Origin of the sequence: Olsenella kribbiana, from assembly GCF_036408795.1 — a bacterium.
Taxonomy (GTDB): domain Bacteria; phylum Actinomycetota; class Coriobacteriia; order Coriobacteriales; family Atopobiaceae; genus Olsenella_L; species Olsenella_L kribbiana.
Genome location: NZ_JAZGJP010000001.1, coordinates 1 through 57,259 on the forward strand (window position 1 = coordinate 1; position 57,259 = coordinate 57,259).

Here is a 57,259-nt window from a genome sequence, read left to right on the forward strand (position 1 = left end):
TGCATGACCCTTCGCCATCTCGTCCCCCGATCCTCCGGATGCATCAGCCGTTCATCCATATGATGCAGCGGAGCGGCGACAGGAATTCCTGCGGTTATGCCGGAGGTCCTCAGCCATTATCGAATATATCGGCATTCACGGCAACATGGGCAGGATTCGTCGAGCCGGGGATGACGGAAGTGCCCATCTGTACTGCCAGCGAAGAACTATCTGGGCAGGCGTCTTGCCATAGCTCTTTGCCAAGCGCACGAATGCAGGCTCCTCCAGAAGCCTCCTGCCTCCATGACCCAGCGGATACCAGGCTTCGAGGAGGATGCTGTGGGCTTTGAGGTAGCTTCTGAGCTCGCGCTGCTGATGGCAGGGATGGCACTCGACCGTCACGAGCTGAGGCATGACATGCGCTGAAGCCATGACCTTCTGTATCTGTTTCTCGAAGAAATTCGAGAGGCCGAGTGTGCGTATCTTGCCCTGCGCATAGGCATCCTCCATCGCCTTCCAGGCCCTGACATAGTCGCCTGCTGGCTGGTGGAGGATCAGCATATCGAGATAGTCGGTGTCCAGGCGTGAGAGCGTTGCGCCTATCGCTTCTGCTCCTGCGCGGCAGACACTTGGCCAGAGCTTGGAGGGCACGAAGATGCCGCTACGCTTGATTGCACGGCCCACTGCCCGCTCGTTCATGCATATGTTGGCGGTATCGATGTGCCTGTATCCCGCTGCAAGCGCAGAAGCTGCTGCAGCTTCTGCCTCTTCTGGCTTCATCTGGAAGGTCCCCAAGCCAATCTTTGGCATCTCATATCCATCTGAAAGCGTATAGCGTTCCATTGCGTCTCCCTGCTCAGATGTGTTCTGCAAGAAAGATGCTACGCAGAGGAGGCTGCTTTCGGCCTTGCGTTCCTGGAAAGCGGGCATGCATGGGAAGCATGCCAAGGCAGGCACATGCGTGTGCTATCTGATGAAACAAAGGCAATGCCCTGCCGAACAGGAGTACTCGACAGGGATGATAGTCTCACTATCACTCTGCTCGACATGTCGAGCAGAGGTCGACTTCTGCCGTCTGCGGCAACGAGTCGATGTCGAGTACATAGGGCATCCATGTTTCGAGATTCTGATAGTTGATGAACATCCTGTGAATAACCTGCGCAAATTGGCTGTTGCCGGCTGCTCGACATGTCGAGTTGCGTAATATAACGGCTGTCGAGTACATTTGGCGGAAAATATATTGACATTTTGAAGGAGCATCTGATATGCGCAAGACCATGACCTTCCAGGGCAAGCGTCACAGCTACGACACCGAGAAGTCGACCGAGGTCGGTCACAAGACCTTCGGCGAGTTCGGCGACGCAGCCGGCTACGAGGAGTCCCTCTTCAAGAACCGCTCTGGCTTCTACTTCCTCCACGGCATCGGTGGCACCGAGTCCCCGTACGCTGCCGGCGAGGACATTCGTCCGATCTCCGAGGCCGAGGCAAAGGCCTGGCAGGAGTAAGTTCGGAAACCCCTCTTTCGAACCCCTTCCTCTCTCACTTCCCAATAAAGATTGCAGCCCGCAGATGCGCATAGGCACTGCGGGCTGCTTTCGTATCTATGGGGTCTTCAATCAGGACGCGAACATCGTGCGCTCTGAGAACTCTGCCTGGACTGTCTTGAACATGAGGTCCACGTCCTCAAGCCCCAAGTGGCGCTCCTTCTGGCTCTTCTTCAGGACCTTGCGACGCCTTGCCCAGGACTCAAGGGCAGCAGGTCTTGCCTCGCGGGGAAGGTTCTTGACCTCGGGGTCGCATCTCCTGCAGATGTCGCGCGTGTCGATCGGCACGATCCTGCCGGCCTTCCTGCCTTCGGCATAGCCATCGAGGTGGAGTGTCAGCCAGGAATCCTCGAAGGCAGCATTGTGTGCCATGAAGGGATAGCGCTCGAGGATCTTGATGAGCGCTTCCTGGACGGCCTTTGCCTCGCGGAAGGGAGTCTTGCCGTCGAGGTCCTTCCAGGTGATGTGGTGCACCTCGGTCAAGGGCACGCCCTTCTCCTTGTACATCTCGGGGATGCCGAAATAGGCAGCATGGCCGTTCGTGGGCTTTGCCTTGGGAGACATATACATGAACTCGAAGCCCACATTGATGATGTAGCCGCGTGCTGGGTCGCGCTCGGTCGTCTCGAGATCGATGCCCAGTATCATGCCTGAGACCGGAGCCTCCTGCCAGGCAACGCCCAGATCCCTGAGATCTCTTCCTGCCGTGCGTGCCACATCTGCATCGGAGCGGTGCTGCATCACGGCGACGGCGTGCACAAGGTCTGAGTCGGGAAGCTTCCTTGCAAGCGTCGCTACCGGCTCGTCTCTCAGCCTCTCTGTCCCATAGAGGTCGCAGAGCTCGCGGTTCCTGTCGGCGAGCTTCCTCACGGTATCGAAGCCGAAGGGCTCCTGGCCCAGAGGCGCCGTCTTCCAGGCGTCCATGAGGAGGACGAGCGCTTCCTCGTTCTTGTGGCGCTCTTCCGTCATTGCCTCGTCGCCGACGAGGAAGCCGGGAAACACGATGGAGTTTGCATGCTCGATGGCCTGTGCGAGATTCATGTGGTGCCTGCATCCGGATAGCTTGCTTTCTGATTCACTCTAGCCTAGCACGTTGTGCCATCTGACAGTGCGGCAGAGGCTTGGGGCATGCAGGATATGCTGGGCTTCAGGGATGCGTCATCTCGGATGCGATGCACCGTTTCTGTGTGCACCGGATGCCGCATGCGCGAAGATGGATGGAAGCGCTTCGGCCCGATTTCATACACATATTCCGCGAAAGCTGTCGGATATCTCGCAGAAGGCGTACATTTCTCCACAAACGGCCAATCTGGTGGGGCCTAACGTGCGCTTTACCTATACTTAACATTGTCTTTACTCTCTGTGTAGGTTGGAGCCCCATGTCCCGAGTCAGCAAGAAGGAAGACCAGTTCTATGAGATGTTCCAGGAGCTTTCAGCCAAGATCCTGTCAGCATCTGACTGCTACTTCGATATCATCTCGACCTATCCAGAGCACATGGACCGTCTCGAAGAGATGAAGCAGTATGAGACCGACTGCGACAAGATGCTTTCGCGCATCTTCGAGCATCTGAGCGAGTCCTTCATCACGCCCTTCGACCGCGAGGACATCTCGTCTCTGATCCTCAAGATGGATGATGTGGTGGATGGGATGGAGAATGTCTCGAGGCGCTACGAGCTCTTCCACGTGAACACGAATCCTCCTGAGGCGACGGAGATGGCACGTCTTGCCAATGAAGCCTGTCACTACATGGATACGCTCTTCCAGCACTTCCATGACTTCCGCCGCGACCCTGTGGTGATGGAGGAGGCAGGGAAGATCCACAAGATCGAGGATGAGGGCGATGCTGTCTTCCACGATGCGCTCGCACGCCTTTTCGATGAGAAGGATCCTGTGCCAACCCATCTTCTCAAGTGGAACACGATCTACAACAAGCAGGAAGAGATCCTCGACTCCTGCAAGACCGTGGCAGCCCTCGTCGGCAATGTGGTGCTGAAGAATGCTTAGCGGGCTGCTTGTGGGCGTGCTTGTGGCAGCCTTTGTATTCGAGCTCATCAACGGCTTCCACGATTCAGCCAATGCCATTGCGACGACGGTCTATACAAGAGCCCTTCCGCCTCGCGTCGCGATTCTCATGTCGGCTGGCATGAACTTCATCGGTGCCCTCACGCACGAGGGCGTCGCCCTGACCATCGCAGAAGGCCTCGTGAGCATCACGCCGGAGCTCTATGTGATTCTGGCCGCGCTTGTCGGTGCCATCATCTGGGACCTCTTCACCTGGTGGAAGTCCGTTCCCTCGAGCTCTTCCCATGCCCTGATCGGCTCTCTGATTGGTGCCACGATCGTCGCGACCGGAGGTCTTCAGGACATCATCTGGACGGGCGTCCTCGACAAGGTCGTCATTCCCCTCATCACCTCTCCTCTGATAGGCCTCTGCCTGGGCTTCTTCCTTATGAAGCTTGTGTACGAGCTCTTCGCGAACTGGGTGCCGCACCGTGCGAACCTGCTCTTCCACCGCCTGCAGATCTGCTCTTCCATGTTCATGGCATTCAGCCATGGCTCGAATGATGCCCAGAAGACGATGGGCATCATCACGATTGCGCTGATTTCCGAGGGCCTCATCGCTCCTGGCTCTGGTGTTCCCCTCTGGGTCAAGATCTTCTGCGCTGCGACGATGGCTCTGGGCACCTCGGTCGGCGGCCAGCGCATCATGAAGACGGTCGGCGGCGGCGTCACGAAGCTCGAGCCCGTCATGGGCTTTGTCTCCGAGACCTCCTCTGCCATCGCAATCCAGATCATGACAGCGATCGGCGCACCCGTCTCCACGACTCAGGTCATAACGACGTCGATCATGGGTGCCGGTTCCGCCAAGGGCCTCAGGAAGGTAAACTGGGGTGTTGCGGCCGATATCGTCCAGGCCTGGTTTGTCACCCTTCCCGTCACGATGCTTCTGGGAGGTGCAGCCTGCTGGCTTATCGGCCTTCTGGTCTAGCGGAAGGAGAGCACGATCTTGGATTCACGTACGGCATCCCAGGGGCTCCTGCAGTTCATCTGCGAGAGCCCCTGTGCATTCTTCACGGTCAAGGCGCTGCGCGCCCGTCTCGATAAAGCAGGCTTTGCCTATCTTCCTGAGGGCACGTCCTGGACACAGGCAAAGGGCGGAAAGTACTACACCGTCAGGAACGACTCGAGCCTCATTGCCTGGAAGGCAGGGGAGACGCTCGATGCGCCCCATTTCCAGCTCGTCGCGGCGCACAATGATTCCCCGACCTTCAAGCTCAAGAATGTTCCTGAGCTCTCAGGCCCCGAGTCCTACCTTCGTCTTGATGTGGAAGCCTACGGCGGCATGATCGACTACACATGGTTCGATCGTCCGCTCACGCTGGCAGGCAGGGTCTATGTGCGCGAGGGCAGGGGAGCGAAGGAGCATCTTGTCCACTTCGATCGCGACCTTCTCCTGATCCCGTCCCTGGCGGTACATATGGACCGCGACGTGAACAAGTCTTTCGGCCCGAACAGGCAGATAGATCTCCTGCCGCTCTGGTCGGCTGGAAAGCTGAAGCAGGGCTCTCTGGACGACCTTCTGGCAGAAGAGCTGGGCTGCAAGGCAGAGGATATCCTCGGGCGCGACCTCTATCTCGTGAACCGGGAGAAGCCTACCATCTGGGGAGCGGCAGATGAGTTCGTGAGTGCAGGACACCTGGACGATCTCCAGAGCGTCTACGCCGGGCTCGAAGCCTTCCTCTCCTCCGAGAACCCGCACGATGTGAGCGTTCTTGCCTGCTTCGACAACGAGGAAGTGGGCTCGAACACGAAGCAGGGCGCGATGTCGACACTTCTGAGGGATACGCTCTCCCGTGTCGCTTCCGGCCTGGGCTGGAGCGCAGAGGAGCTCCATGAGGCATATGCAAAGTCCTTCCTTGTGAGTGCCGACAATGCGCACGCCGTGCATCCGAACCACCCTGAAAAGTCGGATGAGGTCAACCGCTGCCAGCTCAATCACGGCATTGTTATCAAGGAGGCGGCAAACCAGCTCTATACCTCTGATGCCTTCAGCCGCTCTGCACTCTCTGCGATACTCGACGAGGCGAAGATCCCCTACCAGACTTTCGCGAATCGCTCCGATATGCGTGGAGGCTCGACTCTGGGCAATCTCTCCAACACCCAGGTCTCGCTCCATGCGGTGGATGTGGGCATGCCGCAGCTTGCGATGCACTCTGCCTATGAGACGACAGGCATCGAGGATACCGCTCTGGGCATTGCGGCCATGAAGGCCTTCTTCGAGGCAAATCTCGAGATTGAGGGAGCGGAGAGCTTCCGCTTCTAGTATGTATTGGCAGCCAGAGATGAGGGGCGCACCTGATGCATGAGTTCGAAGACCTCTCGGATGCGCTCTTCGGCTGTCCCTTGAGCAGAGTCGCCATCTTCGATACGGAGACGACAGGCTTTTCTGACGGCGATGAGATCCTCGAGATCGCTGTCGTGGATGGGTACGGCGAGACCCTGCTCTCAAGCTATGTGAGGCCTCAGCACCATACGAAGTGGCCTGGCGCTGCAGAGGTGAACCACATCACGTTTGCAGATGTGAGAGACGCTCCCACGATAGAGGAGCTGGCACCCTCCTTGGCAGAGACGCTTGGGCCAGCTGGCCTCGTCTCTGGCTACAATGTCAGCTATGACCTCTCGATGCTTCGCCGTGTGGGAGCCCTCTCTTCCTGGCCCCGCAATACTTTCGATGTGATGGAGGAGTTTGCCCGCGTGCATGGAAAGCCCTCGAGGGAATGGGGCAGCAAGCGGTGGGTGAGGCTCTCCGAGTGTGCAGCAACCTATGGATATACGTTCCATCCGCATGATGCAGAAGATGATGCGAGGGCTACGGCCTTCTGCTTCAGGCATCTTCTGGCAGACGGCAGCTACCTGAGGATTGCTGCCCAGGAGCGCTCCGGACGTCTTCAGATGGCGCTGGGGCAGAGGAAGGCGACTGTCGAGGCGGCAGCATCCCTGCTGGAGAAGCAGGAGCCAGGCACCTATGCTGCCGAGCTCTGCTGGATCGAAGGTGCATGCGCAGGAAAACAGAATCTTGCCTGCTGTGTGGACGGGGTGCCTGTCGGCCTTGTTCCCGCCGCTTCCTTCTGGAAGGTGCGTACCTTCTTCGGAGAGGAGGAGGCGGAGGATGGGATGCCTTCCTGCCAGGTACGCCTCGGCGAATCACGGGGCAGGCCCCACGCGCAGCTTGTCCTCATGGATGAAGAGGAATGGCTGGATGAGCTGGTACGTCTCGCGCGCATTGCCCATTCCTCATGAAAAAAGAGCCTGAAGCTTGCGCTCCAGGCTCTTTCCGGAAGGGCTGCAATTGGCGCTTTCGGCCTTACTCGTCGCCGAAGCTGATGCCCAGAAGCTTTGCCTCCTGGACCAGGTCCGACTTCGGGTCGACGTACTTGAGCTTGCCTGCAACATCAGCAAGCGGGACACGCACCATCTTGTTGTTGACCTTGGCAATCATGCAGCCATAGTCATGATCGAAGAGGGCACGGGCTGCCTCGACGCCGCACTGGGTCGCAAAGATGCGGTCCTGGGCATCAGGGGTGCCGCCACGCTGCGTGTGGCCAGGAATGCCGACACGGACCTCGCGGGACGTGAGCTGTGCAATCTCGTCTGCAATCTCATAGGCAACGGAGTAGCGGCGCTGGGCCACGAGCTTCTTGTACTCCTTCTTGGGCATTGCTGCCTGCTTCTTGGAGATGGCGCCTTCTGCGCAGGCGACGAGGGCATAGCGGCCGCCGGACTGCTCGCGGGACTCGATGGCGCGGACGACGTTCTTGATATCGTAGGGGATCTCAGGAAGAAGAATCACGTCAGCGCCGCCGGCAATGCCTGCATAGAGAGGGATCCAGCCGACCTTGTGGCCCATGATCTCAACGACGAAGACGCGATTGTGGGAAGATGCCGTGGTCTTGATCTCGTCGAGGTAGCGGGTGGCCACATCGATGGCAGAGGTGAAGCCGAACGTGATGTCGGTTCCCCAGGTATCGTTGTCGATGGTCTTGGGAAGGGCGATAACGTTCAGGCCTTCCTGGGAGAGGCGGTTTGCGGTCTTCGTGGAGCCGTTGCCGCCAAGCATGAAGAGACAGTCAAGCTTGAGGCTCTTGTACGTCTTCTTCATGGCAGGGACCTTCTGGACTCCGTCTGCTTCCGGAACGTCGAGCATCTTGAAGGGGGTGCGGCTCGTGCCCAGGATCGTGCCGCCCTGGGTCAGCACGCCGGAGAAGTCCTTCCACTTCATCTGGCGATAGCGCCCATAGATGAGGCCCTGATAGCCGTCCTCAAAGCCGTAGATCTCGACGTTCTCCTTCGAGTTGTGGAGAACCGTCTTCACGATGCCGCGCATCGTGGCGTTGAGGGCCTGGCAATCGCCGCCGCTCGTAAGAAGGCCGATTCGAAGCATGTTCCTCTCCTTTGTGCCGGAAGCTTCAGCTTCCGCAATTGTACGTCTTTGAGGCGCAATGAAAGACTTGCATAGACAACCGGATATCTGGATATGCCAGATGGCATGTCATGCCATGTGCCGAAACGTGCAGCTCTGCTCGGCAGAGATGGGGCAGCAAGGCTGGGCCCTGCCCTTGCTGGTGCCAGAAACGACATATGTTCTGCATAAACTCTGAAAGATATGCGTCAGCAGGGATAGCGAGACGTGAAAGACGTGTCTTGTGGAATGCAGCCTGCACCAGCGATATCCGGATGCGGGTGGCGCTTCGAGAGATCGAGGGAGCCTCAGGACAATATCTTTGAAATCCTGCAAGCCCTCGCGTTCTTTGCGGGGATTCTGAAAACCATTCTCGAGATCGCGGAAGAGGTGGTCAGGATCAGAAGGGAACATAAAGCATCATAAGGAAGACGCACTTTAACGAATGAAGCCCGGTGGCCACCGGGCTTCTGAGCAATCAACACCTGCGCCGCCCGCGCCGCGTTAAGGATTTCGGGCATCGCTGGTGCATCTCTATTGCACCCGCATCTGCCATCTGACAACGATAGCTGATGTTTGCAAGAAGGCTTCAACTCACCTTCTCATCGCTTCCACAGTTCTGTGGCTCCGGCAACGCTGAATAGGCAACCGCTCACGGGATGCAGCGTTCAGCCGAAATGGACCGGACATAGAAGGCGGCTAGGATGTAGTGCGCCCGGGCTCAGGTTCGGCGCAGAGAGAGTTAGGAACAGAAAGGTGAGAGGCATGGAGTCTAAGGAAGACATCCTGACGCTGCCGCACGACCAGATTGAGGCGCTGCAGCTCGAGGGAATCAAGAAGACCGCCGTCCAGTGTTACGAGAAGATCCCCTTCTACAAGAAGAGCTTCGACGAGGCGGGCTTTGATCCCTATTCCATCTCCAGCCTCGATGATGTGAAGAAGGCTCCCTTCGTTACGAAGCAGGACCTGAGGGATGCCTATCCGTATGGCATGCTTGCCGTGCCGCTTTCCGAAGTGCGCGAGATCCATATGTCCTCCGGCACGACCGGTGTAGCGACCGTCGGCGCCTATACAGAGCATGACCTGGACTTCTGGGGAGAGTGCTTCGCCCGTGGCATCAGGTATGCCGACGGCGGACCGAACGATGTGGCGCAGATTGCCTATGGCTATGGCCTCTTCACGGGCGGCCTCGGTGCCCACTATGGTGCCAAGGCAGCAGGATGCACGACGATACCCATTTCGGCCGGCAACACCGAGCGCCAGATCAGGGTCATGCGCGAGATGGGCTCGACCATCCTCTGCTGCACGCCGAGCTATGCCATGCATATCGCAGATACGGCCATCTCCATGGGCATCGATCCTGCCCGCGAGTTCCATCTGCGTGTCGGCATCCACGGCGCAGAGGCATTCTCCGACAACTTCAGGAAAGAGCTTGAGAAGAAGCTCAACTACAAGGTCCTCGATGTCTATGGCCTGACAGAGACCATGGGACCGGGTGTCGCCGTGGAGTGCCTGGCACAGCAGGGGCTCCATATCGCAGAAGACCACTTCCTCTGCGAGATCATCGACCCGGCAACAGGCCAGGTGCTGCCCGACGGCGAGTGGGGAGAGCTTGTCGTCACCACCCTTGACCGCGAGGCATCGCCCGTCTTCCGCTATCGCACGCGCGACATTACAAGGATCCTTCCGGGCTCCTGTCCCTGCGGACGCACCCACAGAAGGATCGACCGCATCCATGGGCGTACGGACGATATGCTCATCATCCGCGGCGTCAACGTCTTCCCGAGCCAGATCGAGAACGTCATGGAGACCTTCGACGAGGTGTCCTCGTGGTATCAGATCGAGCTCACGACGAAGAACTATCTCGACGTCGTCACGCTCAAGGCAGAAGTCAATCCGGACTTCGATTTCGACTCGACTGGTGCCATCGAGAACCTGCAGAATCGTATCCAGGCAGCGCTCAAGACAGCACTCTCCGTCGGCGTGAAGGTGCGCCTCGTCGAGCCGCAGTCGCTGCCCAGAAGCGAAGGCAAGGCAAAGCGTGTCATCGACAAGAGGGGACAGGAGTAGCGATGGTAGACCAGCTGACAGTATTCCTGGAGAACGAAGAAGGACGCCTCGCAAAACTCTGCCGTGCTCTGGCAGACGCTGGCATCAACATGGATGCCTTGACCCTCATGGATACACCTGAATACGGTGTCGTGCGCATCCTCTGCGCGAACCCTTCTGCCGCACGCGATGAGCTCAACAAGCGCGGCTACCGGGCGTCCATAACGAAGGTATCGCTCATCAAGCTGCCTGACCGCCCAGGCTCTCTGGCAGACCTTCTGGGCATCCTCGATGACCTCGATATCCCGGTCGAGTATGGCTACTGCTTCCAGGTGGCAGGAGACTACGCCGTCGATGCGCTCAAGATCTCCGACCCTGCAGCAGCCTCGAAGGCGACCTTCGCAATTGAGGAGGCAGGCTTCAAGGTGCTGAGCCTCGAGGACCTGAAGAGCCTCTAGATTGGTATAAAACACGTGAAAGAAGGAGGTGCAGCTGCATGGCTGCACCTCCTTTCGCAATGTCTGGTATGTGTCCGGTCGCTGTGGTTTTAAGGGAAGATGCGAGGACATGCCGCTCTCGTGGCATCCTAGAATGCATTGGCTACGCGAGAGAAAGGAGCTCCATGAGCGATACAACCATCCTGGCGATTGTTGTTGCCGTTCTTTTGGGGTGCCTTCTGGGAATGCTCTCGTCTGCCGCAGCTGACCGCAAGCGCAGGAGGCGCGAAGGTACGGTCGGGATGCGCAGAGGAGGAAGGCACGAGGCTTCCCGCCACAGCAGGAGATAGCCTCCCATAGCAGCTGGCTGGGCCCGCTTCGGTGGGCCCGTTTCTTTGTGCAGAGGCATGCCTGCGCGCCGGCCTCAAAACCAAAGGCTCCCTGTTCTTCGGCGTGCTGCCGCACATGCCGCATCTTCGGTCCGGAAGATCATGTGTCTGCGCTCTCCAGGAAGAAGCGGGCCCTGGCTGCCTGCCGTGCGCCCATGCGCATCTGTGCGGCGTTGCCGGCATGAGCGTCTCCTGCGGGACCTGGCTGACATGCAGGAATGCCAGGGGCAGCACCTGCAGCGTCCTGATGCATCAGCGCTTCTTGTCCTGAAGGATGAAGAGGGCCTTTTGCTTCGGCACTGCCATTTCCTGCGGGCAGGATGGCATGCTAGAGCCAGATGGCATTGGCCAGACCTGCAATGGCAGGCACCGTCAGGATGGAGAGGAGCACCGATATCACGACAGTCTCGACGGCGTAGGAATAGTCGGCATCGTGCAGCTGGGCATAGACGGCCACATTGGATCCTACCGGGCAGGCAGAGGCGATGAGCAGCGCCATGCGCATCTCGTAGCTCGAGATGGGCACGAGGGTCAGAAGCGCCAGAGAGGCAAGAGGGGCCAGCACGATGCGGCAGAGCGCGACACGGTAGTTCTGGCTGCGTGTGAACATCTGCTTCAGGTCGGTCTTGGCCAGATAGACGCCGATCGTGAACATCGCAAGCGGGGTATTCAGGGCTGCCACATCGTCGAGGCATGTCGCAATGACAGAAGGCAGCGGTGCCTGCGTCGCATAGAGCACGATGCCTATGAGGGCTGCAATCATGAAGGGAGCCGAAGCAAGGCTGTGCAGCACCTCTTTGGCAGTAGGTGCGGGCTCTCCCTTCTCGTGCGTGATAAGGCTCACGCCGTAGGTCCACTGCCCTATGTTCATGAGGGCAATGAAGCCGACATTGTAGAAGACGCTCTGGGCACCGACGGTCGCGATTACCAGAGGGATGCCGAAGAAGCTCGGGTTCGAGAAGGTGGCAGCGAAGTTGCCGATAGCGTCCTTGCCGCAGACGATGCGGGCCACCATAGCCGCGAGGACAAGGAGCAGAAGCGAGACAGCCGTTCCTTCGACGAGCGCTGCCGTATGCTCTGCCGTGTGCTCGATGAGGAGGGACTTGATGATGACAGCAGGAAGGGAAAGATAGATCAGGATGTTGCCGATGACCCTGTTTCCCTCCATCGTGATCTTGCCGGCACGGAACAGCGCATAGCCGATGCCGACCAGAAGAAACATCACGAGCACCTTGAGAGCCAGCACGGCAGACATGTTCACGGGAAAGCCTCCAAATCTGTGCTGCCGAGCCCTGAGGAGAGGCACCTGCAGCCTCTAGCCATGATAGGGCAGAAAGACTGCCTGCCAACATGAGGATCTCTTCCGGCAAGATTTCCTCTCTGTGGAACCCAGTCCTGTGCTCCAGGAGCGAAAAGGAAAGAGGGACTGACACTGACGGTCCAGAGCCTTCTGGCCAGGATGCTCTCCGATGAGGCCCTGCGCCATTTCGGCCCCTCGGTACGTCGTCCCTGCGCTTTCCGGACTCTTCCCGATCGGGTCCTTGCCATCTGCCCTGATGTTTCAGCCGGATCCGCAGGAAGGGGAGAGACCTGGGCTGCAGCAGGCAGGCATCTGCCCTTCATGCCCATGGCCTGAAAGGTCGTTCAGGAAACTTCTGCCCAATACGTCAGTTTGGGCTAACTTCTCGGCTGAATGGGGTAGTATCGGGAGCGGAACGGAACATATCGGGCTCTTCGGAGCCTTGGGAGAAAGCAGGCAGCACATGGACAGGAGCCAGAAGCAGGCAGAAGCCTCCACTCTCGGCTCGCTCGAGATAGGCGATGTGGCGCGCATCGACAAGGTCGGGGGATCGGGCGCACTCCGCCAGCACTTCCTCGATATGGGCGTCATCCCAGGAGCGGAAATCAGGCTCGTGAAGTACGCACCGATGGGCGATCCTATGGAGTTCGAGATCCACGGCTACGAGCTGACGCTGCGTGTGGCAGATGCGAAGAAGATCGACTGCACCCTGCTTTCGCCCAAAGAGGTGGCATCGCAGCGCAAGGCAGAGGAAGAGCACGTCGAAGTGCTCGAGCATGAGCCGGCGCAGACCCACCCAGGTCTGGGCGAGCCTTCGCAGGGCGCCCATACGGACGTCCGCACGAGCGACCACTCCCATCCGCTTCCGGCAGATGCGACGCTCACGTTTGCCCTTGCTGGCAACCAGAACTGCGGAAAGACGACCCTCTTCAACCAGCTCACGGGATCGAACCAGCATGTGGGCAACTTCCCGGGTGTCACGGTCGACCGCAAGGATGGCGCCATCATCGGACATCCCAATACGCGTGTGACCGACCTTCCGGGCATCTATTCGATGAGCCCATACTCTTCGGAAGAGATCGTGAGCCGCCAGTTCATTCTCGACGAGAAGCCTTCCGGCATCATCGATATCGTGGATGCCATGAACATCGAGCGCAATCTCTACCTCACGATGCAGCTCATGGAGCTCAATGTCCCCATGGTCGTGGCTTTGAACATGATGGACGAGGTCCAGGAGAATGGCGGCTCCATCGATGTGAACCGCATGGAGGATATCCTGGGGCTTCCTGTCGTGCCGATTTCAGCCGTCAAGGGCGAAGGCGTGGACGAGCTTGTCCAGCACGCCCTGCATGTCGCACGCTACCAGGAAACGCCGGGTCGCCAGGACTTCTGCGATGTCCATGACCATGGGGGAGCGGTGCACCGCTGCCTTCATGCTGTCATGCACCTCATCGAAGACCATGCAGAGCGTGCACAGATTCCTATCCGCTTTGCCGCGACGAAGCTCGTTGAGGGCGATGCCGCCATCGAGAAGGCACTGAAGCTCGAACCGAACGAGCATGATGCGGTAGAGCACATCGTGCACCAGATGGAAGAGGAGCGCGGCCTCGACCGTGCTGCCGCTATTGCAGACATGCGCTTCTCCTTCATCTCCAAGATCGTGCGCGCCTGCGTGATCAAACCCGAGGAGTCGAAGGAGACAGAGCGCTCCCGCAGGATCGATGCAGTGCTTACCGGTCGCTATACTGCCATCCCGATGTTCATCCTCATCATGGCAACGATCTTCCTGCTCACGTTCAATGTGATAGGACCGTTCCTCGGTGACCTCATCTCTCAGTTCGTGGACTGGATAAGCGGCATGGCAGATGCGGGCCTTACTGCCGGCAATGCGAACCCGGTCCTCCATTCGCTCCTGATCGACGGCGTCTTCAATGCAATCGGCACGGTGCTGCCGATCTTGCCGAACATCGTCTGCATGTTCTTCTTCCTGTCGCTTCTTGAGGACACGGGATATATGGCCCGCGTTGCCTTCGTAATGGACAAGCTGCTCCGCCGCATCGGCCTTTCCGGCCGCTCGATCGTCCCCATGCTCATGGGATTCGGCTGCACGGTGCCTGCTGTCATGGCTACACGCACGCTGCCGTCCGAGCGTGACCGCAAGCTCACGATTGCCTTGACGCCCTTCATGAGCTGCTCCACGAAGCTCACGATCTATGGCTATTTCACGGCAGCCTTCTTCCCGGGCAATGGCGGCTTCGTTATCCTTGCTCTCTACCTTGCAGGCATCCTGATCGGCATCCTCTGCGCGAAGATTGCGCACATGACCGTCGCGAAGGGCGAGGCTGTCCCCTTCGTTATGGAGCTTCCGAACTACCGCATGCCCTCTGCCAAGTCGGTGCGCCAGCTCCTCTGGGAGAAGTCGAAGGACTTCCTGACCCGCGCCTTCACGGTCGTCTTTGCTGCAGCCGTGATCATCTGGGCGCTCGAGACCTTCAGCCCGACCTTCGATATGGTGAGCGATCCTGCCGACTCGCTTCTGGCTGTCGTTGCAAGCTGGCTCACCCCGATCTTCGCGCCGCTCGGCTTTGCAGACTGGCGCATCACGACCGCGCTTATCGCTGGCTTCATGGCAAAGGAAGTCGTCGTCTCGACGCTCTCCGTCCTCTTTGGCAGCCTGGCCGAGCTCACGGCTGCGCTCACGCCGCTTGCGGTCATCTCCCTCCTCGTCTTCTGCCTTCTCTATACACCCTGCGTCGCTGCCATCTCTGCCATCAAGCGCGAGCTTGGCGGCAAGTGGGCGACCGGCATCGTCTTCTTCCAGTGTGCGGTTGCTTGGGCGGCTGCCTTCCTCGTCCATACGATCGGCATGCTCCTCGGCTTCGCGTAGCGCATCTGAACTGATAGCCTGGAGATAGCAAAAAGCCCATAAAGCCGGAATGCATACGGCTTTATGGGCTTATCATGTCTTGAGGAGCTTTCAGCCAGGGAAGGGAGCGCATATGGCACAGAAGATGGACTCCGCGAGTCTCGAAGATTACCTGAGGGCGCTCTTCGAGCTGGCAGACGAGACAGGAACGGTTCACAGCGTGGAGGTGGCACGTTCGCTCGGCGTCTCGAAGCCAAGCGTGCATCGTGCTGTCGGAATCCTCGCAGAGCATGGGTATCTGACAGCTGAGCCGTATTCGCCGATCGTGCTTACCGAGGCAGGCAAGGAGCGCGGACGTGCGCTCGAGCGCCGCTACCAGACAATCTATGACTTCCTTGTGCAGGAGCTCGGTGTCGATGAAGAAACGGCCGCCGAAGAGGCGCATGGCATTGAGCATGCACTCTCCGACGGCACGACGAAAAAGTGGATGGAGCGCTTCGGCAGCTAGAGGATGAAGGATGCGGGACCCTGCTTGGGCAGGTCGCGCTCGGGATTGACCTTCCTCGAGTCTGCATAGCTGATGATGAGGCCGCCACGGGCAGCATAGTAGGAGCAGAGGGCGCCACAGCGCCCGAGCGTGATGTCTGCCTCGGGCCAGACCTTCCTGAGCTCGTCTCTCATGAACTCGGCTCCGCCTACATTGTCCACATGGGAGATGTAGCAGGGGCCGCCCGAATAGCGGTGCATCTGCATTTCGTGGATCATCGCACGTGCAGCCTTCTTGGCGCCACGGACCTTGCGCAGCACCTCGATCTCGCCTTCGGGGCTGCCGGTGCCGATCACATGCACATCGAGCGCATTCGCGAAGCGGGCAACTGCCGGATTCACGCGGCCACCCTTCGCGAGGTTCGAGAGGTCGGCGATATCGAAGAGGACATGCACGTGGTGCTGGTAGGCAAGAAGCATGCGCATGAGCTCCTCGAAGGGGATGGGCTCCTCTCCGAGCTCGGCAGCACGTGCTGCAAGAAGCGCCAGATCCTCTCCGGCGGAGCGGGAATCGACGACGGCGATCTTTGCCTCTGAGTGCTCTTCCAGATACTGGGCAGCTGCAAGACGGGCGGCATTGCAGGAGCCTGAGAGCTTGCCGGTGATCGTGATTGCAATGATCTCATCTGCGCCCTGGAAGGCAGCAAGCCACGCATCAGGGCTCGGGCAGGAGGTCGAAGCCGATCCCTGGTTGAGCGACATGCGGTCGCAGAACTCGGCGAGATCGAGGCCTTCCTCGTCGACGTAATCGGTCCCATCGAGCGTCACGGTCAGAGGGACGCTCCGGAAGTCCACGCCGTCGAGCGCATACACATTGCTGGAAGAGTCGCAGACGACCCTAATTCCCATACCACCATCCCCAATCGGTGCGCACACTGTTTCAGGACCATTATCGGTCAAGGCAAGACGAGGTCAATGAATATGGACAAAGACCAGCTGTATTGAAGAGACCTTGAAGCCTTACGAGAAGCTCTCGACGAGGGCTTCATATTCCTTCGCCTCTGCTGCCTCGACGTCTTCGTCTGTCCCCTCATCGAGATGGGCGAGGCGCGCATGGTCGAAGTCGTTGAGGGCGGTGGCAATAGAGGCAAGCACCGGAGCTGCAGGAGCCAAGACCTCGATGTCCTGGGTCTTGCGCTCTGAGTCTGCACTCTGATCTGCATCCTTGTCCTTGCCGGTGCCCGTGCCGACGAAGCCACGGCTCTTCAAGTGCCCCAGGGCGCGTGCTGCCTGGCTCTGCGTCACGCCGGCATAGGCTGCGATCTCCTTCATGGGACCGCAGGTGCCGCAGTCCCTGAGATAGAGCAGGACCTTCATATCGGCCAGCTCCAGATCATGGGCAGACCCTGCGACATCGAGGTAGCGGTCGAGGAGCTTGGCAGAAAGATAGAGGAGCCCGAGCGGGTTTGCCTGCATATCGGGATCGAGCTGTGCGGTCACGCGCTCGCGTCCGAGCTTCGTGCTCAGAGGTCCGGGCAGGACGCCGCCGTCTGAGGCAGAGTCGATATAGAAGCGGTAGATGTCCGGACGGCGTGCGGCATAGTCGTCCTCGTCCATGATCTCCTTGTAGAAGTTCTTGTAGTACTCGATCACGTTGATCTTCATGCGGATGGTATTGGCAAGCGAGACACCCTGCGTCGCAAGAGAGCCCCTCGTCTTCTCGTAGTAGTAGATCGGCACATGCAGGGGATAGATCCTGGCAGTGTGGAGCACATACTCCATATTGAAGATGAAGTCCTCGCACCAGCTGATCGAGGGATCCATGCGGATGTGGTGGCTCTCGATGATCGAGCGCTTGTAGAGCTTGTTCCAGACGACGCCCCAGTAGAAGTCGGAGGGAGACTCCATCATGAGGTCGGCGTACTGCTCGCGCGTGATCACGTCCTCGGAGTCGATGTCGCTCTTCCTTGCCACGCGGCTGCCGATGACACGATAGAAGTCTGCGATGACCATGTCGCAGCTGTTCTCCTCGATGCCACGGACCAGAAGCTTCGTCGCATCGGGCGTGATCCAGTCGTCAGAGTCGAGGAACTGGATATAGGTGCCCTGGGCTGCATCCATGGCACAGTTGCGGGTGCTCGAGACGCCGGAGTTCGGCTTGTGGATGACATGCACCCGGGAGTCGCGCTTCGCATAGGCATCGCAGATGGAGCCCGAGGAGTCGGTCGATCCATCGTCTGCGAGGATGAGCTCGATATCGGTGAATTCCTGGCCGAGGATCGAGTCGACGCAGCGCTCGAGCTTCTTCTCGGCGTTGTAGACGGGCACTATAATGCTTACCTTGGGTTCCATGGGACTCCTTCACATAGGTTCCCTTCAATTCTATACATCGAGGCAGAAAGGTTTTGCGGGGTGCAGGAAAGACCGCAGATGGAAGAAGCGCAGCAGGCGCTTGCAGAGCATTTCGGCTATCAGAGCTTCCGTCCTGGCCAGGAAGAGCTCATCGAAGCGATTCTGGCAGGGAGAGATGCCGTAGGGATCATGCCGACAGGGGCAGGAAAGTCGCTCTGCTACCAGATTCCTGCAGCGGTGCTTTCAGGCCTCACGATTGTCGTCTCGCCTCTGATCTCGCTCATGGGCGACCAGGTGCGCTCGCTCAAGGAGGCAGGCATCCGTGGCTCCTATCTCAACAGCTCGCTCACTCCGGGACAGCAGCGCGTCGTGCTCGCGCGTGCTCTGGCCGGCTGGTATGACCTCATGTACGTGGCGCCTGAGCGCCTCCAGGACCCTGCGTTTGTCGCCTTTGCACATGAGGCACAGATTCCGCTCCTTGCGGTCGATGAGGCGCACTGCATAAGCGAGTGGGGGCAGGACTTCCGTCCGGCCTATCTGGGCATCCGGGAGTTTGCCGAAGCGCTGCCGAAGCGCCCGGTCGTGGCCGCCTTCACGGCGACTGCGACCCGCACGGTCGAGCGTGACATCAAGAGCCGCTTGGGCCTTAAGGACCCCGTCTCGGTGCATACGGACTTCGACCGGCCGAACCTTTCCTTCATTGTCAAGAAGCTCGCGCCGAAGGAGCGCCTGCGCTATATCGAGCGCTATCTGGCTGCGCACCGCGATACCTCAGGCATCGTCTACTGCAGGACGAGGAAGCGCACCGAAGAGGTCGCAGCAGCGTTTCTCGAAGACGGCTTCCGTGCTGCCACCTACCACGCCGGTATGGAGGCGGACGAGCGCACCCGCGCACAGGAGGCCTTTGTCCAGGACAATGTCTCTGTCATCGTCGCGACGAATGCCTTCGGCATGGGCATCGACAAGTCCGACGTCCGCTTTGTCATCAATGACGGCCTGCCGCTCACGCTCGAGGAATACTACCAGGAGGCAGGACGTGCCGGCAGGGATGGAGAGCCCGCCGAGTGCATCCTGCTCTGGAGCGACGGCGATATCCGCCTTGCATACTTCCTGATCGACCGCACTGAGGTGCCGGAAGGGTCGGGACCTGATGTCCTGAAGGAGCGCATCCGCTGCCGCGAGCAGCTTTTGGGCTCCATGATCGGCTACGCCGAGAGCACGGTCTGCCTCCGTGCCCGGATGCTTCGCTATTTCGGCGAGAAGGCAGACATGGCTGGAAACTGCGGCGGCTGCTCTGTCTGCGTGCCCGCGCTCGGCGAGCTTCCGGCGGCACGTCCGCGTGTCTTCGGCGGTGCGACTGAAGCTGCTTCAGTCTCTTCCTTCGACGAGGCGGGAGACGATGCAGAAGAGATGTTCCAGAGGCTGCATGCCTTGAGGAAGCGCCTTGCAGACGAGCGCCATATCGCGCCCTACATGGTCTTCTCCGATGCGACGCTTCGCGCCATGGTCCGCCGCCGTCCCCAGACGGAAGACGAGATGCTCGAGATATCGGGTGTCGGCCAGGCCAAGCTTTCCCGCTATGGCGCGTATTTCCTCAAGGAACTCCAAAGCTAGCGGCAACAATCTGCAGCAAATCGGGTAGGAAATGTGTTATTAGAGGTGACAGACAGGAGCAGGCGTGGCGACAAAGCCGAAGATGAAGGTGAAGGCACAGGTCTCGAGCACGAAGGGAAGTGCTGAAGAGCAGGAGCGCATGGGCTCCGTGCGCAAGAGCGTCGTCTTTCTGGCTATCGTCGCTGTCATCTATATGGCCTACCTTGTCCTCTCCGGGCAGTTCGGGGAGTTCATGGCGGCCTTGGGCTCCATAGATAAGGGCTGGGTCGCGGCAGCCTGTTTCGCCTATGTCATCTACTACTTCTTCGGTGTCCTTGCCTATGTCCTTGCTGTCATCAAGGACCCGAAGTGCCCCTTGGGCATCCGCGACCTCATGAGCGTCGAGGCGTCGGGCATCTTCTTCTCGAACTTGACGCCGAACGGCGCAGGCGGCGCGCCTGCCCAGGTCTACCGTCTCATGCGGGCAGGGCTTTCTGTCGGAGCGGCAGGTGCTGTCCAGTACACCCGCTTCATCATCTACGAGGCAGGAGAGGGCATCTTCGCTGCCCTCATGCTCATCTTCCGGGCCCAGTGGTTCATGGACACCTATGCCGATGCAGCATGGCTCGTGGCGCTTCTCCTCTTCGGCTTCAAGGTCATCGAGGTCGGCGTCCTTCTGGCCATCTGCTTCTTCCCGAAGGTCGTGACGAAGGTCGGCCTCTGGATCATCAAGATCGCCACGAACCATGGATGGATGAAGAATCCGGACAAGTGGCGGGAGATGGCAACGGTCCAGGTGGACGAGTTCTCGCGCGGCTTCCGCTCCGCTGCCAAGAATCTGCCTGAGCTCGGGCTCACGCTTCTCGTGACGCTCCTGCAGCTCAGCTGTCTCTATGCGCTGCCGTGGTTCGTGCTCCATGCCTTTGGCCAGGATCCGGATCTTCTGACCTGCCTTACGGCAGGCTCCATGCTCGAGCTTCTGACCTCTGCGATTCCTCTTCCGGGCGGTACCGGCGGCGCCGAAGGCGGCTTTGCCGTGCTCTTTGGCGGCATGTTCGGCGACGCGAATGTCGCAGCAGGCTATGTGGTGTGGCGCTCGGTCGAGTATTTCCTGCCCGTGCTCGCGGCGATCCCTCTTCTCTCGCTTCGTTCCGACAGGGGGCAGAGCATCGCAGCGCGCTGGGCACGCTTCAAGCGCCGTACCGGCTCAGCGACCTTGAAGCTCGCTTCGGGCGGCCGCTCGAAGGGCGGCATCAGCGTGAATCCGAAGAAGATGCAGAACAAGGACAGGAAGTAGCCTCCTGCATGCCGTCTGCCGACGCTTCGGTGCAGGGCGTCCGTTTGGAGCAGCGCAACCCCTATTTCCTACGCATACTGGGTATGTTGCAAGTCTATTGCTGCACGAGCAGCCAGCCAGGGAATGCGAGGATCATCCATGAACATCATCGAGCGCTTTGCGTCGAACCCCGAATACTCTTCGAAGGCACCGGAGAGGCTGACCTTTGTGGCCCAGCCCCGTACCATCTATGCGCCGCTTTCAGGCGAGATCGTCGAGGACGAGGTCGAGACCATGGGCCTCTTCGGCAAGGGCGTAGCCCTTCATCCGGCAGCAGAGATCGTCTATGCGCCGATTTCCGGACGCATCCGTGCGACGACGGTCACGAACCATGCTATCGGCATCACCACCGCTGACGGCATCGATGTCCTCATGCACATCGGCATTGGCACCGTATCCATGAACGGACGCGGCTTTGTCCGCTTCGTGCAGGCGGGAGACGAGGTCAAGGCAGGAGATCCGCTCATCGCCTTCGACGACCAGCGCATCCTCGATGCCGGCCACAAGGACACCGTCGTCGTTATGGTCACGAACGCAGACGAGCTCGGGCCTGTCACCTACGAGGTCGACGAGTCCGTGAAGCTCGGCTCGCACCCCGTCGTGAAGCCGGGCGAGCTCCTGATGAGGGTCGCCGAGAAGTAGGCCAGCGGCGCTTCTTTGGAATGCGCAGGAAGACGGCCAGGAAGGCGCAGACCGCGGCGCCTTCCGGCTTGCCGGCTACGGTGAAGCCTATGGCTCCGAGTGCAAGGATCACGAACTTGCCAGGTGTCGGCTTGAGCCAGGAGCGCTCTGCCTCCCTGAGCTCGCGGTCGGTCTCCGACTCCTCTCTGTCTTCCACTGCCCTCTTTTCCTTGGACGTGTGGGACGCGGCATCTTTGCCTGCCAGTCGCCCCTCTTCATCGCCGCAGTCCCCAGAATGTCTTGCCTGTTGCCACCTCTATGCTCTTGAGCGGCTTTGTGCGCGGCTTTCCGTACCAGGGATCGCGCAGCAGTTTGTGGAAGGTGAAAGCCGCAGCCTCTGCCTCTGAAGCAGCTGTCGTCTCTGGTGCCTTGCCGCTGAAATAGGTGACGCACTCTTCAAGCGTGCAGGCCTTCCAGGAGTCGGTTGCCGGGTCCATAGGCGCCATGCGCCTCTGAGAACTCATGGGCAAGGTCGAGCGTCTTTGCCTGAGGCAGCGTGATGCCTGATTTCTTCAGGAAGGCAGGAACATCCTTTCCGTAGAAGACGATGAGCTGGGCAGAGGAGAGAATCTCCTCTATCTCGGGAGCCTGCTCGCGCGGGGTCTTCCTGCCCTCGACCATGGCGGGGAGATGCGGGTCCTCGTCTCTGCCTGCTTCCAGCTCTTGCGCCTCTCGGGGCGCACAAGCTCGTCGAAGAGGATCTCTCCGGTGCCGTCTGCAACGGCGAGGGCAAGCGCTTCATCTCCGGCCTTTGCGTTGGGTCCGGTCGTCAGGCACCCTATGGCTGCGATGGCTGCCGGTGCATACGATTTGAGCCCTTCTTTTCTCCCCATAGCTCTCTGCCTTCCTGAGATGGTTGCAGATTGATTCTGGCACAAGCCGCCCTTCGTGCGTATTCGTCCTGCCAGATGCCGCCAGCCTGTTAACAATAGGGGAAAGACCTGAAACTATCTCATAGCCTTGGATACAATTCTTCATACTGTCCATCGAAGGAGGGCTCATGGGATACAGCGACGAAGATGCTCAGAACCGCGCCATCATCACGGTGCTCGGCAGCGACCGATCCGGCATTGTTGCAGCCGTGACGGGAGTGCTCTCGGAACACGATGCCAATATCCTCGATATCTCGCAGACCATCCTGCAGGGGATCTTCACGATGACCATGCTGGTGGACCTGAAGGACACCGACGTGTCGTTCAAGGCGCTCCAGGCAGAGCTGCAGGACCTTTCGCAGAAGCTCGATGTCCAGATCACACTGCAGCGTGAAGAGGTATTCCGCTTCATGTATCGTCTCTAATCTAAGGAGGCAGCGTGTCACAGGAAGACAAGCAGCCCGACACTCAGACGGGTGCCGGAAGCACGGCATCTGCTCCCGAGGTACCCGTTTCCAAGCCACAGATTGTTCCCGGCAAGGAGCATAGGCATGGCGCGATTCTTGATTCGACCGAGACCTCGGCTCTGAGCCTCATGGGCGAGAAATATCCGATGCCAAGCGTGAGCCTGGGGCGCCCCCCGGTCTCCGACCAGCTCTATGTGGGCTTCCGTGCTATCGACGAGGTGCCGAACGAGCTATTCGAGAAATACGACGTGAAGAGGGGCCTGCGCAATGCCGATGGCTCCGGCGTGCTCGTAGGACTCACGACGATCTCGAATGTCCATGGCTACAACATGGTGGACGGCAAGCTCGTGCCGGATGAGGGCGACCTCATCTACCGTGGCTACCATATCCGCGATCTCGTCGACAACCCGCAGAAGGAGGACCGCTTCGGCTACGAGGAGATTGCCTATCTCCTGATTTCCGGCGCTCTTCCGACCCGCGACCAGCTGGCCGACTTCAAGGCCCGCATCGATTCGAGGCGCGAGTTCCCGACAGACTTCCTCGGCGTCTTCCCGCGCCGTACGAGCTCCCATTCCATCATGAATGTGATGGCCCGCTCGATCCTTCTGCTCTATGCCTTCGACCCGACGCCGGACAATACGTCGCCGACGCATGAGGTGGATGTGGCACTCTCGATGCTCGGCCGTCTTCCGCGCATCGCAGCCATCGCCCAGGCAGCAGACCGTGCCGCCAAGAACAACGAGTGTCTCGTCGTGCCAGCAGCTGAGCCTGGATTCTCGATGGCAGAGACGGTCCTCGATATCCTGCGCGGCGATGAGGGCTTCACGCACGAGGAAGCCATGATGCTCGATGTCATGCTCATGCTCCATGCTGAGCACGGCGGCGGCAATAACTCGACGTTCTCTTGCCGTGTCCTCTCCAGTTCCGGCACCGATGCCTACTCTGCCTATGCGGCAGCCATGGGCTCGCTCAAGGGGCCGAAGCACGGCGGCGCGAACTTCAAGGTCGGCCAGATGATCGACGATATCGCCGCCCACGTGGAGAAGTGGGACGACGATGATGAGCTTGCGGCCTACCTTGCCCGCATCGTCGAGGGCCAGGCCTTCGACAAGTCCGGTCTTATCTACGGCCTGGGACATGCCGTCTATACGCTTTCCGACCCGCGTGCACAGCTCGTGAAGCGCTACGCAAGGAAGCTTGCGAAGAACAAGGGCCAGGAAGAGCGGCTCGACCTGATCGAGCGTATCGAGAAGCTCGGACCTCAGGTCATGCGCGACGTGAAAGGCACGAAGAAGCCGATCTGCGCAAACATCGACCTCTATACGGGCTTCGTCTACTCGATGCTTGGCATCCCCCAGGAGATGTATACGCCGATCTTCGCTATTGCCCGCATGGCAGGCTGGGCCTCGCATCGCATGGAGGAGCTCTATGGCTCGAGCAGGATCATCCGTCCTGCCTACAACTCCTACATGCCGGAAAACGAGTATGTGCCGATCGACGAGCGTGCGAAGGTGTCACGCATTTGGGCATAAGGATTGTCTTCTCGGACCTCGACGGAACGCTTCTGACCTACGACAAGAAGCTCTCCTGTGCTACAAGACAGATGCTCGAGAATTTGACCTCGCGAGGAATAGAATTCGTGCCCTGCTCCGGCAGGGTACTTTCAGGTCTTCCCAAAGAGCTCTTGGAGCTCCCGTGCTGCCACTATGCGGTGTGCTCGAATGGTGCTGCCATCTCCGAGTCCAAGACAGATCGCAAGCTCTTCCAGAGCTATATGGGACGAGACCGTGCACTGGCGCTCTGGAAGCGTGTCAAGGGGCTCGATGTCTCTTTCGATATCTTTGCGGGCGGCAAGATATGGTCCGAGCGCAGAGCGTACGAGAGGCTCGACAGCTACGGCATCGATGAACAGACCCTGAAGTCTGTGAAAGGCTGCCGTACGCCGACGGAGAGGACCCCTGGAGAGACGCTCGCCTGGCTTTCTGGGCGAGGCGAGGACGTGGAGCGTGTGACCCTCTTCTGGAAGACGGAAGAGGGAAGAGACGCGGTCATTGCCGCTGTCGCAGCAGACCCGACGCTTGCTTGGACGAACTCCGTACCTCATGACATAGAGGTCATGGATGCTTCGGTGAACAAGGGAGCTGCCCTCATATGGCTCTGCAGCCATCTCGGCATCCCTGTCTCGTCCTCCGTCGCCTTCGGAGACGGACTCAACGATGCACCGCTTCTGGCCGCTGCAGGAGTGGGTGTGGCTATGGCAAATGCCGTGCCGGAGACGAAGGCATCAGCGGACGCCGTGGCGCCCTCGAACGACGAGGACGGCGTTGCACGTGCGATGGAGAAGCTTCTCGGATAGAGCAGCGGCAACAGGCAGGCATCCTATAGCGGAGCCAGGAAAAAGCAGGGGCTGGCACATGCCAGCCCCTGCTTCGTCGTTCTCTGAGAGCAGCTATTTCTTGTCTGCAGTCTCTGCGTTCCCTGCGTTCTCGGTCTCTTCTTCCTCTTCGATATCCTCGTCGGAGAGCGGACGGAAGACGGCCGTGTCGCCGCCGATGACAGCCTCTTCGGTGATTGCTGCCATGTTCGACGTCTCGTCTGCGACGGAGTCGGAGAAGATGTCCTCGTCGTCCTCGTCGATCTTTGCCATCTTCGGGGCAGTGCCCGTCGTATCAGGAGGTGCGATGCGCTTCAGGGTCGGAGCAGCCTTCGCACGCGTGAACAGCGGCACGTACTCGTAGATGATGGACGAGGTCTCGAGGCCATACCAGCGGGCAGGCGAGCCGCAGACGTGCCTGATTGCGTACTTCATCATCATGACGTGATAGTCGCTGCCGGAAAGTGCGGTCTCAGGGGCAAGTGCCTTGTGCAGGATGCAGAAGCGGAAGTCTCCCACAGCACCCGGATTCTTGTAGATCGAGTAGTGGTGGTCCTGCTTTGCGAGCTCATGGTTCTGGACAAGGTCGCCGACGATCTGGCGCAGGAACGCATTGACACGCTGGTTCACGCGGAAGCCGAGGCGCAGCTGGACCTTGAAGATGAAGTCGGTGCCGAAGCTGTTGACAGAGTACTCGAGCGTGTTCGGCTCGTCTGTGACCGTGACGTTCAGGAACCAGTAGGCACGGGCACGCTTCGGGCGCTTGTCGAGGATCGAGTAGAGGATGTCGCGGTCGAGCTTGTCAGGCGAGGAGTCGTTCGTCAGGAACACGAGGTTGTCTGCCGTGTAGTTGTAGGCGGGGTCGTCCCTGAGCTCTGCAAGCTGGCCGATGTAGTCCTTGACGGGAAGGTAGACGGACTGCGTGCGCTCGATGGCGGTGCCACGGCGCCAGATGAACATGACAAGGAAGATGAGCGTTGCCATGAGCACGGTGAAGTAGCCGCCATGCATGAACTTCGTCAGGCTCGAGAAGAAGAATGTGGACTCGAGGACACCGAAGAACACGAGGAAGACGACCGCGCCGACACGCTTGTGGCACATCTGCGACAGGTACGTGTACAGCAGGATCGTTGTCATGAGCATCGTCAAGGTAATTGCCAGGCCGTAGGCTGCTTCCATGTGCGAAGAGGTCTGGAAGAGCAGTACGACGAAGATGCAGGCGACCCACATGATGTTGTTGACCAGAGGAATGTAGAGCTGGCCCTTCGTCTCGGAAGGATAGGTGATCTTCATGTGCGGCAGGAGGTTCAGCCTGATTGCCTCGGAGACGATGGAGTAGGAGCCGGTGATGAGCGCCTGGGAGGCGATGATGGCGGCAAAGGTCGAAAGGATGACGGCGAAGGGGCGCCAGACCTCAGGAAGCATCTCGAAGAACGGGTTCATGTCCGTCATAGCAAGAAGCGTCGGGTCGGTCCTGTTTGCAAGGACCCAGGCACCCTGGCCAAGGTAGTTCAAGATCAGGCAGCACTTCACGAATGGCCAGGAAGCATAGATGTTCGCCTTGCCGACGTGTCCCATATCGGAGTAGAGGGCCTCGGCGCCGGTCGTGCAGAGGAAGACGTTGCCCAGGACCATCATGCCTGCAGCGTTCTTGTTCGAGAACAGGAATGTGACCGCGCGGAGCGGGTTCAGGGCGCGCAGGACGTTCAGGTCTGCACCCATGTTGAGAAGGCCCGTGAAGCCGAGGAACAAGAACCATATCGTCATGACCGGGCCGAACAGCTTGCCGATGCTCGAGGTGCCGGCACGCTGGATCACGAACAGGATGCAGAGGATGATGATCGTGATGCCGACCACGATATGCTGGTTGTCGCCTATGAGCTGGCGTCCAAGCTCGATGGTCCTGAGTCCCTCGATAGCGGTCGTGACCGTGACGGCAGGTGTCAGGATGCCATCTGCCAGAAGGGCAGCGCCGCCGATCATGGCGGGGATGATGAGCCACTTCGCGCAGCGGCGCACGAGGCTGTAGAGCGCGAAGATGCCGCCCTCGCCCTTGTTGTCCGCCTTCATTGCGATGAGGACATACTTGACAGTCGTGATCAGGGTGATCGTCCAGATGATGAGGGACAGAGCGCCGATGATCACATCGTCGTCGATCGTGGCCAGACCGCCGTTGCCGGAGATGATGGCCTTGATCGTGTACATCGGCGATGTGCCGATGTCGCCGTAGACGACGCCGAGCGTGACCAGGATCATGCCCATGGACAGAGGAATCGTGCTCGACGATCTCTTCTGCGGCGTGCGCGCGGCTGCACCAGATTTCGTACTCATGCAGATACTCCAAACTGTCGGATGCTTGAGACTCAGACAGAAATGACGAATCCTACAAATGTGATATTGTACACGTGATATACGATAGCGGCCCTGACATGCCTAGATGCGGCTGATAACAGTCTGCTAGCGGCAAAAGCGTATAAATACTTGCATTTACGGTATAGATTGGGCTGCTCTATCCAAAGAAAGGAACGCTATGGCAGAAGAGGAAAAGGCGTCGGAGACGGCGCACAAGGGTTCGAATCTGTATATCGGCTTTGCCGCACCTGAGAGGCTCGGCGTGCCCGAGCCTGCATCGAAGGTTCTGCACTATGAGGCAGGAGGGGAGTCCTTTGACTACGAAGCCACGGCAGCGCACCTTCCGGTCTATACAAATGACGGCCGCGTGCTTGCAAAGATGTTCTCGCTCACGTTCGTGAAGCTCGAGGATGGCAAGCAGGATGAGAAGCGCCCGGTCACGTTCTGCTACAACGGCGGCCCAGGATGTGCTTCCGTGCCGGTCGACTTCGGCGGCATGGGACCTTTCCGTGTCGCGACAGACGGCGTCGAGCATCTGTCCTATCCGATTGAGGCAGAGCAGAACCCGTGGAGCCTGCTCAGGCTTTCCGACCTCGTCTTCCTCGACGCACCGGGCACCGGCTTCTCTGCGGTCGCCGAGGATGCCGACCCGAAGAAGCTCTTCGGTATCGACGGCGATGCCGATGCGTTCTGCCGTGCCATCATGGAGTGGCTCGACTCCCATGCCCGCTGGGGAAGCCCGGTCTATCTCTTCGGCGAGTCCTATGGCACTGTGCGCAACTCGGTCCTCATGCGCGTGCTCGGCGAGCACGATGTGAAGGTCGCCGGCGTCACGATGCTCTCCTCGATCTTCGACTGGGTGCAGACGCAGCCGGGCGAGGATCTCTACTATCTTGGCATGATGCCGACCTATGCGGCGACGGCCCAGTACTTCGGCAAGGCCGGACAGGATACGGATGTCGACACCTGGTTCGATCAGGCCATGGCATGGAACGAGGATGTGCTCGCACCGGCACTCCTCAAGGGCGACAGGCTCGGATCTGAGAAGGAGGCAGAGGTCGCTTCCCAGATGAGCGGCTTCATCGGCCTTCCGGCCGAGCAGATCCAGCGTGCGCACCTGAGGATCGGCCTCGACGAGTTCAGGCGCTCCATCATCGCCGACGAGGGCAAGGTCTGCGGCAGGCTCGATATGCGCTTCAGCTCGCCTGCCCCTCTTGCCTCGCAGGACAGCGCCGAGTGGTTTGCCGGCGAGGATGCAGCAGATGATGCGGTGGAGTCGAGCTGGGTCACGGCATTCAGGCGCTTCCTCTCCCAGACGCTTGGCTACCGCAATCCTGCCGTCTATCTCAACAGCAACTATGAGGGCGTCGGCACGAGCTGGAACTGGGATCACGCCGAGCCGGGCACGATGGAGACCGTCCATGCACCGAATGTCTCCTACGACATTGCCGTTGCCCTGAAGCGCAACCCGCACATGAAGGTCGCCTTCCTCGGTGGCCGCTACGATGCGGCAACGACGTACTGGAACACGGTCCACGACGTCTCCTGCCTCTATCTGCCGGAAGACCTGAAGGAGCGTGTCGAGTTCCACCGCTATGGCTGCGGACACATGGCCTATGTCGATGTGCCGACGCTCGAGGCGCTCTTCGAGGACATGCGTGCCTTCTACGCAAAGAAGTAGGCTCTGGACCAGAGCAGCAAGAGAGAGGCAGTGCCGCTGCAGTCGCAGCCGGCACTGCCTCTTTGCTGTCTATGCTGTCTCGCTAATAGCGGGCAGAGTAGGGGCTCCTGTGGGCAGGACCGGTACCTGCAGGACCATGTCCCCTGTTCGGACGTCCATTGCCGGGGTGCCCCTGTCCGGAACCGGGCTTCCTCGGTCCATGCCCTCCGGTGCGGGCGTTTCCTGGGCGGCTGCCCGTGGAGCGGGTGCCAGAAGGACGCGGGCCCTTGCGGGCGGGGGCATGTGCAGAGGAGGCGCCACGGGGACGAGGAGCACTTCTGTGCTCGGGCGTGCTGGCTTCGCCTTCAGGACGCGGCGTCCTCTTCACGAGGTAGCAGTGGTGGATCTTCGGATTCCGTGCAAAGTCCTCGGGGATGGTCTGGGCCGTGATGTCTTCGATCTCGACGCCTGCTTTGCTGAGCTTTTCCGTATCGGGCTTGAAGCTCCTGAGGTTGCAGGAGAAGACGCAGACGCCGTCACGGGTGAGGAGCCTCGAGACGCCGATCAGGAGCTCTGCATGGTCCCTCTGTACGTCCCAGGAGGCATGCATGCGCGACGAGTTCGAGAAGGTCGGCACATCGCAGAAGATGAGGTCCCAGCGGTCTCTTGTGTGGCGCTCCTGCTGCACCCAGGAGAGGACATCTGTCTGGACATACTCATGGTCGGGGCCGGAGAAGCCATTGCGCTCCATGTTGCGCCTGGCCCATTCGAGCGATGGCTTCGACATGTCCACGGTCGTCGTATGGTACATGCCGCCATCTGCGGCATAGCAGGTCGCCGTTCCCGTATAGGCAAAGAGATTGAGGAAGCGCTTCGAGCCCTTCGTCTTCTTTGCAAGCTCGCGGATGAGGGCACGGGTGTCGCGGTGGTCGAGGAAGATGCCGCAGTCGAGGCGTCCCTCGAAGCTGACCTCGAAGACAAGGCCGCCCTCTTCGATAAGGTGGGCACCCTGAGGCAGGAGAGGACGTCCGTCCTTGCGCCTTCCTGCTTTCGGCTCGGGGGCTGTGCCTTCGTCTGCGTACTGAGATCCGCCCTTCGCACGGGTGCGGACCTTGAGATAGACATGGTCGGGTGCGACCTTCATGACCCGGGGTGCAATCGTGAGCACATCGAGCAGCCGCTCATGGGCAAGCTCGGGATCGATATCCTTGGGTGCCGAATATTCGGCGATCTGGAGCCAGCGCTCAGGCGTGCCTGCACCCTCGAAGAGCTCGATTGCGACAGCGTAGTCCGGCAGGTCCTGGTCATAGACCCTGTAGCTCGAGATGCCCTCGCGCTTGGCCCACTTGGCACGGAGCTTTGCGACCTTCTGGAGCCTCTTTGCGAACTGGTCGGAGGCAGAAAGGAGCACAGAGATCTTCTGGCCGGCTGCCTCTGCCAGAGGGCGCTCTGGCGCTTCTTCGATGTTCCAGCTCGAGAGCTGCTCTGTCTGGCTGCCCTGAAGGACTGTGGCGCTCTCCTCAGGGGCTGTGCCGAGCACGCTTGCAAGCGAGGGGCCGGGTGCCAAGGATGCTGCCTTCGTGCCAGAGGGGAGTGCCGCTGCCGTCTCTGCAATGAGCGAGAGCGCCTCTGCCTCTTCAGGAAGCGCCCCTTCGCGGAGCCATGAAAGGTCGACGAGGGCTGTGGGATGGGAAAGCGTCCCCACGGCTGCGGAGAGGTCTTCTGCCGAGCGGCGCATATCGAAGAAGCGGGGTTCCACCTCGCCCATGCCAGCCTGGCGAAGCATCTGGCGAAGCGACGATTCGGCACCTGTCCTCGTATCGGCGCAGATGAGGGAGAGCCTGCTATCGGCGCCTGCTGCAGCACGCTCCTGTGCCTCATCCGAGAGCTTTGTCCATGTGCCTTCAGCGTGCCCAAGCCAGCCGGTGAAGCCCCAGGAGGGACGCAGAAGGCCAGGAGCCCGGTCAAGCGCCTGGGACGCTGCCTCTGTGGCTATGGTTCCTGCTCCGCTATAGACCACGAGCGCTTCCGGCTCGCCGTGGCGGACATCTGCATACCAGCGGGCCTGCTCGAGGAGTGCTGCTGCATAGTCGGGCCTGAGCGGCGGCAGGGGAGAGCGGGATGATTTCCTTGCGGCATAGCCGCGGCGGAAGAGCGGCTCTCCTGAAAGATCGATGCCGATCGAGGCGCGGGACTTGCCGAGGCGGGTGGCAATGCGGATATCGGGATTCGTGGTATCGGTGGCAGGACGGATGCCGCGCTTCTGGAGCAGGCGGTCGGAGATTGCATCCTTCGTGCGCAGAGCCACGAACTGGGTGTTCCTGAGGGCATCGTTCGTGCCGTGTGCCTCGATCTCAATCGTCGAGGTGGCAGCGATATGGTCTTCCCAGGGAAGTGCCGCTGCCCCTTCATAGAGCTCGTCGGAGGTCTTGGCATCGAAGCGGCCAAGCACAAGGACGATGCGGGAGGCAAGCGAGGACCAGAGGCAGGCCCTATAGCCATCCTCCAAGGTCCCCTCGAATGCGGTCTGGCCCTTCAGGGGGCGTACGGATGAGATGCCGAGAGAGGAGAGCTCATGGGCCAGAAGCTTCTCGAAGCCGGCGGGACAGGTTGCATAGAATTCCATCGGGTCACCTTTCGCCCGTAAAGTAAGGGGCGCTTATGCGCCTTCTGCCATTGTAGCTGGCAGGACGCAGATTCCCTGCTTCTGCATGCCTTTCCCACGAGGCGGGCTGCTGACTCCATCTGGATGGCATATCTGCTCAGATGGGGAATTGATTATCAACTTTACGGCAACTAGCGGTATAAAAGTAGCGTGGTTCAGAATGCAGTAAGTTCCGACCGTCTCTGCTCTTTTTGGTATCGAGGAGGATGTACATGGAAGCTGAAGTACAGGCTAAAGTCGATCTGTGGCGCAAGAATGTGACCGAGCCGGATCTCAAGGAGGAGCTTGAGTCCCTCATCGCTTCTGGCAACGAAGACCAGCTGAACGATGCCTTCTACCGCAATCTCGAGTTTGGCACTGCAGGCCTTCGTGGCACGCTCGGTGTCGGCACGAACCGCATGAACGTCTACGTCGTCGCACAGGCAACGCAGGGTGTCGCGGACTACCTCAACGCTCACTACGATCACCCGACGCTCGCGCTCGCCCGTGACTCCCGTCTCAAGGGCGAGGATTTCCAGAAGGTCGCTGCTGGTGTCCTTGCTGCCAACGGTATCCATGTCTATGTGTATCCGCGCATCGAGCCGGTGCCGACGCTGTCGTTCGCTGTCCGCTATCTCCACACCTCTGCCGGCATCGTCCTGACTGCTTCGCACAACCCTGCCCAGTACAATGGCTACAAGGTCTACAACGACAATGGCGGCCAGATTGCAAACGAGGCAGCAGACGAGATCTCTGCTTCCATTGCGAAGACCCCGATGTTTGGTGCTGTCAAGATGATGGACTTCGAGGAAGGCCTCAAACAGGGCCTCATCGAGTGGACGCCTGAGGAGGTCCTCGACAACTACATCGCAGCTGTCAAGAAGGTCTCCATTCCGGGCTTCAAGGCAGATCCTTCCTATTCTGTCGTCTACACGCCGCTCAATGGCACCGGCATGGAGTGCGTGACCCGCATCCTCAAGGAGATCGGCGTCGAGAACGTGACGGTCGTGCCTGAGCAGGCACAGCCTGATGGCAACTTCCCGACCTGCAAGTATCCGAACCCGGAGTTCCGCGAGGCACTGCAGCTGGCTCTCAACCTCGCGGAGAAGGTCAAGCCGAACCTTGTTGTCGCAACCGATCCGGATGCAGACCGCATGGGCACTGCCATTCCGCACAACGGCGAGTACAAGCTCCTGACCGGCAATGAGATGGGCGTCCTTCTGATGGACTGGCTCATCAAGATGGCCGAGGAGCGTGGCGAGGATCCGAAGCGAAAGGTCGCTGTCTCCACGATCGTCTCCTCTGTCATGCCTGATGCCCTTGCCCGCGATCACGGCTTCGAGATGCGCCGTGTCCTCACTGGCTTCAAGTACATCGGCGACCAGATTGACCAGCTCAAGGACGAGGGCGAAGAGGACCGCTTCCTCATGGGCTTCGAGGAGTCCTATGGCTACCTCGTCGGCACCCATGCCCGCGACAAGGATGCTATCGTCGCCGTCGAGATGTGCGTCGAGATGGCAGCCTACTATGCAGCGCGCAACATGGACCTCTATGAGGCAATGGAAGAGCTCTACAAGAAGTATGGCTACTACCTGAACGGCACTGTCAATGCCTCCTTCCCGGGCGAGGCAGGCGCTGCACGCATGGCAGAGATCATGAGCGGCCTGCGCGAGAAGCCGCTCACCGAGGTCGCTGGCTACAAGGTCACCGGCATGACGGACTACGAGAAGTGCGCAGAGATGCCGCGTGTCTCCGGTCTCCAGAAGGAGCCGGCGCAGAAGCTTCCTGCTGCCAACGTTATCGAGTTCCGCCTCGAGGACGACAACAAGATCATCTTCCGTCCGTCCGGCACAGAGCCGAAGGTCAAGGCCTACCTGTTCGCAAAGGGCGCTACGCGCGAAGAGGCAGAGGCCGTTCGTGCAAAGCTCCAGGAGGCTGCAGAGAGCATTCTGAAGTAAGTCTTGCACGACAAGCTTCATGACTGGAGCCGGTCCTGTACATCAGGGCCGGCTCCTTTCTTATGCTTCAGATGCAATCCGTGACATAACAAAGGGGGGAGCCGGATGGCTCCCTCCGTGTACGCGGATATCTCTGTTGCCCCCTACTGATTCGATGTAGTCGTGGTCGTTGCAGCCGTCGAAGACGTGGAGCTGTCTGCTGAGTCGGCTGCTTCGAGTACATAGAGTGTCGTCGAGGAGTCCGCAATTGTGCCGGCATCCCAGCTGTGGGCGGAGGCAGAGGTCGAGGTCGGGTCATAGAGCGTGACCGAGGTATCGCGGTTGTAGGAGACGAGGAGCGCCCAGTGGGATTCGTCGCCGACGGTACCCGCCTGGAGCTCCACGAGGATAGGCGTGCTGGCCGTAAGGTTCTCGGCGATATCGTTCTCGGTCGCATCGATCTTCGTGACCTTGAGGCCAAGCGAGGAGGCAGCGGACATGAAGAAGTCTGCGGAGGTGCCGGAAGCGCCTGTCGCATAGCCGCCATTGATTGCAAGCTGTGCCATATCGGCAGGGGACTTGTCGTTCTTGCCTGTGAGCCCCATGTATGCCATTGCCAGGCTCGTAGGGCCAGAGCCGGTAAGGCCAAGAGGAAGCGAACCATAGTCCATGAAGGCCCAGTTCGTATCCCAGTCATAGAGCTCAGGATAGGTGCCCTTCACGACCGTGCCGGTATAGGCGCTCGTCTCCTTCGAGGCGGTCGGCAGCTGCTGGACGAAGTCGATGGCCGTGGGTTCGCGCAGCGCAAGCTCGATGATGCGGTCATCGGAGTAGGCGGTCGCGTTTGCCGCGATATCCTTCAGCTTGTCTGCATTGTCGAGGGCGCTCGAAAGCTCCTGCGAAATCTTGTCGTCTGCCCCGTAGGCGACGCGGGAGTCGACGGGATTCGTCTCGGCCGTCTCCTGCTCCTCCTTCTGGGCATTGCGTGTCGCGACGCAGCTCGAGACGCAGGAGCTGATGCCGAAGATTGCAAGGAGCGCGACGCAGGCAACGACAATCAGGAGCGCAAGCGAGCGAGGGCTCCTCTTTCCCCGCATGCGCAGACGCCTGACCTGCTGGCCAGACCGCCCGCTATAGTTCGGGTGATGCAGCGTATAGCCGGTATCATGGCTGCCGACTCCGTTGAGGCTTCTGCTCTGTACGCGCTGGGAGCCGCTGCGGCCTGAGGGACGGCCTTGGCACCTCGATCCCTGCGTGCGACGATCTCTGTCTCGTGTAGATGACATGCTTCGATCCTTTATGCCAATATCCGTATCCGGCCCGGGTCTCCATGAGCCGGCACCTGTTCGTACAATTTCTTATGATAGGCTACCTTGCATGCATATGCAGCAGCGCTTTTGTGAGCGTCTATTCGTAGAGCCGTATCTACCGTTCAGAACATTGAGGATATTGCGGTACTTGCAGCGCATTAGACTAGTATGATGATTACGAAAGTTGTTATCGACGCTGCATAACTCGTAAGCAAAATGCAGAATACATGCCAGCGTGGGAGGCATCATGGTGAAAAGACGCAGCAACAGACAGGATGCTGTGCGCGAGATAGTTCGCAGCAAGTCCATCGGCACGCAGCGTGCTCTCGTGCAGGAGCTCCAGAATGCCGGCTTCACCTGCACCCAGGCCACCGTTTCGAGAGATATCGCAGATATGGGGCTCAGGAAGCTTCCTGAAGGCATCTATGTTCTCGCAGAGGACCTGCACCTGCAGCGCATGGTCTCAGAGTTCGTGACCGAGATCGAGCGTGCCCACAACCTCGTCGTCGTGAAGTCGCAGCCGGGGACAGCTCCAGGTGTGGCTGCTGCTATCGACGCGGCGCAGCTGCCTGAGGCCATTGGCTCGGTAGCCGGCAACGATACGGTGCTCGTGATATCTACGACAGATGAAGACGCACAGAGCTTCGTAGATATCCTGAACAAGCTTCGCTCGCCCCACAAATAGGGAAGAGTACAGAGATATATGGGAAGAGCGGGATGGCTTCTGTCATCCCGCTCTTCTTCTCAAAAGAGGCAGAGATAGGAGAAAGGCTCGCTTGCGCGGGCCTTTCTGGTCTAGCCATTCGTTGATGTGGTTCCGCTCGTGCTCTCGCCTGCGGTGCCGGAGTTCGACGTGCCGGACTCCGTGCCCGTTCCGCCATTGCCACCCGTGCCAGAGCCGCCGGTACCGGAGCCTGCGGAGCTGTTCGTCTCGGTGGACGAGGTCTCCGTCGAGGAAGTCTCGGTCTTCGTCGTAGCCGTCGTGTTCGTCGATGTGGAGCTCGAAGAGTTGCTCGAGGACGTGCTGGAGCTGCTCGAAGCAGAGGATCTCGAGCCGCTGTTGTAGCCCGAAGAGGTGCCGACGAAGGTCCAGCTCGAATTCGCCTTGTAGGTAGGTGCTGCAGCCTCCGGGAATTCCTCGCGTGACACGCCTGCAAGCGCGGCGTTCAGGAAGTTCACGAAGATCGGGCAGGAGGTCGTGCCTGGGATACCGGCAGCGCCGTGGACCGTGACGCCCTGGCCGTTATCGTTGCGGTAGCCGGTCCAGACAGCGACGGAGAGCTGCGGCGTGAAGCCGACCATCCAGAGGTCGCGGTTGTTCTCGGTGGTACCGGTCTTGCCAGCAACCGGCTGGTTGATCGTGATCCTGGAGAGCGAGCTTGCGGCGGTGCCGCTCTTCACGACGCCCTCGAGGACCTGCGTTGCGGCGTAGGTCACGCTCGTGTCGACGACCTGCTCGCCAGAGTCCTCATGCTCGTAGACGGTATTGCCGTTCCTGTCCTCGATCTTCGTGATTGCGACAGGATCGCGGTGGATGCCGCCGGAAGCGATCGTGGCGTAGGCCTCTGCCATCTGCAGGGGAGGCACGCCCGAAGATCCGAGGGTGATCGAAGGAACAGCGGACAGGTCGGCATCGATGCCCATCTTCTTGGCCGTCGAGACGATGTTGTCAGCGCCGACGACGAGGGCGACCTGCGCATAGCCGGTGTTGGAGGAAAGCTCCGTAGCGCGGGCAAGCGTGATGATGCCGTAATTGTTGTTGTAGTAGTTCTCGACACGCCAGGTCGACGTGACCTGAAGCGGGCTCGAGCAGTTGAGGATGACGGTCGGGCTCATGCCCTGCTCGAGGGCTGTGATGAGCGTGAACGTCTTGAACGAGGAGCCTGGCTGCCTGAGGCCGTAGGCGGCGACATTGTACTGGTCCTCGTTGTAGTCGCTGCCGCCGACCATGGCCTTGATGTAGCCGGTCGAAGGATCGATTGCGACCATGGCGGAATCGAGGCTGGAGTCGCCGATGGAGTTGAGCTGGTTCGCGACAGCCGTCTGGGCCGCTTCCTGCATCGCGGAGTCGAGCGTCGTATAGACCTTGAGGCCGCCCTTGAAGATCGTGTCGGTATCGAAGTCCTCGGACAGGATGGACTTGATGTAGTCCGTCCAGTACGGATAGGTGCCGCCCTCATCAAGCACGCTTGTGCCCTCGTTGAGCGTCAGCGGCTCTGCCACCGCCTCGTCATGCTCTTCCTGCGTGATGTCGCCTGCAGAGAGCATGCGGTCGAGAACGGTGTTCCTGCGCTCTGTCGCTGCTTCGGGGTTCGTGAACGGATCGTAGGCGGAAGGCGACTGCGGGAGGCCGGAGAGCGTCGCTGCCTCGGCAAGCGTCAGGTCGGAAGCATTCTTGTTGAAGTACGTGATCGAGGCAGCCTGGATGCCGTATGCGCCATGGCCGTAGTAGATGGTGTTGAGGTACATCATGAGGATCTGGTCCTTCGTGTACATCTTCTCCATCTGGATGGCGATATAGGCCTCGCGGACCTTGCGCTTGATCGTGTAGTCGAACTGCTCGTCGGAGAGCACCGTGTTGCGCACGAGCTGCTGCGTGATCGTGGAAGCGCCCTCGGAGCCGCCGCCGAGCTGCACGACGATGGCGCGGACAATGCCCTGCGGGTCGACGCCGTTATGCTGGTAGAAGCGGACGTCCTCCGTGTCGACCGTGCCCTTGAGGACATACGGGGACACCTGGTCGATCGTGATGGAGCGGCGGTTCTGCATATAGAACTCTGCTATCACGTTGCCATCCGAGTCATAGACCTCCGTCGGCTCTGCTGCCAGGTAGGCGTCTGTCGACGTATAGTCCGGCAGGTCCTGGAGCCACGAGTCCACAAGAGAGTTCACCGACATGGTGAGCGCGATTGCAAGCATCGCTATGAAGCCGAAGATGCCGACGATCGTGAACGCGACGGCATGGGTCTTGGCATGCTTGTGAGCGCGTCTGGTGCGAATGCCCATGAATTTCCCCTTTCATAGATACGGACATTATAGAGTCAGGGGAGCCACTCCCGCCAGAATGAAAAGACTTGGCAAGCCGCTCCATGCAATCAATGCTTTTCTGGAAGATGAGGATTTATAGCGCAAGCAGCTGAAAGGCTGCCCGAAGATGTTCTGTTCGCTCGTGTGGAAGCGGGGGGTTGCGGTGCCGCTCGCTATCTATCTGCGTTACACTAGCTATTTGACTGAAATGCGGCGATGCGGCCTTTCGGCTCGCGCCTCGAGAAGGAGAACATATGCTGCCTGTAGACGAACAGCTCAAGGTCATCACGTCCGGCACGATGCAGATCGTGCCGATGGACGAGCTCAAGAAGAAGCTCGAGCGTGGTGTGCCCCTGAACATCAAGCTCGGCGTCGATCCGACGAGCCCGGACCTGCACCTCGGACATGCGGTGCCGCTGCGCAAGATGCGCCAGTTCCAGGACCTCGGACACCACGTGACCCTCATCATCGGCAATGGCACGGCCCTCATCGGCGACCCCTCCGGCCGCGACTCCACCCGTCCTCCTCTCACGGAGGAGCAGGTCGAGGCCAATGCCCAGACCTACGTCGAGCAGGCCATGAAGATCCTGGACCCCGACAAGACGGAGATCGTGCACAACGGCGACTGGATCAAGCCGATGAACCTCGGCACGATGCTTGGCCTCATGAGCAAGTTCAATGTCGCCCGCATCCTCGAGCGCGAGGACTTCCACAACCGCTACACGAATGGCCAGTCCATCGCCCTGCATGAGTTCATCTATCCGGTCCTTCAGGCCTACGATTCCGTGATGGTGAAGGCGGACCTCGAGATGGGCGGAAACGACCAGATCTTCAACCTGCTCGCCGGCCGTGACCTCATGCGCGACATGGGCATGGAGCCGCAGGTCGCCCTCACGATGCCGCTTCTCGTGGGTCTTGACGGCACGAAGAAGATGTCGAAGTCCTATGGAAACTACGTGGGCCTCACGGACGAGGCAGACGATATGTACGGCAAGCTCATGTCCATCAAGGACGAGCTTGTGCCGATGTACTTCCGTCTCTGCTCCACGCTGCCGGTCTCCGAGGTCGACAAGATCGACGAGGCCTTCAAGGACGGCACGGCAGACCCGTACCAGATGAAGCGTGCACTCGCCAGAAACATCTGCGACCTCTATCACGGCGAGGGCGCAGGCCAGGCGGCAGAGGCCGCCTTCGATGCCCAGTTCAAGAGGAATGAGGTGCCTGAAGACATCCCGGAGTTCCCGCTTTCCCTGGCTTCCGTGAACGACGAGGGCAAGGTCTATCTTGCAAAGCTCCTCGTCGATGTGAACATCGCGAAGTCCACGGGCGAGGCACGTCGCCTCATCGACGGCGGCTCCGTCAAGATCGACGGCAAGCCCGTCGCTCCCAAGAGCTACAACGTCGATCCTGCGCTCTTCTCTCAGCCCTGCGTCCTGCAGTCTGGCAAGAAGCGCTGGGCGAGGCTTGCGTAGGCACATGCAGAACAGGAACAACAAGCGCTCCCTCGAGCTTCTGGCTCCCGCAGGCGGCCCCGAGCCGTTTGCGGCAGCCCTGGCTGCAGGTGCCGATGCCATCTACTGCGGCTTCGGAAATGACTTCAATGCCCGCCGCAATGCGACGAACTTCGACGACGAGAGCTTTGCCGCCGCCTGCAAGGCAGCGCATCTTGCCGGCGTCCGCGTCTATGTGACCGTGAACATCGTGATCCGCACAGCTGAGATGCCGAAGGTGCTCTCCGTGATCAGGCGTGCCTGGTGCCTTGGCGCCGATGCCTTCATCATCCAGGACTGGGGCCTCATGGCAGAGGTCAGGCGCATCTGGCCTGAGATCGAGGTCCATGTCTCGACGCAGGCAAACATCCATGATGCGCGTGCGGTCGCCTGGATCCGCGAACTGGGCATTGCCCGCGTCACGATCTCGCGCGAGCTCTCCTTGCCTGAGCTTTCCCGCATCGCAGACGAAGGCGTCGAGATCGAGGCCTTCGGCCATGGCGCGCTCTGCTTCTGCTACTCGGGCGTCTGCATGCTCTCGAGCCTCTCAGGCGGCAGGTCTGCCAACCGCGGCATGTGCGCACAGCCGTGCCGCCTGCCCTATGACCTCGTCGACGAGGATGGCACGGTCTCGCAGATGAAGGGTGCCGACCGCGCGCTCTGCCCGAAGGACTACTGCACGATCTCCGACCTGTCCTCCCTCATGGAGGCAGGAGTCGGATCGCTCAAGGTCGAGGGCCGCATGAAGGCTCCCGACTATGTCTATTCCGTCATCTCTTCCTATAGGGCCGAGCTCGACGATGCGTATGCCGGCGTGAAGCCTTCGACAGAGACCGAGCATGCCCGCATGAGGAGGCTCCTGCGCTCCTTCAACAGGGGCTTTACCGATGCCTATCTTCGGGGCGAGTCCGGCAACGAGATGATGAGCTACGAGCGGTCGAACAACCGTGGCGAGCTTGTCGGCGAGGTTGTCTCGTCGAGGCGCCTCGAGGATACGCTCGTGCGCCGTGGGGGCGGGAATGGCGGCAGGCGCCGCAACCGCCACGTCACCCAGGCGGAGACCGAGATCGCCCTGGCCGAACCGGTCTTCGAGGGAGACCTCCTCGAGATCCGTCCGCTCACGGATCCCTCGCAGTTCCTGACAGCGACGGCCGAGCATGACGCGGACGCGCAGGAACGCATCACGGTCAGGACGACCCGCCCCATGGAGACGGGCTCTGCCGTGCGTGTCATCCGCTCGAAGCAGGCCATGGAAGAGGCCCAGCGGGCAGCGCACCTCGAATGCGCACGCAAGCGTCCGGTGAGCGTCTCTGCGAAGGCCAGGATCGGCGAGCCCTTCACGGTCACGATCGAGACCGAAGATGGCGTCTCTGCGACCGCTGAAGGCTTCACGGTCGAGCCGGCACGCACGAAGGCAGTCACGGAAGAGGACCTGAAGTCGCATGTCCTGCGCATGGGGCAGACGCCTTTCGAGCCCACCTCCTGGACCTGCGAGATCGATGACGACTGCGGCATGGGCTTCTCCGCCGTGCATGCGGTGCGGCAGGATGCCTGCCATCTCCTCGAAGAGAAGATCCTTGCTCCCTACATCGAGCGTGAAGAGAAGACAGCTCCTGTTCCTCCTGCGTGGAGGATCAAGGACACGCTCCGCGAGGTCAGGAAGGCCGCCGGAATCCAGGACCCGCTTTCCTGGAAGGCGCCAGAGCCTGAAATATCGGCGCTCGTGACGACGCCTGAGGCAGCGGAGGCTGCACTTTCTGCCGGCGCCGACATCGTCTATGCAACGCCTGATGCGCTCTCCCAGGGCACCTGGCCTGAGAGCACGGTGCCGTTCCTCGATGAGGTGTGCCGCGAGATCGACCATGAGAGGCTCGATCCCTTTGTCGTGCCGGGCAGGCGTGTCGCCTGCGGCAACATGAGCGAGCTCGTGCTGGCACATGAGCGCGGGGCTCTTCCTGAGATCCGCCAGCTCATACCGGTCCACAACGAGTCGGCGCTTGTCGCGCTCGAAGAGGCAGGGGCAGAAGGCATCTGGCTCTCGCCTGAGCTCACGCTCGAAGAGATCGTGGCGCTTGCGGAGACGACCTCGGTCCCTCTGGGTCTTTCCGTCTATGGCAGGACGAGGGCGATGACAAGCGAGCACTGCATCCTCCAGGCAGCGGGGAAGTGCATCCATAACTGCGCGAAGTGCCAGCTCCGCCAGCGCCGCTTCTCGCTGCGCGATATCGACGGAGCGCTTCTGCCGGTGCGCACGGACCTCGAGGGCAGAAGCCATCTCTATGCGTCGCATCCGCTCGATGCAACGCCGCAGATTCCCGATCTCATGGCAGCAGGCGTCACCCGCTTCATGGCAGATGGGACGCTTCTGACCCCGCAGGAAGTGTCGTTTGCGGTCGAGCGCGTGAAGCGTGCCGTGGCGGCAGGACGCGAGGACAGGAAGGCAGCTCCGCGCCTCCAGGGTGCGACGTCTGGCCATCTCTTCGTCGGAATCGGCTGATATACCCTCGGAAGGGTAGCATTTTGTGACACTCTTCCGAAGATGTGCAATTGCTAGTTCAATAGGGGTATTATCAGTCCAGCGAAAAACCGACAGGGGAGAGGGTCCCCAGCGGCGACGAGCCGCGGTGAAAGGAAGCTTAGGATTATGGCTGTAGACAAGGAACTTCTGGCTGCGACGATCGACGTGATCCGTCAGAGCCTTCAGGCAGATGGCGGCGACGTGGAGCTTGTCGATGTGGACGACGACGGCGTTGTCTCCCTCGAGATGCAGGGCGCATGCGCAGGCTGCCCGCTCTCGAGCTACGACATGTCGATGGGCATCGAGCGCATCCTGAAGGAGCACGTCCCGGGCGTGACCCGCGTGCAGTCGATGATGTAGGATTTCGATAGAAGAAGTGAGAGCAGCAGCCGGAGCGTCCCTTCGGCTGCTGCTTCTTGTAAGGCAGAAAGCACCGAGGAGCGCCCATGTGGCTCAATGAGATCTATCAGCATCTGAATCCGATAGCCATCCAGATCGGCCCTATTGCCATCAGGTGGTACGGCATCGCGTATCTCGCAGGCTTCATCTGCGCCTATCTCGTGATTAGGAGCCTGAACAGGCGCTGGGAGCTCGATATCGTGGAAGACGACCTGCTCTCGATCGTGATTGGCGTCGCCTTCGGTGTCATCATCGGTGCCCGCCTCTTCTATATCCTGTTCTATGGGGCTGGCTACTATCTTGCGCATCCTGCCTCGATCCTGGCCTTCAATGAGGGCGGCATGAGCTTCCATGGCGGGCTCTGTGGCGCCATTGTCGGTGGCTGGCTCGTCTGCCGCCATCTCCATATCTCGACGCTCTCAGTTGCAGACATGGCTGTCTGCGGCGCGCCTCTGGGCCTCTTCTTCGGCCGCTGCGCGAACTTCGTGAACGGTGAGCTCTGGGGCAAGCCGACCGATCTTCCCTGGGGCGTCATGTTCGAGACGGGCGGCAACGTCTACAGGCACCCGTCGCAGCTCTATGAAGCCATCCTCGAAGGACTTGTGATCTTCGTCGTCCTCTTTGCGCTCTCGAGGAAGAAGCCGCCCCGCCCCCAGGGCACGTTCATCGGCACGTTCCTCACGCTTTACGGCGTCTTCCGCTTCCTGATTGAGTTCGTGCGTCTTCCGGATGCACAGCTCGGCTATCTCCTCGGCACGAACTGGCTCACGATGGGGCAGTGTCTCTCGATCCCGATCTTCATCATCGGCCTCGTTATCCTTGCCTTTGCCCACAAGTATCAGCTGCCGCAGGTCGGCTACCTCAAGAAGGCACCGGCGCACACGAAATAGCGCCAGAATGAAGGAAGGCCAGGCTTGGTGCCTGGCCTTCCTCATATATATCGCTCTTCTTCTCTATTCGAAGACGATGAACGGCTCCTCGTCGTATCCCTCGAGCTCGATATCGTCGCCCGTGAAGCCGAAAATCTCGCGTGCATCCTCGATCGCTGTGTCCTCTGCATCCTCGTCGTCCTCATCGGCGTCGTCTTCGTCGGCAGGTTCGCTTCTCATATCGTAGGAGATGGCTTCGTCTCCTTCTGCGAGAGGCGTTGCGCTCACGAGCGAGCAGAGGCCTTCGCGCGTCGGCACGATCTTCTGCCACTGCGTGACGAGCGGCTCTTCCGGCTCCTCTGCAAGCTCAATGAGGGAGTCGAGATAGATTTCCGTCGCTCCTTCGAGCAGGTCCGAATTCTGGCGGATGTCCTCGAAATGGTTTGCGAAATTCTCGAGCGCTTCATCGGCGTCGGCTGCCTTCACGATGCAGGGCATGAGGCAGTAGTTGTGTGCCTCGTCGAGCTCGTCGTTGTAGCTGAAGTTTCCGACATAGAGCATGAGGTGCCTCCCTGGACGGCGTGACCTACAAGAGAGAGCCTAGCAGCTTGGCTTGTGTACGGAGTTCCCCTTGTGTGTGGACGGTGCCAGGAAACAGGGGAGAGGAGAAGGAGGACGAAAAGCTCCGAGCGCTTCCATGCGTTTTGCGCTGCCATTCAGCCAGATGCTTGCTAGACTGAAGTCAGAAGGCAGCAAGATACTGCCGAACAACATAGAGACACTGTCGGATGGAGAGGTTCGCTCCCTTGGAGCGATCAAAAGGGAACCCGGTCAGAATCCGGGACAGCCGCCACTACTGTATAGGGGAATGCCTGGACGCATATCCCATTGGGCTTCGGCCTGAGAAGGGGTCCAGGAAGGCATTGCCAGCCCCCAAGCCAGGAGACCTGCCCTCCATCCTAAGGTCCGAAGCGTCCTGGGCAAAGGGGGAGGCTGGCCGGAACAGATGGGGCAGCAGGCGTGGCCTGTCGCCCTCTCGGCGTCTGGCAGCCCGCTTTCCGGGGAGGAAAGGAAGGGCTCGATGAAGCATCGGCCAGAAAATCCAGGATATGCACGGCGCGTGCTGGCATTCGTGCTCAGCCTCTCGCTTGCCTGGTGCCAGCTGCCAAAGCCGGCGTTCGCTGCGGACGGGGTGGGCGGAAACCTGCAGGAGACTGCCCAGGCTGCACCCGCACAGGAAGCTTATGTGGCCGGCTCGGGCACTGCGGCGTCGCAGGCCTCCTCTCTTTCGGCAAAGGATGGGGACAGCAAGGAGAACGGAACCTCTTCTGCGACAGAGGTGTCTGTCACGACAGACGAGAGCCCAGCTTCCGGAAAGAATGCCGATGCCTCCTCAGAACAGAAGACGCAGGCTTCAGCCGCAGCTTCTGGCACGACCACGGAACCTGCAGCAGATGCCGGGGCAGATGTGGCCGAGATCTCCGTCAGGATTCGCGTGATCGGTCCCGATGCAGCGGGCAACGTCAGCGACTGGCTTGCCGAGAAGACGGTGAAGATAGCGTCCGGAAAGACTGCTCAGGACCTCACACAGCAGGCATTTGCCGGCACACTCACGGCAGACATCGAGCCCTCTGCCTGGGGTGCCTACCTGGATACGATCACGTCGCCTATCGATGGAAAAGCCTATGGCTCTGATAAGGCGACAAAGAAGTATTGGCAGCTCTTCGTGGATGGTACGCCATCCGCTCTTGGCATGTCCCAGGTAACGCTCGCAGAGGGTTCCGAGATCGTCTGGTACTACTCTGCATATGGTGCGTCTCTTGCGGATGCAAAGGTCGTGAGCGATCCGAGCCTCGAAGTGTCTGATGCTTCAGCCACGCGCACGGAGGGAACGGCCGAGTGGGCAGGCTTCAATCAGGGCATGCAGGGAGGTGCCGTCACGGCTGAGACGCCGACCACGGCTGCAGGCACGGCCCTTGCCTGGAATCCTGTACAGATCGGCATGGGTGCCTCCGACCCGGTGCTCGTGGATGGAAAGCTCTATATGGTCTCTGCCGGCACGCTCCAGGTCATCGATTCCTCGACAGGCGAAGTCCTGGCAACGAAGAAGATCTCGACGAAATCAGGCTTCTTCTGCCGTCCGGTCTATGCAGAAGGCCTTCTGATCGTTCCTGTCGATGATGGCCGCCTCATGGCTTACACGCTCTACGATGCTTCAGGCACCGATTCCTTGAAGCTTGTCTGGGAGACGCCGCGCATCGAGGCTTCCGGCGCGACGCAGACGCTCTCGTCCCTCACAGTGGCAGACGGCCGCGTCTTTGCCGCGTTCTCTGTCGTCGATTGGATGAACCCGCTCGATGGCACGGGCTACATCGTCTCGGCATCCCTCGCGGACGGCTCGAGCTGGCAGGTCACGACGGAGAACGACGAATACTACTGGGCAGGTGCCGCCTCCCATGGTTCTGACATCGTGATTGCAGACGAGAAGGGCTACGCCTACCTCCTGAGCGGCACGGATGGATCCGAGATTGCGTCTGTGAACCTCGGGAACGCCAGCCACGCGAGCATCACGAAGGTGTCTGATACGGAGTATCTTGCCGTGACGACAGATGGCGTGCTCCATGTTCTGAGCGTCCAGAACGGCACCATTGCCGAGACCGCATCCGTCAAGTTTGCCGACCGCTCGACCTCGACGGCGGTCGTATCCGGCTCTGTCGCCTTCGTCGGCGGCTCTCTGAACGGTTCTGGCTGGCCCTATACTGGCACCCTTTCTGCCATCGACCTTGCCCGCGTAGGCGAGGTGGGCTATGTGCCCCAGACCATCGAGATCGGTGCAGGTGCCGTGCAGGCAACGCCTCTCGTGGCGCAGAGCAGCTCGGGCCTCTCCATCTATGTGACGGCGAACAGCACGCCGGGCGGCCTTTTCCTCGCGAGCTACCGGAATGGCAACCTGTCGGAAGCCCAGACCATCTTCACGCCGGAAAGCTCGTACCAGAACTACTGCACCGCATCGCCCATTGCCTCGAAGATGGGCCTCATCTTCTACACGAACGACTCCGGCTATCTCTTCGCGCTCAAGAATGTGGCCATCTGGACCATCTATTTCGATACCGAGGGCGGAAGCAGCATGGCGCACAAGACGGTGGCTGCCGGAACGGCAGCAGGCTCGCTCGATGAACCGACACGTGATGGCTACACATTTGCGGGCTGGTATCTCGACAAGGAATGCATGAAGTCCTTCGATGCCTCCTTTATAGGCGAAGGCGGCACGACGCTGACGCTTCATGCCAAATGGACGAAGAATGCAGCGGCGCCCGCTCCGCGAACGGATGCAGACGGAGCTGCCCCTAAGACGCGCCCTGCGCGCACGCCGGCAGCTCCGTCTTCTGTGCCTGCAGTCCAGACAGCTGACGAGAGCACTATGACAGATGAAGCGGCACCTGTCCTGGCGCAGTCCGCCAGCAGGGGCTCTTCTTCCGGGAGCCCGGAGGATGTCAGCGCGGCCGCAGCCGGTAGCGCTGACATGACCGGTGCTGCGCAGGACACATGGAAGATTGCGGTGCCCATCGCGCTGCTCGCTCTTGGCCTCTTCCTGACCCTTCTCGCACTCAGGCGCAGAAAGCAGGAGAGATAGCGTGGCAGGATACATCGTCCATGACCCTGAGGGCGAAGAGGGCGGGCAGAAAGCAGGGGACAGGAGGCGCTTAGGCTGGAAGCTGCCGCTTGCCGCGGGACTCGTCCTTGTGGCAGCAGCCCTTGCCGGCTTTGTCGCGCTCCTGGGGCCGAATCTGGTCTCGGCCTCGTCCATCGCGGATAGCGCAAGCGTGGTCCAGGAGCAGCCAGCACTTACAGAAGCCCGCATCCAGGCGGCGCTCGGGGATCTTGTGTGGCAGGGAGAGGATGTCGGCCTCGACCCCTCTTCTACTGCAGTCACGATCCAGGACGACGGAAGCATCCTCGTATCTGTGGTGGATGACGGGGCGGCCCAGGACGTTGTGCCGCTTGCGGCAAAGCGCCTCCTCGCCCTTGCACAGTGGATAGAAGACCAAACAGGTGCGGATGCACCCGCCGTCTCCTGGAGCGTCAGCACGACAGCGGGCGTCCAGGTCTTCGAAGGCACGCTCGACGCAGGGGCGTCTCCTTCGCCAGAGGCCCGAAGCACGAAGGAGCTTCTCTCTGCGCTGTCGTCCTACAAGCTCTCCGATGCAACCTGGCAGGACCTTGGCCTTGCCGATGCGCCGGAATCCGGGGGCGGCGACAGCGCGGATGCAGCGGGTGATGCGGCAGCTGCAGACGATGGGTCCTCCAAGAAGGGCTCCGACAGCACAGCGGGCCCCGCCTCGCCTCAGAGCAGCGCTTCTCCTGGCGCCGGGGCGCCTGGAGGCTCTTCGGACCCTCCCGATCGGGTTCAGGGCGGAGGCCCGACGAGCCCATCATCTCCATCGGGGGGTGCAGCACCTGCTGGCACGTCTTCTGCACCGTCCCGGATCGCGGTCACGGTTTCTGTCGATTCCACGCTCGGTGGCGGCAACTCAACGTCTGCTTCGGCCAGCGTGCCCTTAGGCTCATCGGTCCTCGATGCGCTTGAGGCTGCAGGGTATAGCGTAAGCACGCAGAACACGCAGTACGGAATCTATATCACAGGGATTGGCGGCGTCGAGGCGAGCTCGCGCGACAGGCGTGGCTGGGTCTATGCCGTGAACGGCGTCGAGCCTTCCTGTTCCGCTGCGAACTATGTGCTCTCATCTGGTGACGCGATTGCGTGGGCCTATGTCTCCTACTGATGATTTCGGGGAGAGAGGGGCGAACGTCTCGGAGACACTCCGTCCCTTCGCCTCCTTCCATCCAGCCGTTGCGCTTGCCGCAGGAACCGCCCTTCTGCTCTTTGCCATGTTTGCCCTGCAGCCGGTCTATGTGTGCCTGAGTCTCGTCTCAGCATTCGTGCTCTCAGGAATTCTCCATGGCTGGACGCGTACGCTTGCAAAGCTTCGCTGGCAGCTGGGCCTTGTCCTTCTCATGGCCTGCGTGAATGCTCTCTTTGCCGGGTATGGGGCAACGACGCTTTGCGTGCTCGGCCCCTTCACGATTAAGCTCGAGAGCCTCGCCTATGGGGCGATGATGGGTGCAGTCCTTCTTTCTGTCATGCTCTGGTGCGAGAACCTCAGCTCCATGGTGAGCGAGGACGAGATCATGCAGATGATGGGCACGAAGGCGCCTGCTACGGCGACGACTTTGGCTATCGCTGCCCAGCTCGTGCCCCAGAGCATGAGGAGATATCACGCCGTGAAGGACGTCCATCTCGCGACGACTGCCGCAAGGCAGCCCTCGTCTGCCAAGGAGCGGACCGATATCCTGGCGGGAGGGATCCTGCTCTCCTGGATGCTCGAGGACTCGATCGGACGTGCCGATGCGATGCGCGCCCGCGGGTGGGCACGGGGGCAGAAGCGGTCAGCCTTCCAGACGCACGAATTCCATGCACGGGATGCCGTGGCGCTTATCGGCCTTGCCGCGCTCGGGCTTGCCTCGGCTGTGCCTGCGGGCATGGCGGTCGGACAATGGCACTTCTATCCCACAATGCCTACGCTTGTCTTCTGGTGGGGCTATGTGCCCTATATGATGCTTGCAGCCCTGCCCATAGGATCTCTCGTGCATGAGCGGATGCTCTGGCGGAAGGAGGAGAGATGACAGAAAGCGCTCTGGAGTTCAGCCACGTGAGCTTTGCCTATGCAGTGCCGGAAGGGGAGCGGCAGGGGCCAGATGTCCTTGCCGACATCACATTCTCCGTGCCGGAAGGCTCCTTCACGATCCTCTCCGGCCAGAATGGCTCGGGCAAGACAACGCTTCTGCGTCTCGCGAAGCCAGAGCTGGCACCTCACGGCAGGTTTTCTGGCACTATCTCCTTCTTCGGACGTCCGATTGATGCACTCTCTCCGGCCGAGTCTGCCTCTGGCATCGGATACGTGTTCCAGGACCCCGAGAGCCAGATCGTCTGCGATACGGTCTGGCACGAGCTTGCCTTCGGCCTCGAGAATCTGGGCTCGACGCAGGAAGAGATGCGCCAGCGCATAGCCGAGACCTGCTATTTCTTCGGTATCGACTCCTGGTTCCGGAAGCGCACCTCCGAGCTTTCAGGCGGACAGAAGCAGATTCTTGCCCTGGCATCGCTCATGGTCATGAGGCCACGTCTTCTCCTCCTGGACGAGCCGACCTCCATGCTCGATCCGCTTGCCGCAAAGACCTTCCTGGGGCTGCTCTGGCGCATGAACCAGGAGCTCGGCATCACTGTCATCGTCGCGACGCACGACCCAGCCACGCTTGTCCCCTATGCAGACAGGGCCTTCACGCTTTCCGCAGGAGGCACGCTTGCAGAGGCAGAGGCCAGAGCCTTTGCAGAGGCACCCTCAGCGCTTTCTGGCATGGCGGCCGTGCATCCTGCTGCAGCTGGTGTGGCAGCAGAGCTTGAGCGCGTCTACCAGCGCTATGCCGCGCGTGCCCCCTGGGTGCTTCGCGACCTCTCGTTTGCGGTGCCTGAGGGAAGCTTCAGCGTGCTTCTGGGCGGCAATGGATCGGGCAAGTCGACGGCGCTTGCTGTACTTGCAGGCATCGCTTCGGTGCAGCATGGAAAGGCGAGGAACGCCCATGCGAAGATGCAGGCGTTCCTGCCGCAGAACCCGCGCGCGCTCTTCGAGAAGCCGTCCATCTCAGAGGAGCTTCTGGAATGGGGACCTTCTGTTGGCTATGGCAGGAAAGAGGCTCTGGAGGTGCTCGAGGCCCTGGGCCTTCCTCAGGACGAGGCATTCCTCGCACGGCACCCCTACGACGTCTCGGGCGGGCAGGAAGAGCTCCTGGCGATTGCGAAGCTGCTGCTTGCGAAGCCGGAGATCCTGCTTCTGGATGAGCCGACGACGGGACTTGACCGGAGCTCGAAGAGAAGGCTGGCTGCGGCGCTCCAGAAGGTGCAGGAGGCAGGCACGACCATCGTCTGCGCGACGCACGATACCGAGCTTGTGCGAGCGCTAGCCAATACGGTCACGCTCATCTTCGATGGGGGAGCGGCAGTGAGCACGGATGCAGAGGGCTTCCTTTCGAGAAGCTGGCTCTGGGGGCACAGATGATGTGGCAGCGCATCCTCAAGGCCTCGGAGCCCCTGGTCCTGGCCCTTGTCCCTCTCCTCATGCTCTGGTCTGCCTGGGCGGGCTCTGCCATATCGGGCGGGCTTGCGCTCCTTGCGGCAGCCGTTGCCATCCTCTTCATGTTCGCCCGCATCGAGGCGGGAAAGCCGGCGCTCCGGCAGATGATGCCTGTAGCCTGCCTTTCTGCTCTGGCGGCAGCGGGCAGGATCCTCTTTGCGGCTGTGCCCGATGTGAAGCCGGTCTCTGCCATCGCAATACTTTCAGGGGCGCTTCTGGGGCCGGAGAGCGGCTTTGCCGTCGGCGCCTTCGCAGCGCTCCTCTCGAACTTCTTTTTCGGGCAGGGCGCCTGGACACCGCTCCAGATGTATGCCTGGGGGCTTGTAGGCTATCTCGGAGGCGTTCTGGCACGTCATGGGCTCTTGCATAGCAAGTGGCAGCTCGCCGTCTCAGGCGTGCTCTCAGGCCTTCTCTATGGGGCAATCCTCAATGGCTGGTATGTCCTGGGCTATGTGCGTCCGCTCGTGCCCGAGACTGTCATTGCCGCCTTCCTCGCAGGACTGCCGCTCGACCTCGTGCATGGGCTTTCTACCGCTGGATTCCTGCTGCTTGTCTGGATTCCTTGGGGCAGATCGCTCAGACGTGCTCTGGCGCGCTATGATTGATAGCCGCACAAACGCAGATTGTACGTACCACCATGGCTTCCGGGGACCTTCGCAGAGGTGCCACACTTCGGCATCTTCTATTTGCAAAGTCATCCCTGCTTTTGTATTATCTGTATGTTTTGCCAATCTAGAAGGAGATGTGCATGTCCGGACACTCTAAGTGGGCTACCACGAAGCACAAGAAGGCCGCAATCGACGCAAAGCGTTCTGCGCTCTTCTCCAAGCATTCCCGCAACATCACCGTCGCAGCCCGTACCGGCGGAGACCCGAACCCCGCAAACAACGCTTCCCTTGCTGCAGCAATCGCCCGTGCCCGCATGGTTTCCATGCCGAACGCGAAGATTCAGGCTGCCATCGACAAGGCCTTCGGCTCTGGCGCCGAGGCTGTCGTGTACAAGGAGGTCACGTACGAAGGCTATGGCCCTGCAGGCGTTGCCGTCTACGTCGAGTGCCTGACCGACAACCTGAACCGCACCGCTGCTGATGTCCGCTCCGTCTTCACGCATGCAGGCGGCAACCTCGGCACGACCGGTTCCGTCGCCTTCCAGTTCACCCGCAAGGGCTCCATCGCCGTGGAGAAGGTCATCGTCTCCGACGAGAAGAAGGTTCCCGACAAGGAGAACGCTGTCGACGAGGACGAGTTCATGATGGCCGTGGCCGAGGCTGGCGGCGAGGATTACGAGGACGCAGGCGACGAGTGGATCGTCTACACCGCGTATGACAAGATGCAGGACGTCGAGAAGGGTCTCGAGGATCAGGGCATCGAGGTCAAGGGTTCCGAGCTCACGATGGTCCCGAACACGCCGGTCGAGCTTGGTCTCGCTGACGCTCGCAAGGTCCAGCGTCTGATCGACCGCCTCGAGGAGCTCGACGACGTCCAGAACGTCTACTCGACGATGTCTGTCTCCGACGAGGTCGCAGAGCAGCTCGAAGAGGACGAGTAACCTCCATTCCAGAGCGCACAGAGGGGTGTCCGGTTCATCCGGGCACCCTTCTGCTATACGGAGGCAGGCCATGAAGAAGGGCGGCAGGGGAAGCGTCCCTGCCGCCCTTCGCGGTGTCTCTAGGCGGTGCCTATTGCCCCAGGACCTCGGCTGCGATCTTTGCGGTCTCGGCGGCGTCCTTCGCGTAGTAGTCGGCGCCGACCATCTTCGCGTACTCGGGATTCAGGACGGCGCCTCCGACGACGACCTTGCACCAGGGTGCCTGCTTGCGCAGGAGCTCGATCGTCTCTCCCATGGCCGGTACCGTTGTTGTCATGAGTGCGCTGAGCCCCGCGAGCTTCACATGGTGCTCGACCACGACATCGCAGAACGCCTGCGGATCCACATCGCGGCCGACGTCCAAGACCTCGTAGCCATAGTTCTCGAGGAGCATCTTCACGATGTTCTTCCCGATATCGTGGATGTCGCCCCTGACGGTGCAGAGCGCGATCTTGCCCTTCGTCGGCACGGCGTCCTTTGGCTGCGATGCCTTGATTGCATCGAATCCTGCCTTTGCTGCCTCAGCTGATGCCATGAGCTGAGGCAGGAAGAACGTGCCCTTCTCGAAGCGCACGCCAACCTCGTCAAGGGCAGGGATCAGCACCTGGTTGATCGCATACATCGCATCATGGCCTTCGAGGAGCTTCTCTGTCGCCGCCTTGACGGCTGCCTTCCTGCCATCGAGCACGCCCTGAAGGGCAGCCTCTTCAGGCGTTGCGGCAGCAGACGATGCGCTCGAGGCGGCAGGGGTGCCGGCGGCAGCGGCCGGGCCCTTTGCCTCGGTACGGCCGGCATTCTCCTCGACATAGGCACGGGCTGCCTCGTCTTCGCCTGAAAGCACGCGCCAGGCGCTCACGACATCGTGCATGCGCTGCTGGCCCGGGTTGATGATAGCGAGGTCGAGTCCGGCAGCAAAGGCAGCAGCGAGGAAGGTCGCATTGATCAAGGGGCGGAAGGGAAGGCCGAAGCTGATGTTCGAGACGCCGAGGACCGTGCGGACACCCGGCATCGCCTCCTTCACGAGGCGGATGCTCTTCAAGATCTCGCCAGGTGCCTTCTGATCCGTGCTTGCTGCCATAGCAAGGCAGTCGAAGACAAGGTCCTGTGCCGGCATGCCTTCCTTGCGGGCACGGTCATAGATCTTGCGCGCGACGGCGAGGCGTCCTTCTGCCGTGGCCGGGATGCCTGCCTCGTCGAGCGTCAGGCAGACGAGCGCGCACCCATAGTGGTGGGCAAGCGGAATCATCTCCTCCATCATGTCTTCGCGGCCATTCGTGGAGTTGATGAGCGGCTTTCCCGGATAGCTCCTGACAGCTGCCTCGACCGCGGAAGCCGTTGCCGAGTCGACCTGGAGCGGCAGCGATGTGACGCCTGAGATGTCCGTGACGGCACGCTTGAGGAGCTTCGTCTCGTCTATCTCAGGCAGACCCACATTCACGTCGAGCACCTGGGCGCCGGCGCGTTCCTGCTCGATAGCGAGCGTCAGGATGTAGTCGAAGTCCCCGGAGCGCAATGCCTCCTTCATGCGCTTCTTGCCCGTCGGGTTGATGCGCTCGCCGATGACGGCAATATGTCCCGGAGCAAGCGAGAGGAGCTCCTGGGAGCTTGCGACCGTGAAGTCGGGGGAGAGCGCATGGGGACGGGGCGTGCCGATCCCATCGATGAGGGCACGCTCGCGCGCGATATAGTCGGGTGCCGTGCCGCAGCAGCCGCCGACAATGGAGACGCCTGCCTCGACCATGGGCTTCATGGCTGAGACGAATTCCTCGGCGTCGATTCCATAGGTCGTCACACCGTCATGCACCTCAGGGAGTCCCGCATTGGCCTGCACCATGCAGGGGCAGGAAAGGTAGGGGAGCATGCGGAGCACAAGCGGCTCCACGTCTTCAGGGCCAAGCGAGCAGTTGATGCCGACAGCATCGGCACCGAGCGAGGAGAGCGTCACGGCAGCGACTTCAGGCGTCGTGCCGAGGAAGGTACGCCCGTCCTCTCCGAATGTCATTGTCACGAATGCCGGCAGCTGCGTATGTTCCTTGACCGCAAGGAGGGCAGCCTTCGCCTCGGCGAGGTCTGCCATCGTCTCGATCACGAAGAGGTCGGCTCCTGCCCCTTCTGCCGCGATTGCCTCTTCGGCAAAGAGCCCATAGGCCTCTTCGAACTTCATGGTCCCCATGGGCTCGAGAAGGGCTCCCGTGGGGCCGATATCCGCCGCAACATAGCGCGCTCCTGCTGCACGCACGCAGGAGACGGCTGCCTCGAAGATATGGCGCACGGTCGCCTTGCCGGCAAGCTTCAGGGCATTCGCGCCGAACGTGTTCGTCGTCACGGCCTCTGCACCAGCCTCGACGTAAGCGGCATGGATGGCTGTGACATTGTCCGGATCTTCAAGGCAGAGGAGCTCTGGCAGCTCTCCTGCCTTCATGCCACGTTCCTGGAGCTGCGTTCCCATGGCGCCATCGAAGAGGAGGAACTCCTGACCTTCGAGCACGTGGGCGAGGTGCTCGTCCTTGATTCTGAGCGTGCGCTTGGTACCAGGCCCGAAGGGGGCAGATGCCGGCACCTTCGGGTCGCGGATAGCAACAGAGGACAGGGTCCTATTTCCTTCTGTCATGGCAGGTCCTTCCCTGGACACGGAATGTGCAGAAATCGTGGCAGACGCACTTGGCGCAGCTCATGTGCGTGCTTCTCTTCGGTTCCGTGAAACAGCCGACAATGGCCGTGACGCTCTTCGTCGGTGTCATGAGGAGGCTCGGCGAGAGCGTGATGCCCAAGAGCCTCTGGGCATTGAGGGCAGAAAGGAGCGTCGGCTGCACGGCAAGCGGCAGGTCTCCGTAGCCAGGAGAGTAGCGCCAGGTGCAGAAGAGTCCCTGGCCTGCTGCCCACTTCACGGCTTCTGCCTCTGCAGCGTCGGCGGCACGCTCGACGAGTGCGACTGAGGCAGCATCGAAGAGGATCTGCTCGAGATGGTCGGTAAGCGAGAGGCGTCTGAGCTCCCGCTCATTCGACATGCCCAAGGTCACCGCGAAGACGGCTGCGGCCTGGGCCCCGGCAAGATGCTCTGCGATATCGTGGCCGGGAAGCTTGAGTGCCGTACCCTTGAGATGGACGCAGGGATTCTCGCCTTCGTCTATGCGCTCGACCTCGAAGGGGCGCATGACCCCCTTCGGTTCGGAGATAGCGAGGGCATGCCCGATGGCCGCATCGATCCTGCCATCCAAGGATGGGCTATACTCCTGCCCGGCATAGCCAAGGTAGCGGAGCACCTCCTCCTTGTCGACAGAGGATATCTCGTAGCGGGAGACGGATGTGCTAGCTGGCAAGGTAGCCGCACCCCACAAGCGCCTCGTGGATCTCGTGCGCCATGGCAGGCTTGTTCATCGTATAGATGTGGAGGCCGTCGACGCCGTTCTGTGCGAGGTCCTGGAGCTGCTCGATTGCGTAGGAAACGCCTGCCTTTGCCTGCTCGGCCGGGTCGTCTCCTGCGGCGATGATGCGCTTGATCACGGCAGAGGGAATGGATGCCCCGCACGTGAATGCCATGCGCGTGATCTGCTTCTGGCTCGTGAACGGCATGATGCCCACAACGATGGGGATCTTGATGCGGCCACGGGCGCAGAGGTCGCGGAAGCGGTAGAACGTCTCGTTGTCGAAGAAGAGCTGCGTCACGAAGAAGTCGGCGCCGGCATCCTGCTTGCGCTTCAGGTTCTCGAGCGATCTCCTCATGGACGGCGACTCCACGTGTCCCTCCGGATAGCAGGCAGCGCCGAGGCAGAGCTCGGGGTGCTGTGCCTTGAGGTAGGAGATGAGGTCTGACGCATACGTGAAGTCGATGGCATCGCGTCCTGGGGCGCGGTCGCCTCTGAGCGCCAGGACATTGGAGACGCCTGCCCGATCGAGCTTTCCCACATAGCGCTCGACATCCTCCTTCGAGGAGCCGAGGCAGGTCAGGTGCGCAAGGGAGGTGATGCCGAAGTCGTTCTGGACCGTGTCGCAGATCTCTGCCGTGTGCGAGGAGGAGCCGGTGCCGCCAGCAGAGAATGTCGTCGATATCCAGTCAGGATGGTCCTGAGCGAGCGCTTCTGCCACCTTGCGCGCATCGGAAAGCGGCATCGTGCCCTTTGGCGGGAAGATCTCATAGGAATAGGTCTGCTTTGTCTTCAGCAGCTCGTCGATTCTCATCCGGTGCACCTTTCTCGAGTATCTGTCTTTCCATCATATGGGAGCTCTGTTTCATCTGCATCTCAGCTGCAGAATCGTGGCAGATTTCATGGCAGGGACAAGAGGGCCGGCCTCGCAGACTCATGTCGGCGAAACGGGGTATCCTTGGGATGTATCTGACGCTGGCGGAGGTGGCAGCATGGGATTTCTGAAGAAGCTCGCGATGACCCTGTGGTTCCTGGCGACGATTTTCGCGTTTGCCGCGCTTGTGCTCACGATCTTCGGACCGTGGACGAAGGAGGCGCTCGCGCTCTTTGCCGTCGACAGCTACAGCTACGCCGTGCAGGGATGCGTTGCCTTCTCCCTCATCGGCAGCTTCGTGATGTGGGTCCGCGTGCTTGCCCGCCGCAAGAAGGCACAGACGATCGAGCTCGAGGACGAAGAGGGCTCGACGATTGCAATCACTCGCGATGCGATTGCCTCCCAGGCTACCTACATCGTCGAGGAGGATGGCTCCTGCGAAGCGACGAAGGTCGCGGTCTTCGCGGAGAAGCATGGCATGATATCGGTCCATTTGACGATCCGTCCGCACGAGACGGTCTCTGCCGTCGAGAAGGGGCGCGAGCTCAAGGAGGAGCTCGAAGAGGGCCTGACAAAGCTCTGCGGCGAGAGGATCTCCTCGATCAGCCTCGAGTTCCTGGCGCCTGAAGAGCCGAGCTCGCTTTCCGAGCCTGAGTCCTATGACCACCTCTTCGATGTGCCGGCGGCTGATGCCGATGCTCCGGCAGAGGAGGCATCTGACAGCGTGTCTGCATCTGAGGATGATTCCTCAGAGGACACCGCCGAGACGCCTTCCGCAGAGGGCGGCTCTGTCGCCGAAGAGGATGCTCCTGCTGCAGCAGATGAGCCCGAGGTTCATCCTGCAGCGTC

The 57,259-nt window shown here is 60.5% G+C and carries 47 protein-coding genes and 1 riboswitch (1 of these 48 cut by a window edge); of the genes, 30 read left to right on the top strand and 17 right to left on the bottom strand.

What is annotated here, in order from left to right; genetic code table 11:
• Nucleotides 1-135: 135 nt before the first annotated feature.
• Nucleotides 136-822, bottom strand: a complete 687-nt coding sequence (locus VXJ24_RS00005) for an aldo/keto reductase (protein ID WP_330970866.1) — start codon at nt 820-822, stop codon at nt 136-138.
• Between the two features lie 422 nt (nt 823-1,244).
• On the opposite strand from VXJ24_RS00005, the gene VXJ24_RS00010 reads away from it, so the two are divergent.
• The gene (locus tag VXJ24_RS00010; RefSeq protein ID WP_330970867.1) at nt 1,245-1,484 is read left to right on the top strand and encodes a hypothetical protein; all 240 of its coding nucleotides are present in this window, start codon (nt 1,245-1,247) and stop codon (nt 1,482-1,484) included.
• A gap of 111 nt (nt 1,485-1,595) precedes the next feature.
• Here the strand turns inward: VXJ24_RS00010 and VXJ24_RS00015 are convergent, their stop codons facing one another.
• Nucleotides 1,596-2,564 carry a 3'-5' exonuclease gene (locus VXJ24_RS00015; RefSeq protein WP_330970868.1) on the bottom strand — a complete coding sequence of 323 codons (969 nt, stop codon included), beginning with the start codon at nt 2,562-2,564 and terminating at the stop codon, nt 1,596-1,598.
• A gap of 338 nt (nt 2,565-2,902) precedes the next feature.
• Here VXJ24_RS00015 and VXJ24_RS00020 point away from each other — a divergent pair, with 338 nt between their 5' ends.
• From VXJ24_RS00020 to VXJ24_RS00035, 4 genes are read left to right on the top strand one after another with little or no spacing between them, the layout of a single operon-like run.
• Nucleotides 2,903-3,529: a DUF47 domain-containing protein gene (locus VXJ24_RS00020; protein WP_330970869.1), complete on the top strand. Its 627-nt coding sequence runs from the start codon at nt 2,903-2,905 to the stop codon at nt 3,527-3,529.
• Nucleotides 3,522-4,514, top strand: a complete 993-nt coding sequence (locus VXJ24_RS00025) for an inorganic phosphate transporter (protein WP_330970870.1) — start codon at nt 3,522-3,524, stop codon at nt 4,512-4,514. The genes VXJ24_RS00020 and VXJ24_RS00025 overlap by 8 nt, the downstream gene beginning before the upstream one ends.
• Nucleotides 4,515-4,532: 18 nt before the next feature.
• On the top strand, nt 4,533-5,849 hold the full coding sequence (locus VXJ24_RS00030; RefSeq protein WP_330970871.1) for a M18 family aminopeptidase: 1,317 nt from the start codon (nt 4,533-4,535) through the stop codon (nt 5,847-5,849).
• 35 nt (nt 5,850-5,884) lie between these two features.
• Nucleotides 5,885-6,826 (top strand): 3'-5' exonuclease, encoded by a 942-nt coding sequence (locus VXJ24_RS00035; protein WP_330970872.1) that lies wholly within the window; start codon nt 5,885-5,887, stop codon nt 6,824-6,826.
• A gap of 64 nt (nt 6,827-6,890) precedes the next feature.
• Here VXJ24_RS00035 and VXJ24_RS00040 read toward each other — a convergent pair whose 3' ends face one another.
• On the bottom strand, nt 6,891-7,967 hold the full coding sequence (locus VXJ24_RS00040) for a 6-phosphofructokinase (protein ID WP_330970873.1): 1,077 nt from the start codon (nt 7,965-7,967) through the stop codon (nt 6,891-6,893).
• Between the two features lie 783 nt (nt 7,968-8,750).
• On the opposite strand from VXJ24_RS00040, the gene VXJ24_RS00045 reads away from it, so the two are divergent.
• From VXJ24_RS00045 to VXJ24_RS00055, 3 genes are all read left to right on the top strand, one after another.
• Complete coding sequence (locus VXJ24_RS00045) at nt 8,751-10,055, top strand: phenylacetate--CoA ligase family protein (RefSeq protein WP_330970874.1); 1,305 nt, start codon at nt 8,751-8,753, stop codon at nt 10,053-10,055.
• Between the two features lie 2 nt (nt 10,056-10,057).
• Nucleotides 10,058-10,492, top strand: a complete 435-nt coding sequence (locus VXJ24_RS00050) for a hypothetical protein (RefSeq protein ID WP_330970875.1) — start codon at nt 10,058-10,060, stop codon at nt 10,490-10,492.
• Nucleotides 10,493-10,656: 164 nt separating this feature from the next.
• Entirely contained in the window at nt 10,657-10,821 is a 165-nt protein-coding gene (locus VXJ24_RS00055; RefSeq protein WP_330970876.1) for a hypothetical protein, read from the top strand.
• Nucleotides 10,822-11,188: 367 nt separating this feature from the next.
• Here VXJ24_RS00055 and VXJ24_RS00060 read toward each other — a convergent pair whose 3' ends face one another.
• Nucleotides 11,189-12,115 (bottom strand): AEC family transporter, encoded by a 927-nt coding sequence (locus VXJ24_RS00060; protein WP_330971156.1) that lies wholly within the window; start codon nt 12,113-12,115, stop codon nt 11,189-11,191.
• Nucleotides 12,116-12,623: 508 nt separating this feature from the next.
• Here VXJ24_RS00060 and feoB point away from each other — a divergent pair.
• Both feoB and VXJ24_RS00070 read left to right on the top strand, forming a co-directional pair.
• Nucleotides 12,624-15,047, top strand: a complete 2,424-nt coding sequence (gene feoB / locus VXJ24_RS00065) for a ferrous iron transport protein B (RefSeq protein WP_330970877.1) — start codon at nt 12,624-12,626, stop codon at nt 15,045-15,047.
• A 112-nt stretch (nt 15,048-15,159) separates the two neighbouring features.
• A complete protein-coding gene (locus VXJ24_RS00070) occupies nt 15,160-15,534 on the top strand; it encodes a metal-dependent transcriptional regulator (protein WP_330970878.1) in 375 nt (124 codons plus the stop codon).
• On the opposite strand, the gene VXJ24_RS00075 is transcribed toward VXJ24_RS00070, so the two are convergent.
• The gene (locus VXJ24_RS00075) at nt 15,531-16,421 is read right to left on the bottom strand and encodes a DegV family protein (protein ID WP_330970879.1); all 891 of its coding nucleotides are present in this window, start codon (nt 16,419-16,421) and stop codon (nt 15,531-15,533) included. The genes VXJ24_RS00070 and VXJ24_RS00075 overlap by 4 nt on opposite strands.
• A 111-nt stretch (nt 16,422-16,532) precedes the next feature.
• Nucleotides 16,533-17,864, bottom strand: coding sequence for a glycosyltransferase (locus tag VXJ24_RS00080; protein ID WP_330970880.1), 1,332 nt, complete (start codon nt 17,862-17,864; stop codon nt 16,533-16,535).
• Nucleotides 17,865-17,942: 78 nt separating this feature from the next.
• On the opposite strand from VXJ24_RS00080, the gene VXJ24_RS00085 reads away from it, so the two are divergent.
• The 3 genes from VXJ24_RS00085 (at nt 17,943) to VXJ24_RS00095 (ending at nt 21,435) form a co-directional block, all read left to right on the top strand.
• Nucleotides 17,943-19,478: a RecQ family ATP-dependent DNA helicase gene (locus VXJ24_RS00085; protein ID WP_330970881.1), complete on the top strand. Its 1,536-nt coding sequence runs from the start codon at nt 17,943-17,945 to the stop codon at nt 19,476-19,478.
• A gap of 64 nt (nt 19,479-19,542) precedes the next feature.
• Nucleotides 19,543-20,754, top strand: a complete 1,212-nt coding sequence (locus tag VXJ24_RS00090) for a lysylphosphatidylglycerol synthase transmembrane domain-containing protein (RefSeq protein WP_330970882.1) — start codon at nt 19,543-19,545, stop codon at nt 20,752-20,754.
• A 138-nt stretch (nt 20,755-20,892) separates the two neighbouring features.
• Complete coding sequence (locus VXJ24_RS00095; protein ID WP_330970883.1) at nt 20,893-21,435, top strand: PTS sugar transporter subunit IIA; 543 nt, start codon at nt 20,893-20,895, stop codon at nt 21,433-21,435.
• A 254-nt stretch (nt 21,436-21,689) separates the two neighbouring features.
• Here VXJ24_RS00095 and VXJ24_RS00100 read toward each other — a convergent pair whose 3' ends face one another.
• The 3 genes from VXJ24_RS00100 to VXJ24_RS00110 are packed head-to-tail and all read right to left on the bottom strand — an operon-like array spanning nt 21,690 to nt 22,307.
• Nucleotides 21,690-21,920 (bottom strand): hypothetical protein, encoded by a 231-nt coding sequence (locus VXJ24_RS00100; protein ID WP_330970884.1) that lies wholly within the window; start codon nt 21,918-21,920, stop codon nt 21,690-21,692.
• Entirely contained in the window at nt 21,871-22,095 is a 225-nt protein-coding gene (locus VXJ24_RS00105) for a hypothetical protein (RefSeq protein ID WP_330970885.1), read from the bottom strand. The genes VXJ24_RS00100 and VXJ24_RS00105 overlap by 50 nt, the downstream gene beginning before the upstream one ends.
• Nucleotides 22,050-22,307, bottom strand: coding sequence for a hypothetical protein (locus tag VXJ24_RS00110; RefSeq protein WP_330970886.1), 258 nt, complete (start codon nt 22,305-22,307; stop codon nt 22,050-22,052). Before VXJ24_RS00110 ends, VXJ24_RS00105 begins: the two co-directional genes overlap by 46 nt.
• A 167-nt stretch (nt 22,308-22,474) precedes the next feature.
• Here VXJ24_RS00110 and VXJ24_RS00115 point away from each other — a divergent pair, with 167 nt between their 5' ends.
• From VXJ24_RS00115 to VXJ24_RS00125, 3 genes are read left to right on the top strand one after another with little or no spacing between them, the layout of a single operon-like run.
• Nucleotides 22,475-22,771: an ACT domain-containing protein gene (locus VXJ24_RS00115; RefSeq protein ID WP_330970887.1), complete on the top strand. Its 297-nt coding sequence runs from the start codon at nt 22,475-22,477 to the stop codon at nt 22,769-22,771.
• Between the two features lie 14 nt (nt 22,772-22,785).
• Nucleotides 22,786-24,345 carry a citrate synthase gene (locus VXJ24_RS00120; RefSeq protein WP_430623798.1) on the top strand — a complete coding sequence of 520 codons (1,560 nt, stop codon included), beginning with the start codon at nt 22,786-22,788 and terminating at the stop codon, nt 24,343-24,345.
• Entirely contained in the window at nt 24,336-25,169 is an 834-nt protein-coding gene (locus VXJ24_RS00125; RefSeq protein WP_330970888.1) for an HAD family hydrolase, read from the top strand. Before VXJ24_RS00120 ends, VXJ24_RS00125 begins: the two co-directional genes overlap by 10 nt.
• A gap of 93 nt (nt 25,170-25,262) precedes the next feature.
• On the opposite strand, the gene VXJ24_RS00130 is transcribed toward VXJ24_RS00125, so the two are convergent.
• Nucleotides 25,263-27,518, bottom strand: coding sequence for a KUP/HAK/KT family potassium transporter (locus tag VXJ24_RS00130; RefSeq protein ID WP_330970889.1), 2,256 nt, complete (start codon nt 27,516-27,518; stop codon nt 25,263-25,265).
• A 199-nt stretch (nt 27,519-27,717) separates the two neighbouring features.
• Here VXJ24_RS00130 and VXJ24_RS00135 point away from each other — a divergent pair, with 199 nt between their 5' ends.
• Complete coding sequence (locus VXJ24_RS00135; protein ID WP_330970890.1) at nt 27,718-29,220, top strand: S10 family peptidase; 1,503 nt, start codon at nt 27,718-27,720, stop codon at nt 29,218-29,220.
• Between the two features lie 82 nt (nt 29,221-29,302).
• On the opposite strand, the gene rlmKL is transcribed toward VXJ24_RS00135, so the two are convergent.
• Nucleotides 29,303-31,825 carry a bifunctional 23S rRNA (guanine(2069)-N(7))-methyltransferase RlmK/23S rRNA (guanine(2445)-N(2))-methyltransferase RlmL gene (gene rlmKL / locus VXJ24_RS00140; RefSeq protein ID WP_330970891.1) on the bottom strand — a complete coding sequence of 841 codons (2,523 nt, stop codon included), beginning with the start codon at nt 31,823-31,825 and terminating at the stop codon, nt 29,303-29,305.
• A gap of 251 nt (nt 31,826-32,076) precedes the next feature.
• On the opposite strand from rlmKL, the gene VXJ24_RS00145 reads away from it, so the two are divergent.
• Nucleotides 32,077-33,801, top strand: coding sequence for a phospho-sugar mutase (locus VXJ24_RS00145; RefSeq protein ID WP_330970892.1), 1,725 nt, complete (start codon nt 32,077-32,079; stop codon nt 33,799-33,801).
• A gap of 143 nt (nt 33,802-33,944) precedes the next feature.
• On the opposite strand, the gene VXJ24_RS00150 is transcribed toward VXJ24_RS00145, so the two are convergent.
• Nucleotides 33,945-34,877, bottom strand: a complete 933-nt coding sequence (locus tag VXJ24_RS00150; protein WP_330970893.1) for a cysteine peptidase family C39 domain-containing protein — start codon at nt 34,875-34,877, stop codon at nt 33,945-33,947.
• Nucleotides 34,878-35,337: 460 nt separating this feature from the next.
• Here VXJ24_RS00150 and VXJ24_RS00155 point away from each other — a divergent pair, with 460 nt between their 5' ends.
• Complete coding sequence (locus VXJ24_RS00155) at nt 35,338-35,775, top strand: arginine repressor (RefSeq protein ID WP_330970894.1); 438 nt, start codon at nt 35,338-35,340, stop codon at nt 35,773-35,775.
• Nucleotides 35,776-35,885: 110 nt separating this feature from the next.
• On the opposite strand, the gene VXJ24_RS00160 is transcribed toward VXJ24_RS00155, so the two are convergent.
• Nucleotides 35,886-38,096, bottom strand: coding sequence for a transglycosylase domain-containing protein (locus VXJ24_RS00160; protein ID WP_330970895.1), 2,211 nt, complete (start codon nt 38,094-38,096; stop codon nt 35,886-35,888).
• Between the two features lie 275 nt (nt 38,097-38,371).
• Here VXJ24_RS00160 and tyrS point away from each other — a divergent pair, with 275 nt between their 5' ends.
• The 4 genes from tyrS to lgt all read left to right on the top strand — a co-directional run bounded on the left by tyrS (nt 38,372) and on the right by lgt (nt 43,414).
• On the top strand, nt 38,372-39,589 hold the full coding sequence (gene tyrS, locus VXJ24_RS00165) for a tyrosine--tRNA ligase (RefSeq protein ID WP_330970896.1): 1,218 nt from the start codon (nt 38,372-38,374) through the stop codon (nt 39,587-39,589).
• A gap of 4 nt (nt 39,590-39,593) precedes the next feature.
• Nucleotides 39,594-42,104: a U32 family peptidase gene (locus VXJ24_RS00170; RefSeq protein ID WP_330970897.1), complete on the top strand. Its 2,511-nt coding sequence runs from the start codon at nt 39,594-39,596 to the stop codon at nt 42,102-42,104.
• Between the two features lie 147 nt (nt 42,105-42,251).
• Entirely contained in the window at nt 42,252-42,485 is a 234-nt protein-coding gene (locus VXJ24_RS00175; RefSeq protein WP_330970898.1) for a NifU family protein, read from the top strand.
• A gap of 86 nt (nt 42,486-42,571) precedes the next feature.
• A complete protein-coding gene (lgt, locus tag VXJ24_RS00180) occupies nt 42,572-43,414 on the top strand; it encodes a prolipoprotein diacylglyceryl transferase (protein WP_330970899.1) in 843 nt (280 codons plus the stop codon).
• A 63-nt stretch (nt 43,415-43,477) separates the two neighbouring features.
• Here the strand turns inward: lgt and VXJ24_RS00185 are convergent, their stop codons facing one another.
• Nucleotides 43,478-43,954: a hypothetical protein gene (locus tag VXJ24_RS00185; protein ID WP_330970900.1), complete on the bottom strand. Its 477-nt coding sequence runs from the start codon at nt 43,952-43,954 to the stop codon at nt 43,478-43,480.
• A 215-nt stretch (nt 43,955-44,169) separates the two neighbouring features.
• Nucleotides 44,170-44,362, top strand: a riboswitch (cobalamin riboswitch).
• Between the two features lie 112 nt (nt 44,363-44,474).
• On the opposite strand from VXJ24_RS00185, the gene VXJ24_RS00190 reads away from it, so the two are divergent.
• The 6 genes from VXJ24_RS00190 to VXJ24_RS00215 all read left to right on the top strand — a co-directional run bounded on the left by VXJ24_RS00190 (nt 44,475) and on the right by VXJ24_RS00215 (nt 52,132).
• On the top strand, nt 44,475-47,027 hold the full coding sequence (locus VXJ24_RS00190) for an InlB B-repeat-containing protein (RefSeq protein ID WP_330970901.1): 2,553 nt from the start codon (nt 44,475-44,477) through the stop codon (nt 47,025-47,027).
• A gap of 1 nt (nt 47,028) precedes the next feature.
• Nucleotides 47,029-48,177, top strand: a complete 1,149-nt coding sequence (locus VXJ24_RS00195; RefSeq protein ID WP_330970902.1) for a DUF4430 domain-containing protein — start codon at nt 47,029-47,031, stop codon at nt 48,175-48,177.
• Complete coding sequence (locus tag VXJ24_RS00200) at nt 48,164-49,078, top strand: energy-coupling factor transporter transmembrane component T (RefSeq protein WP_330970903.1); 915 nt, start codon at nt 48,164-48,166, stop codon at nt 49,076-49,078. Before VXJ24_RS00195 ends, VXJ24_RS00200 begins: the two co-directional genes overlap by 14 nt.
• Nucleotides 49,075-50,508, top strand: a complete 1,434-nt coding sequence (locus VXJ24_RS00205) for an ABC transporter ATP-binding protein (protein WP_330970904.1) — start codon at nt 49,075-49,077, stop codon at nt 50,506-50,508. Before VXJ24_RS00200 ends, VXJ24_RS00205 begins: the two co-directional genes overlap by 4 nt.
• The gene (locus tag VXJ24_RS00210) at nt 50,505-51,188 is read left to right on the top strand and encodes an ECF transporter S component (RefSeq protein ID WP_330970905.1); all 684 of its coding nucleotides are present in this window, start codon (nt 50,505-50,507) and stop codon (nt 51,186-51,188) included. Before VXJ24_RS00205 ends, VXJ24_RS00210 begins: the two co-directional genes overlap by 4 nt.
• A gap of 143 nt (nt 51,189-51,331) precedes the next feature.
• Nucleotides 51,332-52,132, top strand: coding sequence for a YebC/PmpR family DNA-binding transcriptional regulator (locus tag VXJ24_RS00215; RefSeq protein ID WP_330970906.1), 801 nt, complete (start codon nt 51,332-51,334; stop codon nt 52,130-52,132).
• A 130-nt stretch (nt 52,133-52,262) separates the two neighbouring features.
• Here VXJ24_RS00215 and VXJ24_RS00220 read toward each other — a convergent pair whose 3' ends face one another.
• From VXJ24_RS00220 to VXJ24_RS00230, 3 genes are read right to left on the bottom strand one after another with little or no spacing between them, the layout of a single operon-like run.
• Complete coding sequence (locus VXJ24_RS00220) at nt 52,263-54,782, bottom strand: homocysteine S-methyltransferase family protein (protein ID WP_330970907.1); 2,520 nt, start codon at nt 54,780-54,782, stop codon at nt 52,263-52,265.
• Entirely contained in the window at nt 54,766-55,491 is a 726-nt protein-coding gene (locus VXJ24_RS00225; RefSeq protein WP_330970908.1) for a vitamin B12 dependent-methionine synthase activation domain-containing protein, read from the bottom strand. The genes VXJ24_RS00220 and VXJ24_RS00225 overlap by 17 nt, the downstream gene beginning before the upstream one ends.
• Nucleotides 55,481-56,350 (bottom strand): methylenetetrahydrofolate reductase, encoded by an 870-nt coding sequence (locus VXJ24_RS00230; protein ID WP_330970909.1) that lies wholly within the window; start codon nt 56,348-56,350, stop codon nt 55,481-55,483. The genes VXJ24_RS00225 and VXJ24_RS00230 overlap by 11 nt, the downstream gene beginning before the upstream one ends.
• 178 nt (nt 56,351-56,528) lie before the next feature.
• Here VXJ24_RS00230 and VXJ24_RS00235 point away from each other — a divergent pair, with 178 nt between their 5' ends.
• Nucleotides 56,529-57,259, top strand: the 5' portion of a protein-coding gene (locus VXJ24_RS00235; RefSeq protein WP_330970910.1) for an Asp23/Gls24 family envelope stress response protein. Its footprint extends 64 nt past the window's final position; only the first 731 of its 795 coding nucleotides appear in the window; it begins with the start codon at nt 56,529-56,531; the stop codon falls past the right edge of the window.

Bases quoted from the DNA above. Each gene is read 5' to 3' on its own strand.
- VXJ24_RS00205 (WP_330970904.1), top strand. From the start codon at position 49,075: ATGACAGAAAGCGCTCTGGAGTTCAGCCACGTGAGCTTTGCCTATGCA.
- VXJ24_RS00105 (WP_330970885.1), bottom strand. From the start codon at position 22,095: ATGGTCGAGGGCAGGAAGACCCCGCGCGAGCAGGCTCCCGAGATAGAG.
- VXJ24_RS00110 (WP_330970886.1), bottom strand. From the start codon at position 22,307: ATGGGGAGAAAAGAAGGGCTCAAATCGTATGCACCGGCAGCCATCGCA.
- VXJ24_RS00015 (WP_330970868.1), bottom strand. From the start codon at position 2,564: ATGAATCTCGCACAGGCCATCGAGCATGCAAACTCCATCGTGTTTCCC.
- VXJ24_RS00005 (WP_330970866.1), bottom strand. From the start codon at position 822: ATGGAACGCTATACGCTTTCAGATGGATATGAGATGCCAAAGATTGGC.
- VXJ24_RS00040 (WP_330970873.1), bottom strand. From the start codon at position 7,967: ATGCTTCGAATCGGCCTTCTTACGAGCGGCGGCGATTGCCAGGCCCTC.
- VXJ24_RS00215 (WP_330970906.1), top strand. From the start codon at position 51,332: ATGTCCGGACACTCTAAGTGGGCTACCACGAAGCACAAGAAGGCCGCA.
- VXJ24_RS00025 (WP_330970870.1), top strand. From the start codon at position 3,522: ATGCTTAGCGGGCTGCTTGTGGGCGTGCTTGTGGCAGCCTTTGTATTC.
- VXJ24_RS00020 (WP_330970869.1), top strand. From the start codon at position 2,903: ATGTCCCGAGTCAGCAAGAAGGAAGACCAGTTCTATGAGATGTTCCAG.
- VXJ24_RS00095 (WP_330970883.1), top strand. From the start codon at position 20,893: ATGAACATCATCGAGCGCTTTGCGTCGAACCCCGAATACTCTTCGAAG.
- VXJ24_RS00010 (WP_330970867.1), top strand. From the start codon at position 1,245: ATGCGCAAGACCATGACCTTCCAGGGCAAGCGTCACAGCTACGACACC.
- VXJ24_RS00170 (WP_330970897.1), top strand. From the start codon at position 39,594: ATGCAGAACAGGAACAACAAGCGCTCCCTCGAGCTTCTGGCTCCCGCA.
- VXJ24_RS00190 (WP_330970901.1), top strand. From the start codon at position 44,475: ATGAAGCATCGGCCAGAAAATCCAGGATATGCACGGCGCGTGCTGGCA.
- VXJ24_RS00060 (WP_330971156.1), bottom strand. From the start codon at position 12,115: ATGTCTGCCGTGCTGGCTCTCAAGGTGCTCGTGATGTTTCTTCTGGTC.
- rlmKL (WP_330970891.1), bottom strand. From the start codon at position 31,825: ATGGAATTCTATGCAACCTGTCCCGCCGGCTTCGAGAAGCTTCTGGCC.
- VXJ24_RS00175 (WP_330970898.1), top strand. From the start codon at position 42,252: ATGGCTGTAGACAAGGAACTTCTGGCTGCGACGATCGACGTGATCCGT.
- VXJ24_RS00155 (WP_330970894.1), top strand. From the start codon at position 35,338: ATGGTGAAAAGACGCAGCAACAGACAGGATGCTGTGCGCGAGATAGTT.
- VXJ24_RS00115 (WP_330970887.1), top strand. From the start codon at position 22,475: ATGGGATACAGCGACGAAGATGCTCAGAACCGCGCCATCATCACGGTG.
- VXJ24_RS00080 (WP_330970880.1), bottom strand. From the start codon at position 17,864: ATGGAACCCAAGGTAAGCATTATAGTGCCCGTCTACAACGCCGAGAAG.
- VXJ24_RS00210 (WP_330970905.1), top strand. From the start codon at position 50,505: ATGATGTGGCAGCGCATCCTCAAGGCCTCGGAGCCCCTGGTCCTGGCC.
- VXJ24_RS00045 (WP_330970874.1), top strand. From the start codon at position 8,751: ATGGAGTCTAAGGAAGACATCCTGACGCTGCCGCACGACCAGATTGAG.
- VXJ24_RS00230 (WP_330970909.1), bottom strand. From the start codon at position 56,350: ATGAGAATCGACGAGCTGCTGAAGACAAAGCAGACCTATTCCTATGAG.
- tyrS (WP_330970896.1), top strand. From the start codon at position 38,372: ATGCTGCCTGTAGACGAACAGCTCAAGGTCATCACGTCCGGCACGATG.
- VXJ24_RS00100 (WP_330970884.1), bottom strand. From the start codon at position 21,920: ATGGCGCCTATGGACCCGGCAACCGACTCCTGGAAGGCCTGCACGCTT.
- lgt (WP_330970899.1), top strand. From the start codon at position 42,572: ATGTGGCTCAATGAGATCTATCAGCATCTGAATCCGATAGCCATCCAG.
- VXJ24_RS00085 (WP_330970881.1), top strand. From the start codon at position 17,943: ATGGAAGAAGCGCAGCAGGCGCTTGCAGAGCATTTCGGCTATCAGAGC.
- VXJ24_RS00050 (WP_330970875.1), top strand. From the start codon at position 10,058: ATGGTAGACCAGCTGACAGTATTCCTGGAGAACGAAGAAGGACGCCTC.
- VXJ24_RS00135 (WP_330970890.1), top strand. From the start codon at position 27,718: ATGGCAGAAGAGGAAAAGGCGTCGGAGACGGCGCACAAGGGTTCGAAT.
- VXJ24_RS00185 (WP_330970900.1), bottom strand. From the start codon at position 43,954: ATGCTCTATGTCGGAAACTTCAGCTACAACGACGAGCTCGACGAGGCA.
- feoB (WP_330970877.1), top strand. From the start codon at position 12,624: ATGGACAGGAGCCAGAAGCAGGCAGAAGCCTCCACTCTCGGCTCGCTC.
- VXJ24_RS00130 (WP_330970889.1), bottom strand. From the start codon at position 27,518: ATGAGTACGAAATCTGGTGCAGCCGCGCGCACGCCGCAGAAGAGATCG.
- VXJ24_RS00145 (WP_330970892.1), top strand. From the start codon at position 32,077: ATGGAAGCTGAAGTACAGGCTAAAGTCGATCTGTGGCGCAAGAATGTG.
- VXJ24_RS00150 (WP_330970893.1), bottom strand. From the start codon at position 34,877: ATGCGGGGAAAGAGGAGCCCTCGCTCGCTTGCGCTCCTGATTGTCGTT.
- VXJ24_RS00055 (WP_330970876.1), top strand. From the start codon at position 10,657: ATGAGCGATACAACCATCCTGGCGATTGTTGTTGCCGTTCTTTTGGGG.
- VXJ24_RS00070 (WP_330970878.1), top strand. From the start codon at position 15,160: ATGGCACAGAAGATGGACTCCGCGAGTCTCGAAGATTACCTGAGGGCG.
- VXJ24_RS00220 (WP_330970907.1), bottom strand. From the start codon at position 54,782: ATGACAGAAGGAAATAGGACCCTGTCCTCTGTTGCTATCCGCGACCCG.
- VXJ24_RS00160 (WP_330970895.1), bottom strand. From the start codon at position 38,096: ATGGGCATTCGCACCAGACGCGCTCACAAGCATGCCAAGACCCATGCC.
- VXJ24_RS00075 (WP_330970879.1), bottom strand. From the start codon at position 16,421: ATGGGAATTAGGGTCGTCTGCGACTCTTCCAGCAATGTGTATGCGCTC.
- VXJ24_RS00200 (WP_330970903.1), top strand. From the start codon at position 48,164: ATGTCTCCTACTGATGATTTCGGGGAGAGAGGGGCGAACGTCTCGGAG.
- VXJ24_RS00035 (WP_330970872.1), top strand. From the start codon at position 5,885: ATGCATGAGTTCGAAGACCTCTCGGATGCGCTCTTCGGCTGTCCCTTG.